56 protein-coding genes and 1 tRNA gene (2 of these 57 running past the window's edge) are annotated in these 56,709 nt (G+C 73.3%); 17 read left to right on the forward strand and 40 right to left on the reverse strand.

What is annotated here, in order from left to right; translation table 11 throughout:
• From EDF32_RS01745 to EDF32_RS01755, 3 genes are all read left to right on the forward strand, one after another.
• Positions 1–899, forward strand: the 3' portion of a protein-coding gene (locus EDF32_RS01745) for an FKBP-type peptidyl-prolyl cis-trans isomerase (RefSeq protein ID WP_123306826.1). 88 nt of this gene lie to the left of the window's left edge; 899 of the gene's 987 nt are visible here — the last part of the coding sequence; its start codon lies beyond the left edge, outside the window; its stop codon occupies positions 897–899.
• Positions 900–1,003: 104 nt separating this feature from the next.
• Positions 1,004–1,495: a phosphoribosyltransferase gene (locus EDF32_RS01750; protein WP_123306827.1), complete on the forward strand. Its 492-nt coding sequence runs from the start codon at positions 1,004–1,006 to the stop codon at positions 1,493–1,495.
• 260 nt (positions 1,496–1,755) lie between these two features.
• Positions 1,756–2,214 carry a hypothetical protein gene (locus EDF32_RS01755; protein WP_123306828.1) on the forward strand — a complete coding sequence of 153 codons (459 nt, stop codon included), beginning with the start codon at positions 1,756–1,758 and terminating at the stop codon, positions 2,212–2,214.
• A 131-nt stretch (positions 2,215–2,345) separates the two neighbouring features.
• On the opposite strand, the gene nrdF is transcribed toward EDF32_RS01755, so the two are convergent.
• The 30 genes from nrdF to EDF32_RS01905 all read right to left on the reverse strand — a co-directional run bounded on the left by nrdF (position 2,346) and on the right by EDF32_RS01905 (position 34,094).
• Positions 2,346–3,326: a class 1b ribonucleoside-diphosphate reductase subunit beta gene (nrdF, locus tag EDF32_RS01760; protein WP_123306829.1), complete on the reverse strand. Its 981-nt coding sequence runs from the start codon at positions 3,324–3,326 to the stop codon at positions 2,346–2,348.
• Positions 3,327–3,385: 59 nt separating this feature from the next.
• The gene (nrdE, locus tag EDF32_RS01765) at positions 3,386–5,491 is read right to left on the reverse strand and encodes a class 1b ribonucleoside-diphosphate reductase subunit alpha (RefSeq protein ID WP_123307205.1); all 2,106 of its coding nucleotides are present in this window, start codon (positions 5,489–5,491) and stop codon (positions 3,386–3,388) included.
• 35 nt (positions 5,492–5,526) lie between these two features.
• Positions 5,527–5,958, reverse strand: a complete 432-nt coding sequence (gene nrdI / locus EDF32_RS01770) for a class Ib ribonucleoside-diphosphate reductase assembly flavoprotein NrdI (RefSeq protein ID WP_123306830.1) — start codon at positions 5,956–5,958, stop codon at positions 5,527–5,529.
• Between the two features lie 126 nt (positions 5,959–6,084).
• Positions 6,085–6,330, reverse strand: a complete 246-nt coding sequence (nrdH, locus tag EDF32_RS01775) for a glutaredoxin-like protein NrdH (RefSeq protein ID WP_123306831.1) — start codon at positions 6,328–6,330, stop codon at positions 6,085–6,087.
• A 536-nt stretch (positions 6,331–6,866) separates the two neighbouring features.
• Positions 6,867–8,324, reverse strand: a complete 1,458-nt coding sequence (locus tag EDF32_RS01780) for a GH1 family beta-glucosidase (protein ID WP_123306832.1) — start codon at positions 8,322–8,324, stop codon at positions 6,867–6,869.
• 90 nt (positions 8,325–8,414) lie between these two features.
• A complete protein-coding gene (locus EDF32_RS01785) occupies positions 8,415–8,903 on the reverse strand; it encodes a GNAT family N-acetyltransferase (RefSeq protein ID WP_123306833.1) in 489 nt (162 codons plus the stop codon).
• Entirely contained in the window at positions 8,900–10,168 is a 1,269-nt protein-coding gene (locus EDF32_RS01790; protein ID WP_123307206.1) for an N-acetylglucosamine-6-phosphate deacetylase, read from the reverse strand. The genes EDF32_RS01785 and EDF32_RS01790 overlap by 4 nt, the downstream gene beginning before the upstream one ends.
• 65 nt (positions 10,169–10,233) lie before the next feature.
• Positions 10,234–10,929, reverse strand: a complete 696-nt coding sequence (nucS, locus tag EDF32_RS01795) for an endonuclease NucS (protein WP_123306834.1) — start codon at positions 10,927–10,929, stop codon at positions 10,234–10,236.
• Between the two features lie 45 nt (positions 10,930–10,974).
• Positions 10,975–11,394, reverse strand: coding sequence for a DUF2550 family protein (locus tag EDF32_RS01800; RefSeq protein ID WP_123306835.1), 420 nt, complete (start codon positions 11,392–11,394; stop codon positions 10,975–10,977).
• 19 nt (positions 11,395–11,413) lie between these two features.
• Positions 11,414–11,692, reverse strand: coding sequence for a F0F1 ATP synthase subunit epsilon (locus EDF32_RS01805; RefSeq protein ID WP_370449903.1), 279 nt, complete (start codon positions 11,690–11,692; stop codon positions 11,414–11,416).
• A 97-nt stretch (positions 11,693–11,789) separates the two neighbouring features.
• The gene (gene atpD / locus EDF32_RS01810) at positions 11,790–13,271 is read right to left on the reverse strand and encodes a F0F1 ATP synthase subunit beta (protein WP_123306837.1); all 1,482 of its coding nucleotides are present in this window, start codon (positions 13,269–13,271) and stop codon (positions 11,790–11,792) included.
• 106 nt (positions 13,272–13,377) lie between these two features.
• Positions 13,378–14,274: a F0F1 ATP synthase subunit gamma gene (locus EDF32_RS01815; RefSeq protein ID WP_123306838.1), complete on the reverse strand. Its 897-nt coding sequence runs from the start codon at positions 14,272–14,274 to the stop codon at positions 13,378–13,380.
• 2 nt (positions 14,275–14,276) lie between these two features.
• Positions 14,277–15,902 carry a F0F1 ATP synthase subunit alpha gene (gene atpA, locus EDF32_RS01820; RefSeq protein WP_123306839.1) on the reverse strand — a complete coding sequence of 542 codons (1,626 nt, stop codon included), beginning with the start codon at positions 15,900–15,902 and terminating at the stop codon, positions 14,277–14,279.
• Positions 15,903–15,992: 90 nt separating this feature from the next.
• A complete protein-coding gene (locus tag EDF32_RS01825) occupies positions 15,993–16,808 on the reverse strand; it encodes a F0F1 ATP synthase subunit delta (RefSeq protein WP_123306840.1) in 816 nt (271 codons plus the stop codon).
• A complete protein-coding gene (locus EDF32_RS01830) occupies positions 16,808–17,401 on the reverse strand; it encodes a F0F1 ATP synthase subunit B (RefSeq protein WP_370449904.1) in 594 nt (197 codons plus the stop codon). The genes EDF32_RS01825 and EDF32_RS01830 overlap by 1 nt, the downstream gene beginning before the upstream one ends.
• A 2-nt stretch (positions 17,402–17,403) precedes the next feature.
• A complete protein-coding gene (gene atpE, locus EDF32_RS01835; RefSeq protein ID WP_123306841.1) occupies positions 17,404–17,613 on the reverse strand; it encodes an ATP synthase F0 subunit C in 210 nt (69 codons plus the stop codon).
• A 97-nt stretch (positions 17,614–17,710) separates the two neighbouring features.
• Positions 17,711–18,520: a F0F1 ATP synthase subunit A gene (atpB, locus tag EDF32_RS01840; protein ID WP_199734787.1), complete on the reverse strand. Its 810-nt coding sequence runs from the start codon at positions 18,518–18,520 to the stop codon at positions 17,711–17,713.
• A 167-nt stretch (positions 18,521–18,687) separates the two neighbouring features.
• Complete coding sequence (locus EDF32_RS01845) at positions 18,688–19,188, reverse strand: hypothetical protein (protein WP_233565619.1); 501 nt, start codon at positions 19,186–19,188, stop codon at positions 18,688–18,690.
• Positions 19,185–20,426, reverse strand: a complete 1,242-nt coding sequence (locus EDF32_RS01850) for an MraY family glycosyltransferase (protein WP_123306842.1) — start codon at positions 20,424–20,426, stop codon at positions 19,185–19,187. Before EDF32_RS01850 ends, EDF32_RS01845 begins: the two co-directional genes overlap by 4 nt.
• Positions 20,423–21,160, reverse strand: a complete 738-nt coding sequence (locus EDF32_RS01855) for an L-threonylcarbamoyladenylate synthase (protein WP_233565620.1) — start codon at positions 21,158–21,160, stop codon at positions 20,423–20,425. Before EDF32_RS01855 ends, EDF32_RS01850 begins: the two co-directional genes overlap by 4 nt.
• 4 nt (positions 21,161–21,164) lie before the next feature.
• Entirely contained in the window at positions 21,165–22,250 is a 1,086-nt protein-coding gene (gene prmC / locus EDF32_RS01860) for a peptide chain release factor N(5)-glutamine methyltransferase (protein ID WP_123306843.1), read from the reverse strand.
• Positions 22,247–23,335 carry a peptide chain release factor 1 gene (prfA, locus tag EDF32_RS01865; protein ID WP_123306844.1) on the reverse strand — a complete coding sequence of 363 codons (1,089 nt, stop codon included), beginning with the start codon at positions 23,333–23,335 and terminating at the stop codon, positions 22,247–22,249. Before prfA ends, prmC begins: the two co-directional genes overlap by 4 nt.
• Before the next feature lie 126 nt (positions 23,336–23,461).
• Positions 23,462–23,680, reverse strand: a complete 219-nt coding sequence (rpmE, locus tag EDF32_RS01870; RefSeq protein WP_123306845.1) for a 50S ribosomal protein L31 — start codon at positions 23,678–23,680, stop codon at positions 23,462–23,464.
• 142 nt (positions 23,681–23,822) lie between these two features.
• Positions 23,823–25,853, reverse strand: coding sequence for a transcription termination factor Rho (rho, locus tag EDF32_RS01875; RefSeq protein WP_123306846.1), 2,031 nt, complete (start codon positions 25,851–25,853; stop codon positions 23,823–23,825).
• 275 nt (positions 25,854–26,128) lie between these two features.
• Entirely contained in the window at positions 26,129–27,079 is a 951-nt protein-coding gene (thrB, locus tag EDF32_RS01880) for a homoserine kinase (RefSeq protein WP_123306847.1), read from the reverse strand.
• A gap of 25 nt (positions 27,080–27,104) precedes the next feature.
• Complete coding sequence (gene thrC / locus EDF32_RS01885; protein ID WP_123306848.1) at positions 27,105–28,196, reverse strand: threonine synthase; 1,092 nt, start codon at positions 28,194–28,196, stop codon at positions 27,105–27,107.
• Position 28,197: 1 nt separating this feature from the next.
• Complete coding sequence (locus EDF32_RS01890; protein ID WP_123306849.1) at positions 28,198–29,547, reverse strand: homoserine dehydrogenase; 1,350 nt, start codon at positions 29,545–29,547, stop codon at positions 28,198–28,200.
• 145 nt (positions 29,548–29,692) lie between these two features.
• Positions 29,693–31,090 (reverse strand): diaminopimelate decarboxylase, encoded by a 1,398-nt coding sequence (gene lysA / locus EDF32_RS01895; RefSeq protein ID WP_370449905.1) that lies wholly within the window; start codon positions 31,088–31,090, stop codon positions 29,693–29,695.
• Positions 31,091–31,095: 5 nt separating this feature from the next.
• On the reverse strand, positions 31,096–32,790 hold the full coding sequence (gene argS / locus EDF32_RS01900; RefSeq protein WP_123306850.1) for an arginine--tRNA ligase: 1,695 nt from the start codon (positions 32,788–32,790) through the stop codon (positions 31,096–31,098).
• A complete protein-coding gene (locus EDF32_RS01905; RefSeq protein WP_158614040.1) occupies positions 32,787–34,094 on the reverse strand; it encodes a CynX/NimT family MFS transporter in 1,308 nt (435 codons plus the stop codon). The genes argS and EDF32_RS01905 overlap by 4 nt, the downstream gene beginning before the upstream one ends.
• 138 nt (positions 34,095–34,232) lie before the next feature.
• On the opposite strand from EDF32_RS01905, the gene EDF32_RS01910 reads away from it, so the two are divergent.
• A tRNA-Arg gene (locus tag EDF32_RS01910) sits at positions 34,233–34,305 on the forward strand.
• 68 nt (positions 34,306–34,373) lie between these two features.
• The gene (locus tag EDF32_RS01915; RefSeq protein WP_123306852.1) at positions 34,374–35,030 is read left to right on the forward strand and encodes a hypothetical protein; all 657 of its coding nucleotides are present in this window, start codon (positions 34,374–34,376) and stop codon (positions 35,028–35,030) included.
• On the opposite strand, the gene EDF32_RS01920 is transcribed toward EDF32_RS01915, so the two are convergent.
• From EDF32_RS01920 to EDF32_RS01930, 3 genes are all read right to left on the reverse strand, one after another.
• Positions 35,031–35,909 carry a M15 family metallopeptidase gene (locus EDF32_RS01920; protein ID WP_123306853.1) on the reverse strand — a complete coding sequence of 293 codons (879 nt, stop codon included), beginning with the start codon at positions 35,907–35,909 and terminating at the stop codon, positions 35,031–35,033.
• Positions 35,910–36,116: 207 nt separating this feature from the next.
• Complete coding sequence (locus EDF32_RS01925) at positions 36,117–37,181, reverse strand: hemolysin family protein (RefSeq protein WP_123306854.1); 1,065 nt, start codon at positions 37,179–37,181, stop codon at positions 36,117–36,119.
• The gene (locus EDF32_RS01930; protein WP_199734807.1) at positions 37,178–38,518 is read right to left on the reverse strand and encodes a hemolysin family protein; all 1,341 of its coding nucleotides are present in this window, start codon (positions 38,516–38,518) and stop codon (positions 37,178–37,180) included. Before EDF32_RS01930 ends, EDF32_RS01925 begins: the two co-directional genes overlap by 4 nt.
• Before the next feature lie 112 nt (positions 38,519–38,630).
• Between EDF32_RS01930 and EDF32_RS01935 the strand changes: the two genes are divergently transcribed.
• The 3 genes from EDF32_RS01935 to EDF32_RS01945 all read left to right on the forward strand — a co-directional run bounded on the left by EDF32_RS01935 (position 38,631) and on the right by EDF32_RS01945 (position 44,649).
• Positions 38,631–39,365: a response regulator transcription factor gene (locus EDF32_RS01935; RefSeq protein WP_123306855.1), complete on the forward strand. Its 735-nt coding sequence runs from the start codon at positions 38,631–38,633 to the stop codon at positions 39,363–39,365.
• Between the two features lie 19 nt (positions 39,366–39,384).
• A complete protein-coding gene (locus EDF32_RS01940; protein ID WP_123306856.1) occupies positions 39,385–40,506 on the forward strand; it encodes a cell wall metabolism sensor histidine kinase WalK in 1,122 nt (373 codons plus the stop codon).
• A gap of 336 nt (positions 40,507–40,842) precedes the next feature.
• Positions 40,843–44,649 carry a multifunctional oxoglutarate decarboxylase/oxoglutarate dehydrogenase thiamine pyrophosphate-binding subunit/dihydrolipoyllysine-residue succinyltransferase subunit gene (locus tag EDF32_RS01945; protein WP_233565621.1) on the forward strand — a complete coding sequence of 1,269 codons (3,807 nt, stop codon included), beginning with the start codon at positions 40,843–40,845 and terminating at the stop codon, positions 44,647–44,649.
• A gap of 60 nt (positions 44,650–44,709) precedes the next feature.
• Here the strand turns inward: EDF32_RS01945 and EDF32_RS01950 are convergent, their stop codons facing one another.
• Positions 44,710–45,675 carry a GlxA family transcriptional regulator gene (locus EDF32_RS01950; RefSeq protein WP_123306858.1) on the reverse strand — a complete coding sequence of 322 codons (966 nt, stop codon included), beginning with the start codon at positions 45,673–45,675 and terminating at the stop codon, positions 44,710–44,712.
• 93 nt (positions 45,676–45,768) lie between these two features.
• Between EDF32_RS01950 and EDF32_RS14640 the strand changes: the two genes are divergently transcribed.
• On the forward strand, positions 45,769–45,918 hold the full coding sequence (locus EDF32_RS14640; protein ID WP_199734788.1) for a hypothetical protein: 150 nt from the start codon (positions 45,769–45,771) through the stop codon (positions 45,916–45,918).
• 22 nt (positions 45,919–45,940) lie between these two features.
• Here EDF32_RS14640 and EDF32_RS01955 read toward each other — a convergent pair whose 3' ends face one another.
• Positions 45,941–46,936 (reverse strand): aldo/keto reductase, encoded by a 996-nt coding sequence (locus tag EDF32_RS01955; protein ID WP_123306859.1) that lies wholly within the window; start codon positions 46,934–46,936, stop codon positions 45,941–45,943.
• An 86-nt stretch (positions 46,937–47,022) separates the two neighbouring features.
• Here EDF32_RS01955 and EDF32_RS01960 point away from each other — a divergent pair, with 86 nt between their 5' ends.
• From EDF32_RS01960 to EDF32_RS15050, 3 genes are all read left to right on the forward strand, one after another.
• Positions 47,023–47,943 (forward strand): aldose 1-epimerase family protein, encoded by a 921-nt coding sequence (locus EDF32_RS01960; RefSeq protein WP_123307213.1) that lies wholly within the window; start codon positions 47,023–47,025, stop codon positions 47,941–47,943.
• Positions 47,944–47,999: 56 nt separating this feature from the next.
• Entirely contained in the window at positions 48,000–48,608 is a 609-nt protein-coding gene (locus EDF32_RS01965; protein ID WP_199734789.1) for a GDSL-type esterase/lipase family protein, read from the forward strand.
• A 76-nt stretch (positions 48,609–48,684) separates the two neighbouring features.
• The gene (locus EDF32_RS15050) at positions 48,685–48,759 is read left to right on the forward strand and encodes a 50S ribosomal protein bL37 (RefSeq protein ID WP_370449906.1); all 75 of its coding nucleotides are present in this window, start codon (positions 48,685–48,687) and stop codon (positions 48,757–48,759) included.
• Between the two features lie 90 nt (positions 48,760–48,849).
• Here EDF32_RS15050 and rsrA read toward each other — a convergent pair whose 3' ends face one another.
• A complete protein-coding gene (gene rsrA / locus EDF32_RS01970) occupies positions 48,850–49,197 on the reverse strand; it encodes a mycothiol system anti-sigma-R factor (protein WP_233565622.1) in 348 nt (115 codons plus the stop codon).
• Entirely contained in the window at positions 49,194–49,895 is a 702-nt protein-coding gene (locus EDF32_RS01975; protein WP_233565624.1) for a sigma-70 family RNA polymerase sigma factor, read from the reverse strand. The genes rsrA and EDF32_RS01975 overlap by 4 nt, the downstream gene beginning before the upstream one ends.
• Positions 49,896–50,107: 212 nt before the next feature.
• On the opposite strand from EDF32_RS01975, the gene EDF32_RS01980 reads away from it, so the two are divergent.
• From EDF32_RS01980 to hisN, 5 genes are read left to right on the forward strand one after another with little or no spacing between them, the layout of a single operon-like run.
• Positions 50,108–50,662, forward strand: a complete 555-nt coding sequence (locus EDF32_RS01980) for a ferritin (protein ID WP_123306860.1) — start codon at positions 50,108–50,110, stop codon at positions 50,660–50,662.
• A complete protein-coding gene (locus EDF32_RS01985) occupies positions 50,662–51,354 on the forward strand; it encodes a DoxX family membrane protein (RefSeq protein WP_123306861.1) in 693 nt (230 codons plus the stop codon). The genes EDF32_RS01980 and EDF32_RS01985 overlap by 1 nt, the downstream gene beginning before the upstream one ends.
• 9 nt (positions 51,355–51,363) lie before the next feature.
• Positions 51,364–52,728, forward strand: coding sequence for a 3-phosphoshikimate 1-carboxyvinyltransferase (gene aroA, locus EDF32_RS01990; RefSeq protein ID WP_123306862.1), 1,365 nt, complete (start codon positions 51,364–51,366; stop codon positions 52,726–52,728).
• Positions 52,728–53,780, forward strand: a complete 1,053-nt coding sequence (gene rsgA / locus EDF32_RS01995; protein ID WP_123306863.1) for a ribosome small subunit-dependent GTPase A — start codon at positions 52,728–52,730, stop codon at positions 53,778–53,780. Before aroA ends, rsgA begins: the two co-directional genes overlap by 1 nt.
• 3 nt (positions 53,781–53,783) lie before the next feature.
• Positions 53,784–54,572 (forward strand): histidinol-phosphatase, encoded by a 789-nt coding sequence (gene hisN / locus EDF32_RS02000; protein ID WP_123306864.1) that lies wholly within the window; start codon positions 53,784–53,786, stop codon positions 54,570–54,572.
• Between the two features lie 85 nt (positions 54,573–54,657).
• Here the strand turns inward: hisN and EDF32_RS02005 are convergent, their stop codons facing one another.
• The 3 genes in view from EDF32_RS02005 to EDF32_RS02015 are tightly spaced (at most 4 nt apart) and all read right to left on the reverse strand, a layout consistent with a single transcriptional unit that may run on beyond the window.
• On the reverse strand, positions 54,658–55,197 hold the full coding sequence (locus EDF32_RS02005) for a hypothetical protein (protein ID WP_123307217.1): 540 nt from the start codon (positions 55,195–55,197) through the stop codon (positions 54,658–54,660).
• 4 nt (positions 55,198–55,201) lie between these two features.
• Positions 55,202–56,677, reverse strand: coding sequence for a hypothetical protein (locus EDF32_RS02010; RefSeq protein WP_199734790.1), 1,476 nt, complete (start codon positions 56,675–56,677; stop codon positions 55,202–55,204).
• A protein-coding gene (locus EDF32_RS02015; RefSeq protein ID WP_123306865.1) for a hypothetical protein crosses the window boundary here: on the reverse strand, positions 56,674–56,709 show its final stretch. The gene runs 711 nt beyond the window's last position; 36 of the gene's 747 nt are visible here — the last part of the coding sequence; the start codon falls outside the window, past its right edge; it ends in the stop codon at positions 56,674–56,676. The genes EDF32_RS02010 and EDF32_RS02015 overlap by 4 nt, the downstream gene beginning before the upstream one ends.

Below are 56,709 nucleotides of genomic sequence, written 5' to 3' on the forward strand. Positions count from 1 at the left end.
CCGCGCCCTCGAAGACCGCGTCGGCGAGCGCGTCGCCGAGCGCCTCGGCCGCCGGCGCCGCCGTGAACGCGAACGCGGACGACGTGAAGAAGCTCGATGCCGTCAAGGTCAGCGGCCCGGGCGGCAAGGAGCCCAAGGTCTCCTTCGACGCTCCCCTGTCCGTCACCGGGCCCACGCTCACCGTCGCCTCGGAGGGCGACGGTGCGGAGCTCAAGGAGGGCATGCGGGTCTCGATGAACTACGTCTTCTACCAGGGCGCCGACGCGTCCCGGGTGCAGAGCACGTGGGACAAGGGTCAGAGCCCCGAGACCTTCAAGCTCGGCGACCCGCAGTACGAGCTCCTCAACGACACGTTCATCGGCCAGAAGGTCGGCGCGCGCCTCGTCTTCGCCAACCTCTCGCAGGGCCAGGACGGCAAGGAGACCACGGTGCTCAACGTCATCGAGATCTCCGACGCCGCCAAGCCGACCGACCGCACCCGCGCGACGGGCACCGCCGTCGAGCCGGCCGCCGGCCTGCCGAAGGTGACGCTCGGCAAGGACGGCAAGCCGAGCATCGACGTCCCCGAGGACTACAAGGCCCCCGACAAGCTCGTCGCACAGACGCTCATCAAGGGCGACGGCCCGAAGGTGACGGCCGACCAGTCCGTCACCGCGCACTACACGGGCTGGCTGCTGGACGGCACCCAGTTCGACTCCTCGTGGGACCGCGGCGAGCCGGCGGACTTCCCGCTCAACGGCGTGATCCAGGGTTGGAGCCAGGGGCTCGCGGGGCAGACCGTCGGCAGCCAGGTGCTGCTCGTGGTCCCGCCGGACCTCGGGTACGGCGACAAGGCGCAGGACAAGATCCCCGCGAACTCGACGCTCGTGTTCGTCGTCGACATCCTCGACGCCTACTGACCCGTCCTGACCCACGCACCACCACCCCGAAGGGCCCGGCCGCACGGCCGGGCCCTTCGGCGTCCGCGGCGCACGCGCACCCCCGAGCACCTAGGCTCGACGCCATGGACGAGCGGGAGATCCTCACCTGGGACACCTTCGGCAGGGCGGCGCGCGAGCTCGCGGAACAGGTCGTCGCGAGCGGCTTCGTGCCGGAGGTCGTCGTCGCGGTCGCGCGCGGCGGCCTCCTGCCGGGCGGCGCCGTCGCCTACGCGCTGGGCACCAAGGGCGTCGGGACGCTGAACGTCGAGTTCTACACCGACATCGGCCAGACCCTCGCGGACCCGCGGGTCCTGCCGCCGCTCATGGACACGTCCGAGCTCCCGGGCGCGCGCGTCCTGGTGGTCGACGACGTCGCCGACTCCGGTCGGACCCTTGCCCTGGTCATGGAGATGCTCGCCACACAGGGCGCCGAGGCGCGGTCCGCGGTGCTCTACACCAAGCCCCGATCGATCGTCCGGCCGGACTACTCGTGGCGCAACACCGACCTGTGGATCACCTTCCCGTGGTCCGCCGAGCCGCCCGTGCCCGGCGCCCCGGGGACCTCCGCCGAGTAGCGACGCCACCGCCGACCTCCCACCGACCCGCAGCCGACCTCCGCTTGACCCGGAGCCCTCCCGGGCCCTCGACGGGCCGTCAGCCGGGCGCCTCCCGGCCCGGCGGCCGTGCGCCGCGGCGCGTCGTAGGGTGGATCTCGCGGGTGGGGTGCCGCCGCCGTCGCCGGCCTCCCTGCGCCACGAGCCCCGCACGTCCGCACCCGTGGCCCACCCGGCCGCCCCGCGCGACGAGTCACCGATGATGCAAACGGAGTCCCACCATGCACCGCAAGTCCCTGTCCGTCGTGCTCGCCTCCGGCCTGGCCGTCGCCGCCCTCGCCGGCTGCTCGTCCTCCGACGACGACGCGTCCTCGGACGCGTCCTCGTCCGCCGCCGCGCCCAGCTCCCCTGCCGTCGTCAAGAACACCGAGTACCGGTCGATCGACGACTTCAAGGACGCCGTGGTCGCCGCGGGTCTGACCTGCGACGACTGGACCACGACCGACGCGACCGAGCCCGCCTGGCAGACCGGCACGTGCGACGGGGACGTCACGCTGACGCTCTACGCGTCGCAGGAGAACAAGGACGCCGACGCCGCGACCGCACGCAAGGACAGCTCCGTCGCCGTCCTCGTGGGCCCGAACTGGACCGTCGTCGGCTCCGCGGACGACGTCGACGCCGTCGCGCCGAAGCTCGGCGGGTCGACGGAGCCGACGGCGGCCGCGACCCCCGCCTCCTGACGCACGCCCCCCGGGGCGCACGCCGCCCGGGGCGCACGCCGCCGCCCTGGAGGACGCGGACGACCCCCGTCACCGGCTCCCAGCGGGAGCGGCGACGGGGGTCGTCGTGCGTACGGCGGCGAGCTCGGGGCTCAGAAGTCCCAGTCGTCGTCCTCGGTGTGCACGGCCTTGCCGATGACGTACGACGAGCCGGACCCCGAGAAGAAGTCGTGGTTCTCGTCGGCGTTCGGGGACAGCGCCGAGAGGATCGCCGGGTTGACGTCCGTCTCGTCCTTGGGGAAGAGCGCCTCGTAGCCCAGGTTCATCAGGGCCTTGTTGGCGTTGTACCGCAGGAACTTCTTGACGTCCTCGGTGAGGCCGACGCCGTCGTAGAGGTCCTCGGTGTACTGGACCTCGTTGTCGTACAGCTCGAAGAGGAGCTCGAACGTGTAGCCCTTGAGCTCGTCGCGCTCGGCCTCCGACAGCTTCTCGAGCCCCTTCTGATACTTGTAGCCGATGTAGTACCCGTGCACGGCCTCGTCGCGGATGATCAGGCGGATGACGTCGGCCGTGTTGGTGAGCTTGGCGCGGCTCGACCAGTACATCGGCAGGTAGAAGCCCGAGTAGAACAGGAACGACTCGAGCAGGGTCGAGGCGACCTTGCGCTTGAGCGGCGAGTCGCCCTTGTAGTACTTCATGACGATCTCGGCCTTGCGCTGGAGGTTCTCGTTCTCCTCCGACCAGCGGAACGCCTCGTCGATGTCCTGCGTCGAGCAGAGCGTCGAGAAGATCGAGGAGTAGCTCTTCGCGTGCACCGACTCCATGAACGCGATGTTCGTGTAGACGGCCTCCTCGTGCGGGGTGATCGCGTCGGGGATGAGGCTCACCGCGCCGACCGTGCCCTGGATGGTGTCGAGCAGCGTCAGGCCGGTGAAGACGCGCATCGTGAGCGTCTTCTCCTCCTCCGTCAGCGTGTGCCACGAGGGGATGTCGTTCGAGACGGGGACCTTCTCGGGCAGCCAGAAGTTGCCCGTCAGCCGGTCCCAGACCTCGGCATCCTTCTCGTCCGGGACCCGGTTCCAGTTGATCGCCTGGACGCGATCGATGAGCTTGAGCTTGCCGGTGGGTGACATGGATGTCTTCTCTCGAGCGGTGCGTGCGGTCGGGGTCGGGAGGCGTTCGGGGGCGGGCGCTACAGCATGCAGCTGACGCAGTTCTCGACCTCGGTCCCCTCGAGGGCCATCTGGCGCACGCGGATGTAGTAGAGCGTCTTGATGCCCTTGCGCCAGGCGTAGATCTGCGCCTGGTTGACCTCGCGGGTCGTGGCGGTGTCCTTGAAGAACAGCGTCAGGCTGAGCCCCTGGTCGACGTGCTGCGTGGCCTCCGCGTACGTGTCGATGATCTTCTTCCAGCCGATCTCGTACGCGTCGTCGTAGTACTCGAGGTTGTCGTTCGTCAGGTAGGGCGCCGGGTAGTAGACGCGCCCGATCTTGCCCTCCTTGCGGATCTCGACCTTCGCCGCGACCGGGTGGATCGACGACGTCGAGTTGTTGATGTACGAGATCGACCCGGTCGGCGGGACGGCCTGCAGGTTCTGGTTGTACAGCCCGTGCTCCTGGACCGACGCCTTCAGCGCGCGCCAGTCCTCCTGCGTCGGCACGTGGACCCCGGACCGCGCGAAGAGGTCGGCGACCTCGGACGTGCGCGGCGCCCACTCCTTGTCCGTGTACTTGTCGAAGTACTCCCCCGACGCGTACTTCGACGCCTCGAAGTTGTGGAACCGCGTGCCCCGCTCGATCGCGAGCCGGTTCGACGCGGCGACCGCGTGGTAGGCGATCGTGTAGAAGTAGATGTTCGTGAAGTCCAGGCCCGCCTCGGACCCGTAGTGCACCCGCTCGCGCGCCAGGTAGCCGTGCAGGTTCATCTGCCCGAGCCCGATCGCGTGGCCCAGGTCGTTCGCCCGGCGGATGGACGGGACCGAGTCGATGCTCGTCTGGTCGGCCACCGCGGTCAGCGCGCGGATCGCGACGTCGACCGTCTTGGCGAGGTCCGGGGAGTCCATCGCCTTGGCGATGTTGAGCGAGCCGAGGTTGCACGAGATGTCGCGACCGACGTGCTCGTAGGACAGGTCGTCCGCGTAGGTGGACGGCGTCGAGACCTGGAGGATCTCCGAGCACAGGTTCGAGTGGGTGACCTTGCCCGCCACGGGGTTGGCCCGGTTCACCGTGTCCTCGAACATGATGTACGGGTAGCCGGACTCGAACTGGAGCTCGGCGAGGGTCTGGAAGAAGTGCCGCGCGTTGATCTTGGTCTTGGTGATGCGCGCGTCGTCGACCATCTCCTGGTACTTCTCGGTCACGGAGATGTCGGCGAACGGGACGCCGTAGATCCGCTCGACGTCGTACGGCGAGAACAGGTACATGTCCTCGTTCTTCTTCGCGAGCTCGAACGTGACGTCCGGGATGACGACGCCGAGCGAGAGGGTCTTGATGCGGATCTTCTCGTCCGCGTTCTCCCGCTTGGTGTCGAGGAACCGCATGATGTCGGGGTGGTGGGCGTTGAGGTACACCGCACCGGCGCCCTGGCGCGCACCGAGCTGGTTCGCGTAGGAGAAGGAGTCCTCGAGCAGCTTCATGACGGGGATGACGCCCGACGACTGGTTCTGGATCTTCTTGATCGGGGCGCCGTGCTCGCGCACGTTGCTCAGCAGCAGCGCCACGCCGCCGCCCCGCTTGGAGAGCTGCAGGGCGGAGTTGATCCCGCGCGCGATCGACTCCATGTTGTCCTCGATGCGCAGCAGGAAGCACGAGACCGGCTCGCCGCGCTGCTTCTTGCCGGCGTTGAGGAACGTCGGCGTCGCCGGCTGCAGCCGGCCGGAGATGATCTCCTCGACGATGTCGAGCGCGAACTGCTCCGCGCCGGCGGCCAGCGTCAGGGCGACCATGCACACCCGGTCCTCGAAGCGCTCGAGGTAGCGCTTGCCGTCGAACGTCTTGAGCGTGTAGCTCGTGTAGTACTTGAAGGCGCCGAGGAACGTGTCGAACCGGAACTTCTTCGAGTAGGCGAACTCGAACAGCGACCGCACGAACGCCCGGTCGTACCTCTCGAGGACCTCGGGCTCGTAGTAGTCGTTCTCGACCAGGTAGTCGAGCTTCTCGTCGAGGTCGTGGAAGAACACGGTGTTCTGGTTGACGTGCTGGCGGAAGTACTGATGGGCCGCCTCGCGGTCCTTCTCGAACTGGATGCCGCCGTCGGGGCCGTAGAGGTTCAGCATCGCGTTCAGCGAGTGGTAGTCCATCTCGGTGCCCGCGAGGGTGACCGTGGGTGCCGCGCTCACGCCGGTATCCGTGACTGTCGTTGCCAAAATCGTCCCATTCCGTCGCGGACGCGTCTGACGTCCTCGGCTGTGCCCAGTAGTTCGAATGCGTAGAGGTACGGGACGTCGCACTTCGCGGCGATGATGTCTCCCGCCACGCAGTACGTGCTCCCGAAGTTGGTGTTCCCCGCGGCGATCACGCCGCGGATCAACGACCGGTTGTGTGCGTCGTTCAAGAACTTGACGACCTGGCGGGGCACCGCCCCGCCCTCGGAGCCGCTCCCGTAGGTCGGCACCACCAGGACGTAGGGCTCCTCGACTCTGAGGTGCTCGTCCGTGGGCCGCAGCGGGATCCGGTGCACCGACAGGCCGAGGTCCGCGAGGCGGAGCCGCTCGACGAACCGGTGGGTGTTCTCCGACGCGCTCGAGAAGTAGACGACCGATGCCATGGCCCCACCTCGCTCACCGCGCCGGCGCTCGCTCCCGGTGCTGCTCGTCCCCTGCTGTCCTGCGCCCTGCATGTCGTGCCGCTGGTCGCCGGTCGCGCCGCTCAGACCACGGCGCGACCGACGGCGTCAGGCGACGACGTCGGCCGTACGTGCGGCGAGCGCGCTGATCTGGTCGGGCCGGAAGCCCGACCAGTGCGTGTCGTCCGCGACGACGACGGGCGCCTGGAGGTAGCCGAGCCCGCGGACGAGCTCGAGCGCCTCGGCGTCCTGGCTGATGTCGACGACCGTGTAGTCGACGCCCTTCTTGTCGAGGGCCCGGTACGTCGCGTCGCACTGGACGCAGGCCGGCTTGCTGTAGACCGTGACGTTCATCGGTGACTCCTCGTCGCTCTGGGCTGATCGGGTGGTCGGACGAGGCGAGAAGAACGCTCTGACCTCGAAGGACACGGGTGGAACTACGTCTGTGTGATTCACCGGAGGATGGTCGACCCCCTGGCGAAAACCACTATACCTAGTGCCTGCCGTCGCGCCACAGCACTACATGTCGTGGCGAGCGTGATTCTCGGTACACGCGCCCACCTCCCCGGGACGCCCCTCCCGGCCCGTCAGAACATGCTGTCACGAGCCTCTGACACCCGGCCGTGCACCGCTGCGTCCACCGCACCGCGGACGCCTCCGGCCCGCGATCTCGCGCCCTCGCGGCGGCCTTCCACAGGGTGTGCGCGGCCCGCGTCCACACCCTGTGCGCAGCCGGGCGGAGCCCCCGGACGGGCCGTCGCGGGGTGCCGAGAGGTCCCCGTGGCGAGGGTGCGAAGCGGGCATCCCGGGCGCGCGGGGGCCGTGAGATCCGTCTCCGTGCCCGGCGTGTCGCGGCGGTGCGGCGTGTCGCGGCCCCGCCGCGACACGGATCACTCCCCGCGCGTGATCGGGGGCAGCGAGCCCGTGCGGACGAGCTCGCGGTACCAGTACGCCGAGTCCTTCCACGTGCGCGCCTGGGTCTCGTAGTCCACGCGGATGATCCCGAACCGCCGCCCGTACCCGTAGCCCCACTCGAAGTTGTCCAGCAGCGACCACGCGAAGTACCCGCGGACGTCGGCCCCGGCGTCGACCGCCGCACCGACCGCCTCGATGTGGTCGTTCAGGTAGGCGACGCGGCGCGGGTCGTGGACCCGGCCGTCGTCGGACACCTCGTCGTCGAAGGCGGCGCCGTTCTCCGTGACCATCAGCGGCTGGTCCGGGTACGCCGCGGCGACGGAGCACAGCAGCTCGGTCATGCCCGCCGGCTCGATGTTCCAGCCCATCGCGGTGTACGGGCCGGGCTGCTGCACGAACTCGACGTCGGCGGCCCCGACCCACGGGCTCGACGCGGAGGCGCCGTGACCGTCGTTCTCCTGCCGCTGCCCGTCCCCCGTGAAGCGGCGCACCTTCGCCGTGGAGTAGTAGTTGATACCCAGCACGTCGAGCGGCTGCCGGGCGATCTCGAGGTCACCCTCGCGCACGAACGACCAGTCGCTCACGTCCGCGGTGTCCGCGAGCAGGTCGTCGGGGTAGGCACCGTCCAGCATCGGGCCGAGGAACGCGCGGTTCGCCAGGGCGTCGATCTGGCGGACGGCGTCCACGTCGTCGTCGGAGGAGGGGTCGTCGGGACGCACGACGTGCAGGTTGAGCGTGACCGAGAGCCTCGCCGACGCGCCGAGCTCCTCGCGGACGGCCCGGCACGCGAGACCGTGCGCGAGGTTGAGGTGGTGCACGGCCGCGAGGGCGGCGGCCGGCTCCGTGCGGCCCGGGGCGTGCACGCCCGAGGCGTAGCCCAGATAGGCGGAGCACCACGGCTCGTTGAGCGTCGTCCACACGTCGATCCGGTCGCCCAGCTCGCGCGCCATGCGCCGCGCGTACTCGGCGAACGCGTGCGCGGTCGCGCGGTTCGCCCAGCCGCCGGCGTCCTCGAGCTCCTGCGGCAGGTCCCAGTGGTAGAGCGTCGCGACCGGCCGCACGCCGGCCTCGACCAGCGCGTCGACCAGGCGGGAGTAGAAGGCGATGCCCTCCTCGTCGAACGCGCCCGAGCCGCCGGGCTGCACCCGGGGCCACGAGATCGAGAAGCGGTAGGCGTCGAGCCCGAGGTCCTCGATGTGCCCGACGTCCTCCTGCCAGCGGTGGAAGTGGTCGTCGGCGACGTCTCCGGTGTCCCCGTTCAGCGTGCGACCCGGGGTGTGGGAGAAGGTGTCCCAGATCGAGGGGCCGCGGGCACCCTCGGTGGCCGCACCCTCGATCTGGTACGCGGCGGTCGCCGACCCCCACCAGAAGCCCTCGGGGAAGGTGCGTCCCGCGGTGGCGGTGGTCGGTGCTGCGGTGGCGTCGTTGCTCACGGTGCTCCTTGGTGCCGGTCGGGGCGGACGACGGCGCGCCGCCCGGGTTCGACGACCCGTGGGAGCGTTCCCACGAATCGATTCGACAGCCTAGCGGACTTCCCGTTCGAGCACGTAGTCGTGCGCCTGCGGCCACGGCCCGCCGGGGCCGAACCACTCGGCCCGGTACGTCCGCACCCGCCGCCACCCGCGGCGTTCGTAGAGCCGGACGGCGTCGAGGTTGTGCGCCACCACGGTGAGCACGAGACGGTCCCCCGCCCCGGCGGCCGCCGCCTCCGCGACGTCCAGCAGCGCCGTCGCGCACCCGGTCCCACGGGCGGCGGGGCCGACGAAGAACCGGGTCACCTCGGCCTCCTGCGCACCGCGCGGCGCCAGCGCGACGTGCCCGACGACGGCGCCGTCGAGCTCGGCGACCCATGCGTGCGCGTGCGTGTGCGCGTCGCCGAGGACCCACTGCGCGCGCACGTTCCCCGGTCGCACGGGATAGGCGTCGAGCGCCTGCACCTGCGCCAGCACGGCGACGAGCGGGTCGACGTCGTCCGCGGCGCGCCGGCGCACCGACACCCGGCGGCTGCTCACGAGCCGGCGCCCCCGACACCCTGGACCGGCGCGCCGGCGCGCAGCACCCCCAGCGGGCGCAGGTCTGCGTCGGTCACGACGACGTCCGCCCGCCGGCCCGCCTCGAGCGCGCCCACGTCCTCGAGCCCGAGCACGCCGGCCGGCACGAGCGATGCCGAGCGGACCGCCTCGACGAGCGGGACGCCCGCGGCGACCGTCTCGCGCACCACGTCGAGCAGGTGATACGTCCCCCCGGCGATCGATCCGCCGTCGGCCAGGCGCGCGACCCCGCCCTCGACCCGCACCCGGACCGGCCCGAGCGCGTACTCGCCGTCCGCCATGCCCGCCGCCGCCATCGCGTCGGTGACGAGCGCGACGTTCTCCGCGCCGACCGTCGCCATCACCGACCGCACCGTGGCGTGGGCGAGGTGCGTCCCGTCGGCGACCAGCTCGAGGACCAGCTCCCCGCGCGCCGCGGCCGCGAGGCACGCGGCCACGGGCCCGGGCTCGCGATGGTGCAGCGGGCGCATGCCGTTGAACAGGTGCGTCGCGGTGGGCCGCACGCCCCGCACCGCCGCGCCGGACGCGGCGAGCGCGGTGCGCGCGGACCCGATGGCGACCTCGGTCTGCTCGGTGCTCGCGTCGGTGTGCCCGATCGAGGGCACCGCGCCCGCCGCGGCGAGGGCGGCGATCACGCCGTCGACGACACCGGGCACCTCCGGCGCCACGGTCATCGTGCGCAGGGTGCCGCGCGCCGCGCGGGCGACCTCGGCGACCAGGTCGGCGTCACCGTCGAGCATGTCGGCGGGGTTCTGCGCGCCGCAGCGCGCCGGGGACAGGAACGGCCCCTCGAGGTGCAGCCCGGCGATCTCGCCCGCCTCCGCGAGCCCCGCGAGCGTCGCGACGCGGGACAGCAGCGTCGCGCGGTCGGCGGTCACGAGGGAGGCGAGCAGGGTGGTCGTCCCGTGCCGCAGGTGCTCGCGCACGGCGACGCGCGCCTCGTCGGCCGTGGCGGCGTCGGGGAACGACGCTCCCCCGCCCCCGTGGTCGTGCAGGTCCACCAGCCCGGGCAGCAGCGTCGTCCCGCCTGCCGGAGCGGCCGCGCCGGCCACGGCCTGCGCCCAGCGCGAGCCGGCGGCGTCGGCGACGGTCCCGACGAACGCGAGCCGGTCCCCCTCGACGACGACGACGCCGTCGGGCACCAGCGCGGACGGGGTGACGACGCGTCCGCGCAGGACGGTCGGCGGAACCTGCTCGGTCGCTCGGGACGGCGCACGATCGCTCATGACGTCATTGTCGCGCATTCGTACACCGTGCGCGCAAACTCCGACCGGAACCGCGGTCCGGTCGGTCAGAACAGCCGGGAGTCGACGTCGTCCACGCCGCGCATCGCGTCGTAGTCGAGCAGGAGGCAGCCGATGCCGCGGTCCGTGGCCAGGACCCGCGCCTGCGGCTTGATCTCCTGCGCGGCGAACACACCGCGGACCGGCGCGAGGTGCGGGTCGCGGTTCATCAGCTCGAGGTAGCGGGTCAGCTGTTCGACCCCGTCGATGTCGCCGCGGCGCTTGATCTCGATCGCCACGGAGCCCCCCGCCGGGTCCTTCGCGAGGATGTCGACCGGCCCGATGGCCGTCATGTACTCGCGCCGCACGAGCGTGTGCCCGTCGCCGAGCAGGCCGATCTGCGCGGCGAGCAGCTCCTGCAGGTGCGCCTCGACACCGTCCTTGATCAGGCCGGGGTCCACGCCGAGATCGTGGCTGGAGTCGTGGAACACCTCGTGCAGCTCGATCTCGAGCCGGTCGTCGCTCTTGCGGTGCTGCACCGCCCACACCTCGCTCACGCCGCGCTCGCGCTGGGCGTCGTCGGGCTCGGACACCGCCGTGGCGCACGGGGGGCTCATCCAGTTCAGCGGCTTGTACGAGCCGCCGTCGGAGTGCAGCAGCACGCTGCCGTCCGCCTTGACGACGATCAGCCGCCGGGCGAGGGGAAGGTGGGCCGAGAGGCGCCCGGTGTACCGGGCCGAGCACTGCGCGACGACGAGACGCATCGAGCCTTCGAACCTCCAACAGTCTGCGGCCCGGGAGGGCCAGGGTCAGACGACCGTACCCGGGTTGGTCGGTGCGGCCTCGAGCCACGAGGTCAGGCCCGCATAGGCGTCCGGGGTCATGGTCAGCTCCAGGGCCGCCGCCCCGCACCGCGCGTGCACCACGTACACGTCCGGCCCGCCGGGGTCGGCCACCGGCTCGCGACCGTCGACCACCAGCGCGGAGCGCGGCCAGCTCGCCGCGGGCCGGAACGAGACCGACCAGTAGCGCCACCAGTCGATCCGGCCGGCGCCGTAGACCGCGACCCCCGTGGTCGTCGCGGACCGTCCGGGCAGGCGGACGCCGCAGTCGAACGAGCCGATGCGCCGCGTGAGCCCGCGCAGCCGGACCACCCCGAGCGCGAGCACCGCGATCAGGACCGCGACCGCCGCCACGGCGGCGACCGCGAACCAGACGGCGACCGTCACGTCCCTGACCTGCAGGCTCTCAGCGGGACGCCGCGTCCGCGTGGACGACGTCGATCGTGTCCGCGACGATCGTGACCTGGTTGTCGTCCATCGAGATGAAGCCGTCCGCGACGATGGTCGCGGTGACGACGCCGCCGCCGTCGACCGGGGTGATGCGCACGTCACCGGGGCTCAGCACCGCGAGCAGCGGCGAGTGGCCCGCGAGCAGGCCGATGGAGCCGCCCGCGGAGGGCGCGCTGACGAGGCGCGCCTCGCCGGACCAGATCTTGCGGTCCGCCGAGACGACGTCGACGTTCATGTGTGCCACTGCGTACTCCTAGGGTGCGAGAGGCCGGACGGGTGACCGGGTCCGTCGTGCCGCGCCCCCGGTGCGGGGGCGCGGCGCGAGGAAGACCTCAGGCCCCGTACTCCTTCTGGATGCGGGCCCAGTTGCGCTCGAGGTCCTCGAGGCCACCGATGTTGAAGAAGGCCTGCTCGGAGATGTGGTCGAACTCGCCGTCCGCGATCTTCGTGAACGCCTCGATCGTCTCCGACAGCGGCACGGTCGAGCCGACGACGCCGGTGAACTTCTCCGCCATGTACGTGTTCTGCGAGAGGAACTGCTGGATGCGCCGCGCGCGCGCGACGACCGTCTTGTCCTCCTCCGAGAGCTCGTCGACACCGAGGATGGCGATGATGTCCTGGAGCTCCTTGTTGCGCTGCAGGATCGACTTCACCCGGGTCGCCGTCGCGTAGTGGTCCTGGCCCACGTAGCGCGGGTCGAGGATGCGCGAGGTCGAGGACAGCGGGTCGACCGCCGGGTACAGACCCTTCGAGGCGATCTCTCGCGACAGCTCGGTCGTCGCGTCGAGGTGCGCGAACGTCGTCGCCGGGGCCGGGTCCGTGTAGTCGTCCGCCGGCACGTAGATCGCCTGCAGCGAGGTGATCGAGTGGCCGCGCGTCGACGTGATGCGCTCCTGGAGGAGACCCATCTCGTCGGCCAGGTTCGGCTGGTAGCCCACGGCGGACGGCATGCGGCCGAGCAGCGTGGAGACCTCGGAGCCGGCCTGCGTGAAGCGGAAGATGTTGTCGATGAAGAGCAGCACGTCCTGCTTCTGCACGTCGCGGAAGTACTCCGCCATGGTCAGCGCCGACAGGGCGACGCGCAGGCGCGTGCCCGGCGGCTCGTCCATCTGGCCGAAGACGAGGGCCGTCTTGTCGAAGACGCCGGCCTCGTCCATCTCGACGATCAGGTCGTTGCCCTCGCGCGTGCGCTCCCCGACACCGGCGAACACCGACACGCCGCCGTGGTTCTGGGCGACGCGCTGGATCATCTCCTGGATGAGGACGGTCTTGCCGACGCCCGCACCGCCGAAGAGACCGATTTTCCCGCCCTGCACGTACGGCGTGAGCAGGTCGATGACCTTGATGCCGGTCTCGAACATCGTCGTCTTCGACTCGAGCTGGTCGAAGGCCGGCGGCTGGCGGTGGATCGGCCAGCGCTCGGTGACCTCGAACTTCTCGCCCTCGGTGAGGTTGAGCACCTCACCGGTGACGTCGAAGACGTGGCCCTTGGTGATGTCCCCGACGGGGACGCTCAGCGGCGCACCCGTGTCGGTGACGGCCGCGCCGCGGACGAGGCCGTCGGTCGGCTTCAGCGCGATCGCACGGACGAGCGAGTCGCCGAGGTGCTGGGCGACCTCGAGCTTGAGCGTGAAGGTCTCCTCGCCCTCGCCCTGGCCCGACAGGTCGATCTCGACGGTGAGCGCGTTGTAGATGTCGGGGATCGCGTCCTCAGGGAACTCGATGTCCACGACAGGGCCGATCACGCGCGCGACACGGCCCACGCCGGGTCCGCTCTGGTGCTCGACCTGGGCTTCCACGGTGGTGGCGGTCATTTCTGGCCTCGCTTCGAAGGGCCGGAGACGACTCCGGCGGTTGCAGTGCTGGGCTTGGTGGTGCTGTGGCTCAGGGGTCCTGGGTGGCTCATGCTGCGCGAGCCCCTCACGCCGACGCGAGCGCGTCGGCGCCCGAGACGATCTCGGAGATCTCCTGGGTGATGTCCGCCTGACGAGCCTGGTTCGCCAGACGGGTGTAGTTGCGGATCAGGTCCTCGGCGTTGTCCACCGCGGTGTGCATCGCCCGCTGGCGCGCCGCGAGCTCGGAGGCCGCCGCCTCGAGCATGCAGCTGAAGATCCGGCTGCGCACGTACTTCGGCAGCAGCGAGTCGAGGACGTCCTCGACCGACGGCTCGAAGTCGTACAGCGGCGGGATCTCACCCTCGGTGGTCTCGGAGACGCCGTCGACGATCTCGAGCGGCAGCAGCCGGACCACCCGGGCACGCTGGGTGACCATGTTGACGAACTGCGTGTAGACGAGGTGCAGCTCGGCGACCCCGCCCTCCGACGCCTCCGCCCGGAAGGCGCCCACGAGCGTGTCCGCGATCTCCCCCGCGGTCCGCGACTGCGGGGCGTCCGAACCCTCGGCCCAGGAGCCGGCGACCTCGCGCCCGCGGAACCGGAAGTACGAGATGGCGCGGCGGCCGGACGCGTAGACGTCGACCTCCTTGCCCTCGGAGACCAGCTGCTCCACGTGGCGCTCCGCCGCGCGGATGATCGAGGCCGAGTAGGCCCCGGCCATCCCGCGGTCGGAGGCGATGACCAGCACGGCGACACGGTTGGTGTCGGTGCGCTGGGTCAGCAGCGGGTGCGACGCGTTCGAGTGCGTCGCCACCGCCGACACCGCGCGGGTGATCGCGTCGGAGTACGGGGACGCCGCGGTCGTCAGGTTCCGCGCCTTGCCGATGCGGGACGCCGCGATGAGCTCCTGGGCGCGGAACATCTTCTTCAGCGACTGCGTCGACTTGATGCGCTGCTTGTAGACGCGCTGCGATCCGGCCATCGTCAGGCCTTCTTCTTGCGGACGATCTGCTCCTGCTCGACGTCGACCGGCTCCTCGTCGTCCCCGCCGACCAGCGGCGTGTCGTCCGACTTGAGGAACCCGGTCCGGAACGCGTCGACCGCGTCCGACAGCGCCGACTCGGTCGCCTCCTCGAGCTTGCCCGTCGAGGCGATCGTCGAGAGCACGTCCGTGTTGCGGCGCAGGTGGTCGAGCAGCTCCGACTCGAACCGGCGCACGTCCTCCACCGGGACGTCGTCCAGCTTGCCCTTGGTGCCGGCCCAGATGGACGCGACCTGGTCCTCGACCGGGTACGGCGTGTACTGGCCCTGCTTGAGGAGCTCCATCAGGACCGCGCCACGGGCGAGCTGCCCGCGCGACGCGGCGTCGAGGTCGGACGCGAACATCGCGAACGCCTCGAGCGAACGGAACTGCGCGAGGTCGAGCTTCAGCGTGCCGGAGACCTTCTTCATGGCCTTGACCTGCGCCGCGCCACCGACGCGGGAGACCGAGATGCCGACGTCGACCGCGGGTCGCTGGTCGGCGTTGAAGAGGTCCGACTGCAGGAAGATCTGCCCGTCGGTGATCGAGATGACGTTCGTCGGGATGTACGCCGAGACGTCGTTCGCCTTGGTCTCGATGACCGGGAGCCCCGTCATCGAGCCGCCGCCGAGCGCGTCCGAGAGCTTCGCACAACGCTCGAGCAGGCGGGAGTGCAGGTAGAAGACGTCGCCCGGGTAGGCCTCGCGGCCCGGCGGACGGCGCAGCAGCAGCGAGACGGCACGGTAGGCCTCCGCCTGCTTCGACAGGTCGTCGAACACGATCAGGACGTGCTTGCCGCCGTACATCCAGTGCTGGCCGATGGCCGAGCCCGTGTAGGGCGCGAGGTACTTGAACCCGGCCGAGTCGGAGGCCGGGGACGCGACGATCGTCGTGTACTCGAGAGCGCCGGCCTCCTCGAGGGCGCCGCGCACCGAGGCGATCGTCGAGCCCTTCTGGCCCACCGCGACGTAGATGCAGCGGACCTGCTTGTCGGGGTCGCCCGACTCCCAGTTCGCCTTCTGGTTGATGATCGTGTCGATCGCGATCGCCGTCTTGCCCGTCTGGCGGTCGCCGATGATGAGCTGACGCTGGCCGCGCCCGATCGGGATCATCGAGTCGATGGCCTTGAGGCCCGTCTGCAGGGGCTCGTCGACCGACTTGCGGTCCATCACGCCCGGGGCCTGGAGCTCGAGGGCGCGGCGGCCCTCGGTCGTCAGCTCGCCGAGCCCGTCGATCGGGTTGCCGAGCGGGTCGACGACGCGACCGAGGTACCCGTCACCGACCGGGACGGAGAGGACCTCGCCCGTGCGGCGGACCTCCTGACCCTCCTCGATGCCGTCGAACTCACCGAGGACGACCACGCCGATCTGGCGCACGTCGAGGTTCAGCGCGAGACCCAGGGTCCCGTCCTCGAACCGGAGCAGCTCGTTCGCCATCGCGCCCGGGAGGCCCTCGACCTGGGCGATGCCGTCGGCGGCCATGCTGACCCGGCCCACCTCCTCGGACACGGCGCCCTCGGGCTCGTAGGACTTCACGAAGCTGTCCAGCGCGGCCCGGATCTCGTCCGGCCGGATCGTCAGCTCAGCCATTGCATTTCTCCTGTCGTGGCCGCGTTCCGCGGTCGAAGTTCTCTGTCGTGGCGCCGGTACGGACCGGCCCCTGCCGGATGGCCGGCGTGGTCATCCGGCGAGTCGTCGCCGCGCGTCGGCGAGCCGTGCGAGGACCGTCGTGTCGATCACGTCGGCCCCCACCTGGATCCGCAGCCCGCCCAGCGTCGCGGGGTCGACCGACACGTTGAGCTGCACCGGGCGGCCGTAGGCGCGCTCGAGGAGCGCACCGAGCCGTTCCAGCTGCTGCGAGCTCGGCGGCACCGCCGCCGCGACGCTCGCGACCAGGCGGTTCCTGCGCTCGGCCGCGATGTCGGCGACCTGCAGCAGCGCGGCGACGAAGCGCCGCCCGCGCAGGTCCCGCGTCGCGTGCCGCGCCAGCACGCCGGTGGCGGCGTCGGCGCGACCGGCGAGGAGCCCGTCGACCAGGTCGGTCCGCCGCTGCGGGTCCGTCCGTGCGTCGGAGAGCGCCTGGCGCGCGTCGCGCTGGCCCTCCAGCGCGCGCGTGAGCCGGAAGATCTCGTCCTCGACGGTCTCCAGGGCGTCGCGCGACTGCGCCGCCGAGAGCACGGCGTCGAAGCCGAGCAGCTCCACGGCGTCCGCCAGGTCCTGCTCGCTCGACCAGCGTGAGCGGACGAGACCTGCCAGCAGGTCCACGACCCGCCCGTCGAAGCCGTTCGACAGGATGCCCGTGACGAGCTGCGCCTTGTCCTCACCGGAACGCGAGGGGTCGGCGAGGGAGCGGCGGAGCGTCGCGGAGCCGTCGAGGGCGCGGGTCACGGTGAACAGCTGTTCGCCGATCTCGGTCCCCTCGGCCCCGGCGTCCCGCAGGACCGGGTCGAACCGTTCACGTGCCTGGTCGAGAGAGGCACCGCTCGTCCCGCGCATCAGCCCTCCTGACCGTTCGTTCCCGAGGCTGCCGACGTGGTGCCGGCGTGCTCGAGCTGGTCGAGGAAGCGGTCCACGACACGCGACTGGCGCGCGGCGTCCTCGAGGGACTCCCCGACGATCTTCGAGGCGAGCTCGGTGGCCAGCGAGCCGACCTCCGAGCGCAGGGAGACGGCGGCCTGCTGGCGTTCCGCCTCGATCTGGCGGTGCGCGGTCTCGACGATGCGCGAGGCGTCGTCACTGGCCTTGGCGCGCAGGTCCGCGACGATCGCACCACCCTCGGTGCGCGCCTCCTCGCGGATCTTGGCGGCCTCCTCGCGGGCCTCCTGCAGCTGCTGGTGGTACTCGGCCAGCGCGGCGGCGGCCTCGGCCTGCGCCGTCTCCGCCTGGGCGAGCCCACCCTCGATCTTCTCGGTCCGCTCGTCGAGGACAGCCTGGAACTTGGGCAGGACGTAGCGCATGAAGACGACACCGACGACGACGACGATCACGAATGACCAGACGATGTCGTAGGTCTCGGGCAGCAGCGGGTTCTGCTCCGTCTCCTCGGCGAGGACGACGCTGTGAGCGGCGGTGATCAACTGAGCGGCGATCACTAGAAGATGAACGGGGTGACGAGGCCGAGAAGGCCGAACACCTCGATGAAGGCCAGGCCGATGAACATGGTGGAGCGCAGCTGGCCGGACATCTCCGGCTGGCGGGCCATGCCCTCGATCGTCTTGCCGAACAGGATGCCGAGACCGATACCGGGGCCGATGGCGGCGAGGCCGTACCCGATCACAGCGAGGTTACCGGTGATGTCCACTGGTGGTCGTTCCTTTCATCAGCGCGCCCGGTGGCGCGTCGGGGGTGTTAGCGGTGACCCGGCGGTCGGTGTCCCCGCGGTGGTGAAGGACGGTGGATCAGTGCTCCGCTTCCACCGACATCTGGATGTACACGGCGGTGAGGATCGCGAAGACGTAGGCCTGCAGCGCGGCGACGAACGCCTCCAGCAGGAAGAAGGCGAAGCCGCCCGCGAGGGTGACCACTCCGGCCACCTTGATCGCGCCGGACGCCTCGAAGAAGAGGTAGGACGTGGCGGCGAAGCAGAGGGCGAGCAGCAGGTGCCCGGCGAGCATGTTCGCGAAGAGCCGGATGACCAGCGTGGCGGGCCGCAGCAGGAAGACCTGCAGGAACTCGACCGGCGTCAGCAGGAGGTAGAGGACCTTCGGCACGCCCGGCGGGAACAGCGCGTGCTTGAAGAACCCGCCGAACCCGAACCGCTTGAACCCTGCCGCGAGATACATCACGAACACCCAGAGCGCGAAGATGATCGGCAGGCCGATCACCGACGTCCCGGCGACGTTGAGGAAGGGGACGATCCCGGTGACGTTGAAGAAGAAGACCGCGAAGAAGATCGTCGTGATCAGCGGCACGTACTTCTTGCCGAGCTGCTCGCCGAGGATCTCGTAGGTGATCTGCCTGCGGCAGAAGTCCAGCCCCAGCTCGAGAAGGTTCTGGAAGCGGCCGGGCACCAGCTTCGCGCGCCGGGCGCCGATCACGAAGATCGTCAGCAGTGCGATCGCGGCGATGAACCGGACGAGCATGATGCGGTTGATCTCGAACGCCGTGCCGTCGAAGAAGATGGCGGGCGGAAAGAAGTCGCTGATGCTCGGAGCGTGGAAACCGTCGCTCTCCGCGGCGAGAATTTGCGTCGTCGCAAGGGTGAACACGACAATCTCCCGGTGGTCGTACGGTCACGACGTGGTGCTGTGCGCATCAGGGGGGATGGCACGCCGTCGGACCTGGCCGTCATGGAATCAGGGCAAGCCTAACGTATGCGGGACGGTGGTCCAGACCCCCGACGGCCCCTCGTGCCGCCCCCTCTGCGGCACCGCGCTCAGTCGGTCTGGACGTACGGGATCCGGGCCCTGCGGACCGCCAGCAGGTCGATCACGGCCGAGCCGACGGCGCCCGCGATCGCGACCCACCCGAACACCGGCGCGCTGTAGAAGTCGAACTGCCGCAGGACCGCGACGGCGACGAACAGGACGAGCATCTTGCCGAGCCACGAGAAGGCGACGAGCGAGACCAGGGTCGCCGGGGGCATCCCGGACGAGCGCCACATCGACCACACGGTGGTGCCGGAGAAGACGACGGCCACGGCGACGCCGAGCACCGCCCCCCAGACCCCGGGTCCCCCCGCCACGAGGGCGCCGACGACCACGCTCACCACCGCCAGCAGGGCCAGGAACACCAGGACCTGGCGCAGCGCGCCCCGGAACATCTCCGTCGCGGCGTCGGGTGCGCCGGCGGGTGCCTCGGCGCGGGCCTCGGCGGACCGGTCGTCGGGCTGGTCGGCGGGCTGGTCGGCGGGCACCGACGTCGGGTGCTCGGTCATCGTGCGGTCCTCTCGGGTGCGGCGGACGGGGAGGTTGCGGCCGGCGCGCCGGGCGCCGGGGCGGGGCTCGCGGGGTCGTCGACGACCAGGTCCGCCGGGGCGCCGTCGTCGGCCCCGTCGTCGTCGAGGATCTTCAGGCGCGTGCGCAGGGGCCCGAGGGTGACCACGAGGGCGACGACGGCCACGACCCCGGTCCAGAGCAGCACCTGCCGCCACGGCCACAGGACCAGCGCGGTCGCACCGAAGGCCGCCACCGCCGTCCACACGTACAGGATCACGACGGCGCGGCGGTGGGAGTGGCCCAGCGCGAGCATGCGGTGGTGCAGGTGCATCCGGTCGGGGGCGAAGGGACTCTTGCCGCGGGCGAGGCGCCGGAGCACGGCCAGGGCCATGTCGAGCAGCGGGAGCAGCAGCACCGCGAACGGCAGGACGATGGGCAGGAACGCCGGGAAGGCCTGGGTCCGGTTGATCGTGCCCGGGTCGTTGATCGTCGCCGGGTCGATCCGGCCGGTGACGATGATGCCGGCCGCCGCCATCAGCAGCCCCAGCACCATCGAGCCCGAGTCGCCCATGAAGATCCGCGCGGGGTGGAAGTTGTGCGGCAGGAACCCGACGCAGATACCCACGAGCGCCGCCATGACGAGCGTCGCGAGGCTCGAGAAGTCCGTCGAGCTCGCCTGGCGCGTCAGGAGGTAGCTGTAGAGGAAGAACGCCGAGCCGCCGATCGCGATGATGCCCGCCGCGAGGCCGTCGAGGCCGTCGACGAAGTTCACGGCGTTCATCGCGAGCACGACGACGAAGATCGTCGCGAACAGCGACAGGCTCGGCGAGGCGATGGTCAGGCCGCCGATCGGCAGGGTGATGAGGCTGACCCCGCCGAACGCCATCGCCCCCGCCGCGAGGACCTGGCCGGCGAGCTTCGTCATCCAGTCGAGGTCCCACACGTCGTCGGCGAAGCCGAGCGCGCAGACCATCGCGGCGCCGCCCACGATCGCCCAGGCCTGCTGGTCGTCCGCGAACACGGGCTCGAGGAACGGCATGCGGCTCGCGAAGACGATCGCGACCGCGAAGCCGAGGGTCATCCCGAGGCCGCCGAGCCGCGGCACCGGTGCCGTGTGGACGTCGCGCGACCGCACGGCCGTGATCGCGCCGACCCGCAGGGCGACCCACCGCGAGAACGGGGTCAGCAGGAACGTGACCGCCGCCGCGACCACCATGACCAGGAGGTAGACCCTCAACGGGCGGCCTCCGTGCCGGGCGGCGGGGAGGCGTCGTCGCCCTCGCCGGACGGTCCTGCCGGCGGCTCCGGTGCCGGCCCGGGCGCCGGCCGGAGCCGCTGCACCGGGACGACGTCGCGCAGGGCCTCGAGGCTGATCGCGCCCTCCCGCACCACCCGCAGCGCCGGCCCGGTGGCGTCGACGATGGTCGACGCCACGCCGCCGGGCACGGTGCCGCCGTCGAGGTAGACGGCCACGGACGCGCCGAGCTGCCCGACGGCGTCGGCGGCGTCGAGCGCGGCGGGGCGGCCGGTGCGGTTCGCGCTCGAGACCGCCAGCGGGCCGGTGCGGCGCAGGAGCGCGCGGGCCGCCGGGTGGTCGGGCATGCGCAGCGCGACGGTCCCCCGGGTCTCGCCGAGGTCCCACGCGAGCGACGGCTGGGCCGCGCAGATGATCGTCAGCCCCCCGGGCCAGAAGGTCTCCGCCAGCGCTCGCGCACCGTCCGGGACGGCCGTCGCGAGACCGTCGAGCGTGCGCAGGTCGGGGACCAGGACCGGCGGCGGCATCTGGCGGCCGCGGCCCTTCGCCGCCAGCAGCGCGGCGACGGCGTCGGGCTGGAAGGCGTCGGCGCCGATGCCGTAGACCGTGTCGGTGGGCAGGACGACGAGCTCGCCGCGCGAGATCGCGTGGACGGCCTCGTCGATCGCCGGCCCCCAGCCGGCCGGGTCGCGGACGTCGTGCAGGTCGGTGCTCACGTGCTCAGTCTTCCACGGACGCGGCACGAGGATCCGCACCCGCCGGTCCCGCCGGTCGGCCGCGACGCGCCACGACCATCCGGTCGCGGCCCGTCAGGTCGGCGACGGTGGCGACGTCCACGAATCCCGCGTCCGCGACCAGGCGCCGCGCGGCGGCCGACTGCACCTCGGCGTGCTCCATGACGAGCAGGCCGCCAGGGCGCAGCAGGCGTGCGGCCGCGGCGGCCACGCCGCGCGGGACCTCCAGCCCGTCGGCGCCCAGCCCGTACAGCGCCACCGCCGGGTCGTGGTGCGCGACCTCCGGGTCGCGCGGGACGGCGTCGGGCGGCACGTAGGGCGGGTTGGAGACGACGACGTCGCAGCGGCCGTCGAGCCCGCGCAGCGCCGTGCGGGCGTCCCCGCGGACCAGGGCGACGCGGGCTCCCGTGCGGGCGGCGACGGCGTCCACGTTGCGCCGGGCCCAGCCGTGGGCGGCGGCGTCCAGCTCCACGGCGTGCACGACCGTGCCGGGCACCTCCGTGGCGACGGCCAGCGCCACCGCGCCCGAGCCGGTGCACAGGTCGGCGACCAGCGCGGTGCCCGTACGGCGTACCACGGCGGCCGACTCGTCGATCGCCACCCGGGCGACCTCCTCCGTCTCCGGGCGCGGCACGAAGACCCCCGGGCCGACGGCGAGCTCGAGGTGGCGGAACGGCGCCAGGCCGGTCAGGTGCTGCAGCGGCTCGCGCGCGGCGCGCCGGGCGACGAGCGCCGCGAGGCGGGCGACGACGTCGTCGGGCGACGGGCCGCCCGCCGTGGCCAGGGAGCCGAGGTCGCGACCGAGGAGCGCGGCGTGCCGGACGGCGTCGCGCGCCGTGCCGGCGGCGTGCGCGAGGAGGAGCTCGGCGTCGACCCGCGGGCTCGGGACGCCGGCCTGCGCGAGGTCTCGCGCGGCGTCCCGGACCAGCCGGTCGACGGACGGGCGCGCTCCCCCGCCTGTCCCTCCGTCCGCCGAGATGTCGAATTCCGCCCCTCGATTCGAAGAATCGGGGGCGGAATTCGACTTCTCGGCGGACCCGGCAGGCTTGGACCCGGGAGCGGAGCGCGTCATCCCGCCGCGCCCGCGAGCCGCGCCGCCTCGTCCGCCTCGATCGCGGACGCCACGACGGGGTCGAGGTCGCCGTCGAGCACCTGGTCGAGGTTGTACGCCTTGTACCCGGTGCGGTGGTCCGCGATGCGGTTCTCCGGGTAGTTGTACGTGCGGATCCGCTCGGAGCGGTCCACGGTGCGCACCTGCGAGCGCCGCAGCTCTGCCGACTCCGCCGCCGCCGCCTCCTGCTGCGCCGCGAGGAGCCGTGCACGCAGCACGCGCATCGCCTGCTCGCGGTTCTGCAGCTGGGACTTCTCGTTCTGCATCGAGACGACGATCCCGGTCGGCACGTGCGTGATCCGCACCGCCGAGTCGGTCGTGTTCACCGACTGCCCGCCGGGCCCCGAGGAGCGGTAGACGTCGATGCGCAGGTCGTTCTGGTCGATCTCGACCTCGCCCACGTCCTCGACCTCCGGGAACACCAGCACGCCCGCGGCCGAGGTGTGGATCCGGCCCTGGGACTCCGTCACCGGCACGCGCTGCACGCGGTGGACGCCGCCCTCGTACTTCAGGTGCGCCCACACGCCGTCGGCCGGGTCGGTGAGCGAGCCCCGCAGCTTGATGGCGACCTGGACGTCCTTGTACCCGCCGAGGTCCGAGTCCGTGGCCTCGAGGATCTCGGTCCGCCAGCCGCGGCGCTCCGCGTAGCGCAGGTACATGCGCAGGAGGTCGCCCGCGAACAGCGCCGACTCCGCACCACCCTCGCCCGCCTTGACCTCGAGGATGACGTCGCGCCCGTCGTCGGGGTCGCGCGGCACGAGCACGCGGCGCAGCCGCTCGTCCGCCTCGTCCGCCGCGGCGCGCAGGCCCGGCAGCTCCTCGGCGAACGATGCGTCGTCGTCGGCCAGCTCCGCCGCCGTGTCGGCGTCGTCCAGCGCCTGGCGCCACGTGCGGTACGCGGTGACCACCTGCGTGAGCTCCGCGTAGCGGCGGCCCAGCCGGCGCGCCCGGGCGGCGTCCGCGTGCACGGCGGGGTCGGCGAGCTGCCGCTCGATGTCCGCGTGCTCGTCGAGCAGCGGCTGGACGGCGGCGAAGGTCTCGCTCACGGTGGGGTTCCTCGGATCAGCAGGGCGGGCGGGGCACGGCCGGAAAGACGACAGCGCCGGTGGCGCCGGACGTCGTCTGCCCCTGGAGAGGTTGACGACGCCGGCACCACCGGCGCTGCGGAGGAGCTACTTGCTCTCGGCCTTCTTGCCGTAGCGGGCCTGGAAGCGGGCCACGCGACCACCGGTGTCGAGGATCTTCTGCTTGCCCGTGTAGAACGGGTGGCAGGCGCTGCAGACGTCGGCGCTGATCTTGCCGGACTTCTCGGTGCTGCGGGTGACGAACGTGTTGCCGCAGGTGCAGGTGACCTCGGTGGGCACGTAGTCGGGGTGGATGTCAGCCTTCACGAATCTCTCCTTGGTGTGGGTCTCCCCGGGTCGACGGCGAGGAACGCCGTCGTGAACCGGAGACCGACCGAACATTGTGCCAGAACCACGGGAGGGCCGGAAATCTTCCCGGCCCTCCCGCGGCACCGGCGGGACGTGCGCGTCAGACGGTGTGGCCGGGCTCGTCGCCCGCCGCAAAGTTGTTCGGGGTCGTCTTCTGGACCTGGAGGAGGAACTCGACGTTCGTCTTCGTGTCCTTGAGCTTGCCCAGCATGAGCTCGATGGCCTGCTGCTGGTCGAGCGCACCGAGCAGGCGGCGCAGCTTGTAGACGATGGAGAGCTCCTCGCGCGAGAGCAGCACCTCCTCGCGGCGGGTGCCGGACGCGTTGACGTCCACCGCCGGGAAGATCCGCTTGTCCGCGAGGCCCCGCGAGAGCCGGAGCTCCATGTTCCCGGTGCCCTTGAACTCCTCGAAGATGACCTCGTCCATCTTCGAGCCCGTCTCCACCAGCGCCGAGGCGAGGATCGTCAGGGAGCCACCGTTCTCGATGTTGCGCGCGGCGCCGAAGAAGCGCTTCGGCGGGTAGAGCGCCGAGGCGTCGACACCACCGGAGAGGATGCGCCCGGACGCGGGGGCCGCCAGGTTGTACGCGCGAGAGAGACGGGTGAGCGAGTCGAGCAGCACGACGACGTCCTGGCCCAGCTCGACGAGACGCTTCGCGCGCTCGATCGCCAGCTCGGCGACGATCGCGTGGTCGGAGGCCGGCCGGTCGAACGTCGAGGAGACGACCTCGCCCGTCACGGTGCGCTCGAAGTCGGTGACCTCCTCCGGACGCTCGTCCACGAGCACCACCATGAGGTGGACCTCGGGGTTGTTCGTCGTGATCGCGTTGGCGATCTGCTGCATGATGATCGTCTTGCCGGTCTTGGGCGGCGCGACGATGAGGCCGCGCTGGCCCTTGCCGATGGGGGCGACGATGTCGATGACGCGCGGCGTGAGCCGGGTGGTGCCGTCGTGCTCGAGCCGCAGCCGCTCCTGCGGGTACAACGGCGTGAGCTTGGCGAAGTCGGGGCGCTGGCGCGCCTCCTCCGGCGGCAGGCCGTTGACGGTGTCGAGCCGGACGAGCGCGTTGAACTTCTGGCGCTGCCCGCCCTGGGTCTCGCCGTCGCGCGGCTGGCGGACGGCGCCCGTGACGGCGTCGCCGCGGCGCAGACCGGCCTTCTTGACCTGACCGAGCGAGACGTAGACGTCGTTCTGCCCGGGCAGGTACCCGCTCGTGCGGACGAACGCGTAGCTGTCCAGCACGTCGAGGATGCCGGCCACGGGGAGCAGGACGTCGTCCTCGTGCAGCTCGACCTCGTCGAGGCTCGCCATGTCGCCCGGGGTCACGCGGCCGCCGGTGCGGCCGCCGCGCTTGCGGTCCCGCCCGCGGTCCCGGCCGCGACGTCGGCGGCTGCCGCTCTCGGAGTCGTCCACTCGTCCACCCTGGTCCCGCTGCGTCGGCTGCCCGTTCGGGGAGCCCTGGTTGCCCTGCGCGGCCTGCCCGTTCTGGGCGGAGCCCTGGCCGTTCTGCGCGCCGCGCTGGCGGCGCTCCGAGCCTTCGGAACGATCGCGGGCGTCCTTGCCGCCGCCGTTCTGCTGGCCGTCCGCCCCGTCCCGGGCATCGGTCCGCGGAGCGCGGGCCTCGGCCGAGCGGTCGCCGGTCTCGTCCTGCGCGGGCCTGCCGTTCTGCTCGGAGCGCGGAGCCCCGGCGCCCCGCCCGGCACGGCGCGATCCGCGCGTCTCCTCGCCGATCAGCCCGACGGCGGCGGCCGCGCGCGCGGCGCGGTCCTCGTCGCCGCCCCGGGGCCGGGAGTCGACCGTCTCGACGCGCGAGGCGCCCGCGGTCTCGTTCAGTGCGGCGGCGACCGCGCTGGCGGCCTCGGCGCGCGGGGCACGCCGTGCCCGCCGGGCGCCCGCGCCGTCCGGCGCGGAGCCGTCGGTCGCGGTCGCCGTGGCGCCGCCCCCGGTGCTCGGGCCGCGGCTCGTGCTGCCGTTCGCCTTGATGGCCTCGACAAGATCGCTCTTGCGCATCTTGGAGGTGCCCTTGACACCGATCTGTGAGGCGAGCGACTGCAGCTCGGCGAGCCGCAGCGTGCCGAGCGCGCGGGAGCTGCCCGCTGCGCCTGCGGCGGTGTCGGTGGTGTCTGTCACGAAGGACCCTTCCCCCTCGTCCGCGCCCGGCAGATCGCCGTGGTGCGCGGGTGGTCGACGCCCGGCGCGTGACGGCCGGGACGCAGTGAAGCCTCGCGCCGGTGGAACGGCTACGTCAGATCGACGCGGGCTGGATTGTCTTCGCGCTGACGTACGGGCACATGACCCGACGATCCGCAGCCCAGGACCGAGAGGTCCGTGAGCCAGGAGGCACGACGATCATGTGATGGTCGAAGACAGGTCCAGAATACCACGCGAGGGCAGGCCCTCCGCCCTCATGGGCCGCCGACACGCTCGGTGCGCACCCCGTCGAGATCGAGCGCCGGGCGCAGCACGGCCCACGCCGGATCGTCCCCGACGAGCCCCTCGACGGCCGCGTCGAGGGGGCGGAGTCCGGCCGCCGTGGACAGCACGAGCACGGAGGGCCCCGCGCCGGAGACCGTCGCGGCGTACCCCTGGGCGCGCAGCGCGCACAGCAGCTCCCAGGACCCCGCCATCGCCCCGGACCGGTACTGCTGGTGCAGCACGTCCTCGGTGGCGTCCAGCAGCAGCTCCGGGCTCCGGCCCAGCGCCTGGACGAGCAGCGCCGCCCGGCCGGCGCCGCGCGCCGCGTCCGCGTGCGGGACGACGTCGGGCAGCACCCCTCGCGCGTGGCTGGTCGCCAGCCGGTGGGTCGGCACGACGACGGTCGCCCGCACGTCGGGGTGGACGGGCAGCCGCACCGCCCGCACGGTCTGGTCGTGCCCGGCACCCGCGGCGCCACCGGTCCACGCGATCGTCGCGCCGCCGCTGATGGCCGGAGCGGCGTTGTCGGGGTGCCCCTCGAACCCGTCCGCCATCCGGAGCAGCGCCGCGTCGTCGAGCGATCGCGGGTCGGCCACCAGCGCCCGCGCCGCCGCGAGGCCGGCGACGACGGCCGCGGCCGACGAGCCCAGGCCCCGGCCGTGCGGGATCCGGTTGACGCAGTGCACGCGCAGGCCCGTCAGCGGGGCGCCGACGCTCTCGAGCGCAGCCTGCAGGGCCCGCACCACGAGGTGCGACTCGTCCGTGGGGACCTCTCCCGCGCCCTCGCCCTCGACCTCGACGACGACGTCGTCGCTCGCCACCGCGCGCACGTCCAGGTCGTCGTAGACGCCGAGCGCCAGCCCCAGCGCGTCGAACCCCGGCCCGAGGTTCGCGCTGGTCGCGGGGACCCGCACGCGCACGTGGTCCGATCCGAGCTGCATCCCCGCCTCCCCGTCCCCGGCCCGCTCAGTCGAGCCCGAGGGCGTCGGCGATCGACACCACGTCCGCGCCGACGCGCGTGGGCTCGACGTCGGCGCCGTCGAGCGTGCGCAGCGCCCACTGCGGGTCCTTCAGGCCGTGGCCGGTGACGGTCACGGTGATCGTGGCGCCGGCGGGGACGAGCCCGCGCTCGGCCCGGTGCAGCAGCCCGGCGACGCCGGCCGCGGAGCCGGGCTCCACGAAGACGCCCACCTCGGCGGACAGGATCCGGTGCGCGGCGAGGATCTGCTCGTCGGTGACCGACTCGATGACTCCCCCGGACACGTCGCGCGCCTCCTCCGCCTGGCGCCACGAGGCGGGGTTGCCGATGCGGATGGCCGTCGCGATCGTCTCGGGCTCGTCCACCGGGTGGCCGAGCACGATCGGTGCGGCCCCCGCGGCCTGGAAGCCCCACATGGCCGGGGTGCGGGTCGCGACGGCCGCGTGCCCCGCGCCGTCGTCCAGGCCCGCGTACTCGCGGAAGCCCTTCCAGTACGCCGTGATGTTCCCCGCGTTGCCGACCGGCAGCACGTGCACGTCGGGGGCGTCGCCCAGCGCGTCCACGATCTCGAACGCCGCGGTCTTCTGCCCCTGGATCCGGTCCGGGTTCACCGAGTTGACCAGCTCGACCGGGTAGACCTCGGCGAGCTTGCGGGCCGCGACCAGGCAGGCGTCGAAGTTGCCGTCGACCTGCAGGAGGCGCGCCCCGTGCGCGATCGCCTGGCTGAGCTTGCCCATCGCGATCTTGCCGTCGGGCACCAGGACGGCGCAGACCATCCCGGCGCGGGTCGCGTACGCCGCGGCGGACGCCGAGGTGTTGCCCGTCGACGCGCACACCACGGCCTTCGCGCCGCGCCCGGCGGCCGCCGAGATCGCCGCCGTCATCCCGCGGTCCTTGAACGAGGCCGTCGGGTTCATGCCCTCGACCTTCAGGTGCACGCGCGCGCCCGTGCGCTCGGAGAGCGCCGGCGCCTCGACGAGCGGGGTGCCACCCTCCCCGAGGGTGACCACGCGCTCGGCGAGGTGTGCGGGCAAGCGGTCGGCGTACTCGGCGATGACGCCGCGCCACTGGTGGGCCATCTCAGGCTCCTTCGACTCTCAGGACGGACGTGATCTCGTGGACGGGTCCCAGGCCGGCGACGGCGTCGACCGTGGCCGCGAGGGCGGCCTCCGTCGCGGCGTGGGTGGTGATGATCAGGTTCGCCGCGACGGTGCTCCCGTCGCCGCCCGTGCCGGGCGCCTGGCGCACGGCCTCGATCGAAACGCCGTTCTCGGCCAGGACGCGCGCGACCTGCGCGAGCACGCCGGGCCGGTCGGCGACGAGGACGCGTACCTGGTAGCGGGTCGTCGCCGCACCGGGGGGCAGGATCGGCAGGTCGGCGTAGGTCGACTCCTGCGGCCCCTTGCCGCCGAGCACCCGGTGGCGGGCGGCCGAGACGACGTCGCCGAGCACCGCGGACGCCGTCGGCGCTCCCCCGGCGCCCTGGCCGTAGAACATCAGGTCGCCCGCCGCGTCCGCCTCGACGAAGATCGCGTTGAACGCCCCGCGGACCCCGGCGAGGGGGTGGGTGGTGGGCACGAGCGCCGGGTGGACGCGCGCCGAGACGCCGTCGGGGGTCTGCTCGGCGATGGCCAGCAGCTTGATCACGTGCCCGGTCTGCGTGGCCCAGGCGACGTCGTCGGCCGTGACGGCGGTGATGCCCTCCCGCGCGACGTCGGTGATGGAGACGCGGGTGTGGAAGGCGAGGCTCGCGAGGATCGCGGCCTTCGCCGCGGCGTCGTACCCCTCGACGTCGGCCGTCGGGTCAGCCTCCGCGTACCCGAGGTCCTGCGCCTCCTTGACCGCCTCCTCCAGCTCCAGGCCGGTGGTGGCCATCCGGTCGAGGACGTAGTTCGTGGTGCCGTTGACGATGCCGAGCACCCGGCGCACGTGGTCGCCGGCCAGCGACTCGCGCACGGGCCGGACGATCGGGACGGCGCCCGCCACGGCGGCCTCGAAGCAGATGTCCACCCCCGCGGCGTCCGCGGCGCGGTAGAGCGTGGGGCCGTCCTCGGCGAGCAGCGCCTTGTTGGCCGTCACGACGGCGGCCCCCCCGGCGATGGCGCGCAGCATCAGCGAGCGCGCCGGCTCGATGCCGCCCATGACCTCGACGACGATGTCGGCGCCGTCGACGAGCGGGCCGGCGTCGTCGGTCAGGAGCGCGCGGTCGATCGCCGGGTCGCGCGGGGCGGCCACGTCGCGCACCGCGATGCCGACCAGGTCCAGCGGGGCACCGGCGCGCGCCGCGAGCGCGTCCCCGTGCGTGGCGAGCAGTCGCGCGACCTGCGTGCCCACCACGCCGCAGCCGAGCAGCGCGACGCGCAGCGCCCGCGGCTCGCCCGGCGCCTCGGGGACGGTGGAGGCACCCTGCGGTGCTGCGGCGGATGACACGGAGGGCCTGCTCTCTGCTCGCGGACGGCGGTTCGGGGACGCGCCGTCCGCGCGGGGACGGTCGTGGGACGGGTTCCGGGGCGAGGATAGTGCGCCGGGGCCGGGCCCCGTCAGGACGACCGACCTGTGAGCGGCCGGCGCCCGCTCACCCGACGTCGAGGGCGAGCAGGTCCTCCTCGGTCTCGCGGCGCACGAGCACCCGCGCCTGCCCGTCGCGGACGGCCAGCACCGGCGGGCGCAGGAGGTGGTTGTAGTTGCTCGCCATCGAGCGCCCGTAGGCCCCCGTCGCCGCGACCGCCAGCAGGTCGCCGGGGGCGACGTCCGCCGGGAGCTCGACGTCCGGCAGCACGATGTCGCCGCTCTCGCAGTGCTTGCCGACCACTCGGGCGCGCACGACGGCGTCGCTCCCGGCCCGGTTCGCGAGGCGCCCCGTGTACGTCGCGCCGTAGAGCACGGGACGGATGTTGTCGCTCATGCCCCCGTCCACCGAGACGTACGTGCGCACGAACGTGCCGCCGTCGGGCGCGGTGACGGTGACGGGCTTGACGACCCCGACCCGGTACAGCGTGAAGGCGGCGGGGCCGACGACGGCGCGGCCGGGCTCCACGGAGATCCGCGGGACCGGGGTCCCCAGCTCGGCACAGACCTCGGCGACCGTGCGCGCGAGCGCCCGGGCGACGCCCCGCACGTCGATGGGGGTCTCGTCCGCCGTGTACGCGATGCCGTACCCGCCGCCCAGGTCGACCTCCGGCACCAGCACCCCGGTGGCGCCGGCAAGGTCTGCGCGCAGACCGAGCATCGCGCGGGCGGCCGCCTCGAACGCCGCGGCGTCCTGGATCTGCGAGCCGATGTGGCTGTGCGCCCCGAGCAGCTCGAGCTCCGGGTGGCCGAGCACCGCGCGCAGGGCCGCGAGGGCGTGGCCCTGGGCGAGCGGTATGCCGAACTTCTGGTCCTCGTGCGCCGTCGAGATGAACTCGTGCCCGCCCGCGTGGATGCCGGTCGTCACCCGCACCATGACCGGCACCGGGTCCGCCGCCGTGCGGCCCTCGGCGGAGGCGATCGCCGCGACCCGCTCGATCTCGGCCGGCGAGTCCACGACGATGCGCCCGACCCGCGCCTCGACGGCGCGGCGGATCTCGTCGTCGGACTTGTTGTTGCCGTGCAGGCCGATCTCGGGGCCGGGCACGCCCGCGCGCAGCGCGACCGCGAGCTCCCCGCCGGAGCACGTGTCGACGCGCAGCCCCTCCTCGCGCACCCACCGCGCCACGGCGACGGACAAGAACGACTTGCCCGCGTAGAAGACGTCGACCTCCGCGCCGACCTCGGCGAACGCCGCGCCGAAAGCGTCGCGGAAGAGGCGCGCCCGGGCCCGCAGGTCGGCCTCGTCGAGGACGAACGCGGGCGTGTCGTACGTCCGGGCGATCTCCCGCACGTCGACGCCCGCGGCGACCAGCGCGCCGTCGTCCGCGAGCGACACGTTCGACGGCCAGACGTGCGGGGCGAGGTCCCGCTCGCGGGGCACCGGACCGGCGGCGGCCGCCACGGCGCTCACATCCGCTCCGGCGCGCCGACCCCGAGGAGGCCCAGGCCGTTGGCGACGACCTGCCGCGTGGCGTCGTTGAGCCACAGGCGGGTGCGGTGGACGTCGGAGACCTCCTCGTCCCCGAAGGGCGTGACCCGGCACTCGCCGTACCACTTGTGGTAGTCACCGGCGAGCGCCTCGAGGTAGCGGGCCACGCGGTGGGGCTCGCGGAGCTCGGCCGCCTGGGCGACGATCCGCGGGAGCTCCGTGAGCCGGCCGACGAGGGCGGTCTCCGTCGGGTGCTCGAGCAGCGCGGGCTCGAACGCGTCGGTGCCGTCCTCGCGGGTGCGCGAGACCCCGTGGTCGGCGGCGTTGCGCGCGACGTTGACGGTGCGGGCGTGGGCGTACTGGACGTAGAAGACGGGGTTCTCGTTCGTGGCGCGCGAGAGCAGGTCGAGGTCCAGGTCGATGCTCGAGTCGACGCTCGAGCGCGCCAGCGAGTAGCGGGCCGCGTCGACACCCACGGCGTCCACGAGGTCCTCGAGGGTGACGACGGTCCCGGCGCGCTTGGACATCCGCACGGGGACGCCGTCCTTGACCAGGTTGACCATCTGGCCGATGAGGATCTGCAGGTTCGTGCCGGGCTCGTCGCCGAACGCGGCGCAGACCGCCATCATGCGGCCCACGTACCCGTGATGGTCCGCGCCGAGCATGATGATCACGTCGTCGGCGCCCCGCTCGCGCTTGTCGAGGTAGTACGCGATGTCGCCCGAGATGTAGGCCGCCTCGCCGTCCGACTTGATGATGACGCGGTCCTTGTCGTCACCGAAGTCGGTCGTGCGCAGCCACGTCGCGCCGTCGGCCTCGAAGATGTGGCCCGCGGTGCGCAGCCGGTCGATCGCGCGCTCCACGGCGCCCGACGCGTGCAGGTCGTCCTCGTGGAAGTACACGTCGAAGTCGACGCCGAAGTCGTGCAGCGAGGCCTTGATCTCGTCGAACATGCGGTCGACGCCGCGCGCCCGGAAGACCTCCTGCGCGTCGGCGTCAGGCAGCGTGCGGGGGTCCGGCTCGCCTGCTGCCACCGCCTCGGCGATCACCGCGTCGGCGATCTCGGAGACGTACTCGCCGCCGTAGCCGTCCTCCGGCGCCGGCTCGCCCTTCGCGCGGGCGAGCAGCGAGCGCGCGAAGCGGTCGATCTGGGCGCCATGGTCGTTGAAGTAGTACTCGCGCGTCACCTGCGCGCCGGAGGCCTCCAGCACGCGGGCGAGCGAGTCGCCGACGGCGGCCCACCGGACGCCGCCGATGTGGATCGGGCCGGTCGGGTTCGCCGAGACGAACTCGAGGTTGATCTTCTTGCCCGCCTCGGAGCCGCCCCGACCGTAGGCCGGTCCCGCCGTGAGGACCGTGCGGGCGACCTCGCCCGCCGCCGCGGCGTCGAGCGTGATGTTCAGGAAGCCTGGCCCCGCGACGTCGACCGAGCGGACGCCGGGCGTCGCGACCAGCCGCGCGGCGAGGTCCTCGGCGAGCGCGCGCGGCGTCGTGCCGGCGCGCTTCGCGAGCTGCAGCGCGACGTTCGTGGCCCAGTCCCCGTGCTCGCGCTGGCGGGGGCGCTCCACGTGCACCGACGCCGGGACGGCGTCGGCCGGGAGCGCGAGGGTGCCGTCGTCGACGGCGGTGTGCAGGGCGGCGCTGAGCGCGCGCGAGAGCTCGTCGGGGGTCACCCCCGAATCGTATCGGTCCCGTCCGCGCCGTCCGGCCGCTCCGGGAGCCACTGGTCCTCCAGGCGCACGTCCCGCGCGCCCACCGCTCCGCCGACGAGGACGACGGCGAGGGTCGCGCCCATGACCAGGTACGTCGTCGTCCACGAGCCGCTCGCCCCGTGCAGGACGCCGGCGAGCAGGGGGCCCGCGCTCGCCACGACGTAGCCGAACCCCTGGACGAACCCGGACAGCGCGACGGCGCCCGCGGACGTCCGCGTCCGCAGCCCGATCAGCGCGAGGCCCAGCGGGAAGGTCGCGGCACCGAGGCCGACGGCGACGACCCAGACCATCGTCCCGGTCTCCGGGGCCACGGCGAGCCCCGCGTACCCGACCACCATCAGCGCCACGAAGAGCACCACCAGCCAGAACGGGCGACGCATGCGCGCCGCGAGCACCGGCGCCGCGAGGGAGGTCGGGATGCCCACCACGGCGTAGAGCGCGAGCCCCTGCGCGGCTGCCGACTCCGAGAGCCCGGCGTCCGCGAGGATCTGCGGGAGCCAGGCGAACAGGAAGTAGGTGTTCAGCGAGTTCGCGCCGAACATCGCCGTCAGTCCCCAGGCGAGGGGGCTGCGCCGGACCCGCCCGGTGCCGCGCTCGCGGCCGTCCAGGCCGGGGGTGTGCTCGCTCGTGTGCTCGAGCACGGGGGCCAGCGCCGAGCGCGCCGCGGCCGAGCGGACCACGACCACCACCCAGGGCACGACCGCGACGAGACCGACCGCGGCCCAGGACGCCAGTGCCGGGCGCCACCCCCAGTCGTCCGTCATGGCGACCACGAACAGCGGCGGGACCGTCGTGCTGATCGCGATCGTGATCGTGTACGCGGCGGTCACGGCCCCGACCCGGTCCGGGAAGTACCGCTTGACCAGCGGCGGCATCAGCACGTTGCCCATCCCCATGCCCGCCAGGGCGAGGACCGACCACGCGAGGAAGCCCCCGGCGGAGCCGGTCGTGGCGCGCACCACCTCCCCCATCGAGCTGACCAGCAGGGACACGACGACCGTGACCTCCATGCCGAGGCGGCGGGAGACGGCCGGCGTCAGCGCGCCGAACAGCGCGAACGTCAGCACCGGCACGGTCCCGAGGAGCCCGGCCTGGGCCTCGGACATCGGGATGTCGGCCCGCACCGTGTCCAGGACCGGCGAGACGGCCGTCACCGCGATCCGCAGGTTCAGCGCCACGAGCACGATGCCCACGAGCACGACGGTCCGGCCACGCCACGGCGACGCCGGCGGCACGTCCCGGGCCACCTCTGCAGAACGACTCACCCGGGCGACGCTACCCGGCGCGCGACGGCACCCGACGCGGTGGTCACCGGCGCCGGCCGCCGGTGCGAGGCACGCCCGGCGGGCTGGTAGTCTCGTGCATCGCGTCACCGGCCGGCTCCCGGCCCGACGGCGCCGCACGCCCTCGTAGCTCAGTGGATAGAGCGTCCGCCTCCGGAGCGGAAGGTCGTAGGTTCGAATCCTATCGAGGGCACCCTCTTCTCCCCCGCCGCGCGCGGCTGTGCTCCCCGGGACGCCGTCGACGGCACGAAGGAGCGAACGGTGAGCGACAGCGCCTACACGGACTTCGAGTTCGAGCGCCGGTTCCTCGTGCGCGACCTCCCCGCCGCGCTCCTCACGGAACCCGCGCCCGCGCTCATCGTGCAGTCCTACTTCCTCGCCGCCGACGGCTACGGGCTGCGCGTGCGGCTGCAGGCGAGCCAGTCGAGCGCGGTCGTCGGTCCCACCTCCGACCCGCTGACGGTCCTCGCCGACCACGAGGACGAGATCGACTTCTGCGCGCTCACGGCGAAGGGCCCCATGGTGGGCGGTACCCGGTACGAGGCCGAGCGCGAGCTCGACGTGCACGTCGGCCTGGAGATGGTCCGCCGCGGGGGCCTGCGCATCGTCAAGAACCGCTACGCCGTGTGGCTCGGGGCGGACGGTTGGGTCGTCGACGTGTTCGGCGGGGCGAACCACCCGCTGGTGATCGCCGAGTGCGAGCGGTCGGGCCCCGTGACCGACCTGCAGATCCCCGAGTTCTGCACCACCGAGGTCACGGACGACGTGCGGTTCTCGAACGACCACCTGGTGCACGACCCGTACTCGGCCTGGGCGGACGCGTACGCGTCCGGGCTGGCCCGCACCGGGCCCCGCTTCCTCGAGGGGTTCGGCCGCAACGTCGTCGACGACGGTCGCGGCCCGCGCGACGAGGACTAGTCAGCCGCGGATCTCGGCGACCCCGGTGGTGTACTCCAGGTGCCACGGCTCGTAGCCGCCGCGCGCCCAGTCCGGGTTGTCCCAGCCGTAGGTGCCGATGTTGTCCAGGATCCACGAGTAGACCTCGGGGTCACCGGTCTCGTCGTGGCACATGTCCACCGCCAGGCCCCACCCGTGCATCGAGGTGCCCGGCCGCGCGGCGTACCCGGCGCGCGTGTAGGACAGCCGGACCTGCGAGGAGATCGAGCGATAGCTCGAGACCAGGCACAGGTCGCGACCGAACATGCCGCGGAACGCCTCGTTGAAGGCGGCGAGCGAGACCGCCGCGTCGGGGCGCAGCTCGCGCTCGCCGTCCCAGAGGGTGCAGAGCTTGCTCTCGTCGAGGTGCCCGTTGGTCCCCGTGGGCCTGACGTCGGGGTCGCAGCCCGGGAGCGCGGAGCGCTCCGTGGACCGGCTCGTCTCGTCCGCCGTCCGCGACCCGGAGGCGGCGGCGACCGCCGGGCTGGTAGCGCTCCCAGCGTCGTCGGCGAGCACGACGTCGAGCGTGCTCGGCCCCTGCACACCCTCGGCGAAGGGAACCTGACCGACGTCCGCGGCACCGCTGAGCGGGATCGCGATCGTCGCGACCGCGAGGCTCGAGACGACGACGGCGCGGGGCGCCCAGCGGTTCGCCACGGGCTGGGCGACGGGGCGGCGCGGCCGGGACCCGCCGGAGCCCGTGGCGACGCGCGACCGGTCGGCGGTGCGCGACGCCTGCTGCGTGGCCCGGGGCGCGGCCCGCCGCGGCTCCGGCGCGCCGGGCCTGCGGCGCGCCTGCGCCTGCTCGGCCTCGCGCAAAGCCCGACGGGTCGTCAGGGGCGCGGTCCCGGTCTGGTCCACCGCACCTCCTCGAACGTCCGTCGCTGGGCTCACGTGCCGTCGTCGGCCTCGCGCACCGATCCGCGCATGCCGGACGTATCCGACACCATGAACCGGTGGGCCGAACGATAGCCAACGGTCGAGCCGAAACCAAGTGCCCTGGTCAGGCCGCCGAGCGGCTCACGCCCCCGAGCGCCGAGCGGCTCACGCCCCCGAGCGCCGAGCGGCTCACGCCCCCGAGCGCCGAGCGCCCATACCCCGGTTCATCGCGTCCCGGACCTCGCCCACGAGCTCCTCGAGGATGTCCTCGAGGAAGACGACGCCCTGCGCGCCCCCTCCGCCCGGGCCGTCGACCCGAGCCAGGTGCGCCCCCGAGCGCTGCATCGCGCGCAGCGCGTCCTCGACCTCGTCGTCTGGGGCCGCGGTCGCCAGCGCGCGCACACGCCAGGACGGCACCGGCTCCCGGCGCTCCGCACCCTCGGCGTAGAGGACGTCCTTGAGGTGCAGGTACCCGACGACGTCGCCCGTGGGCGCCGCGACGGGGAAGCGGCTGAACCCGGTCTTGGCGACGAGCCGCTCGATCTCCTCGGGCGTGCAGCCCTCGACGACGACGACGAGGTCGTCGACCGGGACCATGACGTCGGCCGCGGTCATCGCGGAGAACTCGATCGCCCCGGAGAGCAGGCCCTGCTCGTCCGAGAGCACCCCCTCCGCCTGCGAGTGCTCGACGATCGACTGCACCTGCTCCGCGGTGAACGTCGACTCGACCTCGTCCTTGGGCTCGACGCCGCTCAGGCGCACCACGTGGTTCGCCACCCAGTTCAGCGCGCTGATGATGGGCGCGAGCGCCCGGCCGATCAGCACGAGCGCCGGCCCGAACCAGAGCACCGCCGTCTCGGGCCCGGAGACCGCGAGGTTCTTGGGGACCATCTCCCCGAGCACCACGTGGAGGTAGACGACGACGGCGAGCGCCAGCGCGAAGGCGATCGGGTGGGTCCATGCCTCGCTCACCCCGAGGGCCTCGAGCGGGCCCTCGACGAGGTGCGCGAGCGCCGGCTCCGCCACGACCCCGAGACCCGTCGAGCAGACCGTGATGCCGAGCTGGGCGCAGGCGAGCATGAGCGAGGCGTGCTCCATCGCCCACAGCGCCGTGCGCGCCCCGCGGCGGCCCTCGGCAGCGAGCGGCTCGATCGCGCTGCGGCGCGCCGAGATGACCGCGAACTCCGCGCCGACGAAGAACGCGTTGCCCGCGAGGAGCAGGACACCGACCAGGAGGGCCACCCCGGGGCTCATCGGGCCTCGTCCCCCTCGGTCGACGGGACCACGCGGACCCGCTCGACGCGCCGGCGGTCCATGGCCTCGACCCGGAGCGCGACACCGTCGACCAGCACGTGGTCACCCGTCCGCGGCACGCGGCCGAGCCGCTCCATGACGAGACCCCCGAGGGTCTCGTACGCGCCGTCGTCGGGCACGAGGACGCCCGTCACCTCGGCGAGCTCGTCGGGGCGCATGACCCCGGGCACGACCCAGGAGCCGTCCGCGGCCCGCGCGGCGCCGCCGCGCCGGGCGTCGTGCTCGTCGGCGACGTCGCCCACCAGCTCCTCGACGACGTCCTCGAGCGTGACGACCCCGGAGGTTCCCCCGTACTCGTCGACGACGACCGCCATCTGCAGGCCGAAGCCGCGCAGCTCGACGAGGAGCGGGCCGACGCCGACCGTCTCCGGCACGCGGGGCGCGTCACCCATGAGCGCGGCCGCGGGCACCTCGGCGCGCCGCTCGAAGGGCACGGCGACCGCGCGGCGCAGGTGGACCAGGCCGACGACGTCGTCCCGGTCCTCGCCGATCAGCGGGAAGCGCGAGTGCCCCGTGCGGCGCGCGGCCGCCACGACGTCCGCGGCCGTGGCGTCCCGGTCGAGGGCGACCATCCGCATCCTGTCCGTCATGACGTCGACGGCCGTGAGCCGGTCGAGGTCGATCGAGTTGGTGAGCAGGGTCGCGACGTTGACGTCGAGCGTCCCCTCCTGGGCCGACCGCCGCACGAGCGACGCGAGCTCGGAGGCCGAGCGGGCCCCGGACAGCTCCTCGCGCGGCTCCACCCCGAACCGTCGCAGGATCACGTTCGCGGAGCGGTTGAGCAGCAGCACCAGCGGGCGGAAGACCTTCGTGAACTGGCGCTGGAAGGGCACGACGGCCCGCGCGGTGACGTAGGCGTTGCTGAGCGCGTAGTTCTTCGGGATGAGCTCGCCGACCAGCATCGAGAAGACGTTGACGACGACGAGCGCGACGACCCCCGCGACCACCGTCGCCAGCCCCGCGCTGAGCGCGGTCGCACCGAGGGGCCCGTCGAGCAGCGCGACGATCGCCGGCTGTGCGGTGTACCCGAGCAGGATCGTCGTCATCGTGATGCCGACCTGCGCCGAGGAGAGCTCCGTCGACAGGTGCTTGAGCCCCGCGCGCACGCTGCGGTCGCGGCGATCGAGCGGCCGGCTCGAGGCGCCGGGCTCCTCGTCGGGGTCGGGCGCCAGCGCGGCGGGGTCGAGCGTGACGAGCGAGAACTCGCTCGCCACGAAGATCGCGGTTCCGAGGGTCAGGAGCACGCCGAGGGCGATCATCAGCCAGTCGCTCAGCACGACGTGCTCCACGGTGATCGGGAGGTGCGTTTCATATGCGGGCGATCGTATCCCGGCCGCGGTCTCGCACGCCTCCACGCGCGAGCGGTTCGTCTGTGCCAGTCTGGGACCCATGTCAGCCAGCACGCCCGCCGCGGGTGCACCGGGTCCGTCGGCCCCGTCGACGGTCCTCGTCGTCGAGGACGAGCCCACCATCGCGACCGCCATCGCCCAGCGGCTGAGCGCCGAGGGCTGGCGGGTCGAGGTGGCCAGGGACGGTCTCGCGGGGGTCGACGCCGCCCTGCGGCTCAAGCCCGACGCGATGGTCCTCGACGTCATGCTCCCCGGCATCGACGGGCTCGAGGTGACCCGGCGGGTGCAGGCCGAGCAGCCCACGCCGATCCTCATGCTCACGGCGCGGGACGACGAGACGGACATGCTCATCGGCCTCGGCGTGGGCGCCGACGACTACATGACCAAGCCGTTCTCGATGCGCGAGCTCGTCGCGCGGCTCAAGGCGCTGCTGCGGCGCGTCGACCGCGCCGCCCAGGCGGCGACCTCCCCCGAGGCCGAGGCGCCGCTGGCGATCGGCGAGGTGGTCATCGACCGTGCGCAGCGCCGCGTGCACCGTGCCGGGACGGAGGTGCACCTGACGCCGACCGAGTTCGAGCTGCTCGTGATGCTGGCCGGCCAGCCGAAGACGGTCCTGACGCGCGAGCGGCTGCTCGCGGAGGTCTGGGACTGGGCGGACGCGAGCGGCACCCGTACGGTCGACTCCCACATCAAGGCGCTGCGTCGCAAGCTCGGGCCGGACCTGATCCGCACGGTGCACGGGGTCGGGTACGCCTTCGAGCCCCCGTCCGCCTGAACCGGGGCGGGGAGACGGCGTGAGCACCGAGCACCCGGGCGCACGCGGAGGGCGGGAGCACCGCCGCGCCGCGCCGCGCCCCCAGCTCCCGGACGTCCGTCCGCTCGACCGCTTCGGGTCGATCAAGATCAAGCTCGGCGTCCTGGTGGCCGCGACCGTCGTGCTCGGCGTGTTCATCACCTGGATCGGGCTGCGCAACGAGCTGGGCCCGTCGCGGACCCTGCCCCTGGCGATCGTCCTCTCGCTCCTGCTCACGCAGGTGCTCGCCCGGGGGATGACGTCCCCGCTGCGCGAGATGACGACCGCGGCCCAGGCGATGGCCGACGGCGACTACAGCCTGCGCGTGCGCGCCACCAGCCACGACGAGGTGGGTCAGCTCGCCGTCGCGTTCAACATCATGGCGGAGGACCTCGCCTCGTCGGACCGCATCCGGCGCGAGCTCATCGCGAACGTCTCCCACGAGCTGCGGACGCCCGTCGCCGCGCTGCACGCGCAGCTCGAGAACGTGGTCGACGGCGTCGTCCCCGCCGACCAGGCGACGCTCCAGGGCGCGCTGGACCAGACCGAGCGCCTGACCCGGCTCGTGACCTACCTGCTGGACCTGTCGCGGATCGAGGCCGGCGCGGCGGCGCTCAACGTCTCCTCGATCCCGGTCGGCGACTTCCTGGAGGACAGCGCGGACGAGCTCTCGATGATGGAGGCCGGCAAGGACCTGCGCTACGTCGTCGACGTCGCACCGCCCGACCTGGTGCTGCGTGCCGACCGCGAGCGCCTGCAGCAGGTGGTGACGAACCTCCTGCACAACGCGATCCGGCACTCGCCCCCCGGCGGCGAGGTCCGCCTCGAGGGATACCCCGCCACCGACGGCCAGGGACGCGACGTCGTCGTCCTCGAGGTGGGCGACGAGGGACCGGGCATCGCGCCGGGCGACCGGGAGCGGATCTTCGAGCGCTTCGCCCGCGGGCAGCATGCGCCGCCCCCCGGCCGCACGACGAGCGGCGGGACGGGGATCGGGCTCGCGATCGTGCGCTGGGCCGTCGAGCTGCACGGCGGGACGGTGGCCGTGGCGGACAGCGCGCACGGCGCGACGATCCGCGTGACGCTGCCCGTCCTCGATCCGCGCCCGGACGATCCGGCCTGAGACCCGGTCGCAACCTCCGCGACCCGGTACCAGTGAGGTTGCTCACAGCGGCTTGCCGGGGTTTGCCCCGGATACGCGCTCATGGCCGTCGCGTGCCCCGTCGATGCCCGCATCGCGAACCAATGCGCAGCCGCTCTTTTCCCGCTCTTGGCGCGCTCGTGCAGAGGCCGTGCAGACCCCGCGCAACGCCTCCCGAGGCCCGGCCTGGACCGCCCCGAGGGCCTAGGCTGGTCACGTCCGGACCCCGGACGAATCCAGAGATCAGAGCGAACCAAGGTGGGCGATCCTCGCGTGTCCCGGAATGCTGAGTCAGAGTCGATCAGCGCGGCTGGTGCCGTGTTCGGCGCCAACGAATGGCTCGTCGACGAGCTGTACGAGCAGTACCTGAAGGACCGGGACGCGGTCGACCCCGCGTGGTGGGACTTCTTCGCCGACTACAAGCCCGGCGAGCCCGCGACCGCCCCGAGCGCGAACGGCGCCTCCCGCGCCGACGGCAGCCGCACGACCGACGCCGCTGCGGCGGACGGCACCGCGGCGGACGGCGCGCGGACCGGCGGCACGGCGGGACGCCCCGCCGAGGGCTCCGCGAAGCCCGGCCCGCGCTCCGGCGACGGGTCGGCGGCGGCCGAGGCCGCGCAGCGGCCCAAGCGCCGGGCCGTCCCGGCCGACCCCGAGGTCAACGCCGCCGCGCTGGCCGGCCGACCCGTCGCGACCGCCCAGCCCGCGACCGCCTCCTACGCCGGCGCCGCCCACCGGCGCAGCACGGCGGACGACGCGGACGCCCCCGACGACGTCAGCAAGCTCCGCGGCCCCGCCGCGCGCGTCGTGACGAACATGGAGTCCAGCCTCGGCGTGCCGACCGCCACCTCGGTGCGCGCCGTCCCGGCCAAGCTCATGGTCGACAACCGGATCATCGTCAACAACCACCTGGCCCGGGGGCGCGGCGGGAAGATCTCCTTCACGCACCTCATCGGCTTCGCGCTCGTCGAGGCGCTCGCCGAGATGCCGGTGATGAACGCCAGCTACACCGACCTGGACGGCAAGCCCGCGATCAGCCAGCCCGCGCACGTCGGGTTCGGCCTCGCGATCGACCTGGCCAAGCCCGACGGCTCCCGCCAGCTCCTCGTCCCCAGCATCAAGAAGGCCGACACCCTCGACTTCGCCCAGTTCTGGGCGGCGTACGAGGACCTCGTGCGCAAGGCACGCGGCAACAAGCTCACGGTCCAGGACTTCCAGGGCACGACGATCTCGCTGACCAACCCGGGCGGCATCGGCACCGTGCACTCCGTGCCCCGTCTCATGCCCGGCCAGGGCACGATCATCGGCGTCGGCGCGATGGACTACCCGGCCGAGTTCGCGGGCGCGTCGGTGGAGCGCCTCGCCCGCATGGCCATCTCCAAGGTCCTGACGGTCACCTCCACCTACGACCACCGCATCATCCAGGGCGCCCAGTCCGGCGAGTTCCTGCGCATCATCGGGCAGAAGCTCCTCGGCGAGGACGGCTTCTACGACCGCGTCTTCACCTCGCTGCGCATCCCGTACGAGCCCGTGCGCTGGGTCCGCGACAACGCGGTGGACGAGGACGTCGAGGCCGCGAAGCCCGCGCGCATCGCCGAGCTCGTGCACTCCTACCGCTCGCGCGGGCACCTGATGGCCGACACGGACCCGCTGACGTACCGCCAGCGCAAGCACCCGGACCTCGACATCCAGAACCACGGCCTGACGCTGTGGGACCTGGAGCGGCAGTTCCCGACCGCCGGGTTCGGCGGCACGCCCAAGGCGTCGCTGCGCGACATCCTGGGGCTCCTGCGCGACTCGTACTGCCGCTCGATCGGCGTCGAGTACATGCACCTGTCCGACCGCACGCAGCGCAAGTGGCTCCAGGACCGCCTCGAGTCCGGCTACGCCCGGACCCCGCGCGAGGACCAGCTGCGGATCCTGCGCAAGCTGAACTCCGCGGAGGCCTTCGAGACCTTCCTGCAGACCAAGTACGTCGGGCAGAAGCGCTTCTCGCTCGAGGGCGGCGAGTCGGTCATCCCGCTGCTCGACGCGGTGCTCTCCAAGGCCGCGGAGAACGGTCTCGACGAGGTCTGCATCGGCATGGCCCACCGCGGACGCCTCAACGTCCTCGCGAACATCGCCGGCAAGAGCCCGGCGCAGATCTTCGCGGAGTTCGAGGGCAACATCGACCCCAAGAGCGTGCAGGGCTCCGGGGACGTCAAGTACCACCTGGGCACCGAGGGCACCTTCACGGCCGAGTCCGGCGCGCAGACCCGCGTGTACCTCGCCGCGAACCCCTCCCACCTCGAGGCGGTCGACCCGGTGCTCGAGGGCATCGTGCGCGCGAAGCAGGACCTCATCGACCTGGGCGGCGACGGGTTCTCGGTGCTGCCGATCCTCCTGCACGGCGACGCGGCCTTCGCGGGCCAGGGCGTCGTGCCCGAGGTGCTCAACCTCGCCCAGCTGCGCGGGTACCGCACCGGCGGCACGATCCACGTGATCATCAACAACCAGGTCGGTTTCACCACCGGGCCGTCCTCCGCGCGCTCGACGACCTACGCGACCGACGTGGCCAAGGGCTACCAGGTGCCGATCTTCCACGTGAACGGCGACGACCCGGAGGCGTGCGTGCGCGTCGCCGAGCTCGCGTTCGCCTACCGCGAGCAGTTCGACCGCGACGTCATCATCGACATGGTCTGCTACCGGCGCCGCGGGCACAACGAGGGCGACGACCCCTCGATGACCCAGCCGCTCATGTACAACCTCATCGAGGCCAAGCGCTCGACGCGCAAGCTGTACACGGAGAACCTCGTGGCCCGCGGCGACATCACCATCGAGGAGGCCGAGCACGTCCTGCGGGACTACCAGGCCCAGCTCGAGAAGGTGTTCACCGAGACGAAGGAGGGCGGCTACACCGCCCCGGCGTCGTCCGAGCCCATCGCCGGTCTCGAGCGTCCGGAGTCCCAGCGCGAGGACGCCGGCACCATGGTCGGCTGGAAGACCGCCATCCACCCGACGGTGCTGGAGCGCATCGGCGCCGCGCACGGCGCGCCCCCCGAGGGCTTCTCGGTGCACCCGAAGCTCGCGCAGCTGCTCGAGCGCCGCCGGAAGATGGCGACCGACGGCGGCATCGACTGGGGCTTCGGCGAGCTCGTGGCTTTCGGCTCGCTGCTCGTCGAGGGCACGCCGGTGCGCCTGGCCGGGCAGGACTCGCGCCGCGGGACCTTCGTCCAGCGCCACGCCGTCCTGCACGACCGCGAGAGCGGCGCCGAGTGGACGCCGATCCTCTACCTGTCCGGGGACCAGGCGAAGTTCTGGGTGTACGACTCCTCGCTGAGCGAGTACGCCGCCCTCGGGTTCGAGTACGGCTACTCCGTCGAGCGGCCCGACGCGCTCGTCCTCTGGGAGGCGCAGTTCGGCGACTTCGTCAACGGCGCCCAGACGGTGATCGACGAGTTCATCTCCTCCGCGGAGCAGAAGTGGGGCCAGAACTCCTCGGTGGTCATGCTGCTCCCGCACGGGTACGAGGGCCAGGGCCCCGACCACTCGTCGGCGCGGATCGAGCGGTTCCTGCAGATGTGCGCGGAGCAGAACATCACCGTCGCGCAGCCGTCGACGCCGGCCTCGTACTTCCACCTGCTGCGGCGCCAGGCGTACGACCGCCCCCGCCGCCCGCTCGTGGTGTTCACGCCGAAGCAGCTGCTGCGCCTCAAGGCGGCCGCCTCGCAGGTCGAGGACTTCACGACCGGCACGTTCGAGCCCGTGATCGCCGACCGGGCGGTCGAGCCGTCGTCGGTGGACCGGGTGCTCCTGTGCTCGGGCCGCGTGTACTACGACCTGCTGGCCGAGCGGACCAAGCGCAAGGACGAGAGCACGGCGATCCTGCGCCTCGAGCAGCTCTACCCGCTCGACGTCGACGCGATCCGCGCGGAGCTCGCCCGGTTCGACGGCGCCGACGTGGTCTGGGTGCAGGACGAGCCGGAGAACCAGGGCCCGTGGACGTACGTCCACGTGAACCTGCCGGACGACCTGCCGCGCGTGCGGGTGGTCTCGCGCCCGGCGTCGGCCTCGACGGCGGCCGGGACCGCGAAGAAGCACCAGGCGCAGCAGGCCGTGCTCATCGAGCAGGCCTTCGCCCGCTGACGCGTCGCACGCAGGGCTTCCAGGGGCCCGGCCGGGAGACCTCCCGACCGGGCCCCTGCGTCATGCCCCGACCGGGACGTCCGACGTCCGCCCGAAGCTGCGCCGGTACGCGGTCGGGCTCGTGCCGAGCGTGCGCTGGAAGTGGTGCCGCAGGGCGGGCGCGGAGCCGAACCCGCACACGCCGGCGATCTCCTCGACGGACGCGTCCCCGGCCTCGAGCATCGCCTGCGCCCGGGCGAGGCGCTGGCGCGCGACCCACGCCGCCGGCGTCGTGCCGGTCTCGGCGCGGAAGCGCCGCGCAAAGGTGCGCTCGGACGTCAGGGCGCGCCGCGCCAGTGCGGGGACGCCGAGGTCCGCGTCGAGGTGCTCGACGATCCAGGCGAGGACGGGCGCGAGGGTCTCGCACGCGACGGGGAGCGGGCTCTCGACGTACTGGGCCTGCCCGCCGTCCCGGTGCGGCGGCACGACCATCCTGCGGGCGATCGCGGCCGCCGCCGTCGCGCCGAGCTCGCGCCGCACGAGGTGCAGGCACGCGTCGATGCCGGCCGCCGTCCCCGCGCTGGTGATCACCCCGTCGGCCTCCACGTAGAGCACGTCGGGGTCGACCCGGCTGGCGGGGAAGCGTCGCTGGAGGTCGGCGGCGTACATCCAGTGCGTCGTGCAGGCCCTGCCGTCGAGGAGGCCCGCCTCCCCCAGCAGGTAGGCGCCCGAGCAGACCGCGAGCACCCATGCGCCGCGCTCGTGCGCGGCACGGACGGCGTCGAGGACCGCGGGCGGGAGCGGCCCGGCGGGCACGTACGCGACCACCACGACGAGGTCCACGTCCCGGGTCGCCTCGAGCCCGTGGTCGACCGTGACCGCGAACCCCATCTTCGTCGGGACCGGCCCCGTCTCCGGCCCGCACAGCCTCAGGTCGAACGTGGGGCCGCCGGTGTCCGAGCGGTCGATCCCGAAGACCTCGCAGACGAGGCCGAGCTCGAAGGGGGCGACGCGGGGCAGGACGACGGCGGCGACGGTACGGAGCATGCGCCGAGTCTCCTCCGCGCCTGGCGGGAATTCAACGGTAGGCGTCAGACCTGCCACTGGTGGCGCGAAGTGCATCGGCGAAGACTTTCTGCCATGACCATCGCCACGCTCCTCCTCCTGTCCCTCGCCGCGCTCGTCGTCGGCTCCGCGGTCCGGCTCGTCGTCGTCGTCCGGCGCGACGGGCTCGGCACGCGCGAGCCGCCGCGGTCCCACGACGGGACCCCGGCCCGCGACGGATGGTGAGCCCGGGCGGCACCGCGGCGCGTCACCAGCGGTCGTGCACCTCGTCGCGCAGCAGCCGGTCGTAGATGTCGCGCACGCCGGCGCCGAACCGGGCACCGAGGACGTGGTCCCCCCCGGCGCCGGCGTTGGCGCGCGCCTGGTCCGCCGACCGCGCCCCCGGGATCACCGTGGAGACGCCGGGCTGCTGCCAGATCCAGGCGATCGCAGCCTGCGCGGGCGTCATCTCCTGCGCGACGGCGGTCTCGACCAGCGCCGAGAACTCCCCCGCCGCCCGGAGGCCGAGCTCGTACGGCACCCCGGAGAACGTCTCGCCGACGTCGAACGCCTCGCCGGCGCGGTTGTAGCTGCGGTGGTCGTCCTCCGCGAACGTCGTGTCCTTGGTGTACCTGCCGGACAGCAGCCCCGAGGCGAGCGGCACGCGCGCGACGATGCCGACGCCGGCCGCCGACGCCGCGGGCAGGACCTCCTCCAGCGGCTTGCGCCGGAAGGCGTTGAGGATGATCTGCACCGAGGCCACGCCCGGCCGGGCGATCGCCGCGAGCGCCTGCGCGGACGTCTCGACGCTGACGCCGTAGGCCGCGACCGCGCCCTCGGCGACGAGCGTGTCGAGCGCGTCGTAGACCGCGTCGTCGTCCACGACCTCGCTCGGCGGGCAGTGCAGCTGCACCAGGTCCAGCCGCTCGGTCCGCAGGTTCGTGCGCGACCGGTCGGTCCAGGCACGGAAGTTCTCGAGCACGTAGCTCTCGGGCACCTGCTCGGCGCGCCGACCCATCTTCGTCGCGACGGTGATCCCGCTGCCGGGGTTGTCGGCGAGGTACCCGCCGATGATCTGCTCGCTCCGGCCGTCGCCGTAGACGTCGGCGGTGTCGACGAAGGTCACGCCGGCCTCGCTGGCCGCATCGAGCACCGCGCGGGCGTCCTTCTCCTCGACGTCGCCCCAGTCGGCGCCGAGCTGCCACGTCCCCAGCCCCACCACCGACACGAGCCGCCCGGTGCGGCCGAGCATGCGGTACTCCATCGATTCCTCCTCAGCGGCCGGACGGAGCCGCACCGGACACCGCGTCCGACGCCGTCGCTGCCCCGGCTCAAGTACCGTACGTGAACGTGAACACCTCTGCACCGTCCGGAACCCAGCTCCGCATCCAGCACGGCGAGCACCGCGCGACAGTCACCGACGTCGGCGCGACGGTCCGCGAGTACGCGGTCGGCGAGCGCCCTGTCTTCGTGCCGTTCGGCGAGGACGAGATCGCGCCCGCCTCGCACGGCGCCGTCCTCGTCCCCTGGCCGAACCGCCTCCGCGACGGCCGTTACACGTGGGAGGGCAAGGAGCTCCAGAACCCGATCACCGAGCCCCGCCGCGGGACGGCCCTGCACGGGCTCGCCTGCTGGCAGCGCTGGGACGTCGTCAGCCACGAGGAGGCCGCTGTCACGCTCGAGCTGGCGCTGCCCGCCACGCCGGGCTACCCGTTCTCGCTGACGACCCGGATCACCTACGCCCTCTCCGATGCGGGGCTGGAGGTGCGCGTCACCGCCCGGAACACGGGGACGACGACGCTCCCCTACGGCGTCGGCTTCCACCCGTGGCTCTCCCCGGGCGACGCGAGCGTCGACGAGTGCACCCTGCGCCTCGACGGGCGCACACGCGTCACCGTCGACGACCGCCTGCTCCCGACCGGGACCGCTCCCGCGGAGGGCGACCGCGACTTCACGACCCCGCGCCTCCTCGCCGGGATCGACCTCGACGACGCGTACGTCGACGTGGTCCGCGACGACGACGGCCTGTCGTGGATGGCCCTCGGCGCACCGGACGGGACCGAGGCCGCGATCTGGATGGACGGGTCGATGGACACCTGGCAGGTCTGCACCGGGGACCACGTCGACGCCCCCGGGTACGTGCGCACCGGGGTCGCCGCGGAGCCCATGAGCTGCATCGCGGACGCGTTCCGGACCGGGGAGCGGCTCGTGCGGCTGGCGCCCGGCGAGGAGCACGAGGTCCGCTGGGGCGCCACGCTCCGCGGCGCCTGACGCGCGCGGCGCCCTCCGCGGGGCACAATGGTGCGACCGGGACCAAGGGGAGACACGTGGCTGAACGAGAACTGCGCATCTGCATCGTCGGGGACGAGCTGAGCGTCGGCGTCGGCGACGCCAAGGGGCTCGGCTGGGCGGGGCGGGTCGTCGCCCGCAGCCGGTTCGACCGGCCCACGATGACCTTTCCGCTCGCCATCCCCGGGGAGACGACGACGGCCCTCAGCCAGCGCTGGGAGGTCGAGTCGTTCCGCCGGTACGGCAACGAGGCGGAGTGCGACAACCGCCTCGTCGTCGGCCTCGGCCGGCACGACGTCGCGGCCGGCCTCTCCGTGGCGCGCTCGCGGCTGAACCTCGCCAACATGCTCGACGTGGCCGACTCGCACCGCATCTCGACCTTCGTCGTCGGGCCGCCGCCCGGCAGCCCCGAGGAGAACGACCGGCTCGGCGAGCTCTCGACGGCGTTCGCCGACGTGGCCGCGCGTCGCCACGTGCCCTACGTCGACACGTTCACGCCGCTCGTCTCGCACGAGCAGTGGCTCTCGGACCTGTCGCAGAGCGGTACCGGGTTCCCCCAGCAGGCGGGCTACGGCCTCATGGCGTGGCTGGTGCTGCACACCGGCTGGCACGCCTGGCTCGGGCTGGCGGAGGACGCGACCGTCTGAGCGTCGGCGCCTCGGTGCGGAGGACGCTCCGGGTGTGGGACCATTGGTCGTAACCCCTGACCTTGAGGAGACCACCATGAGCAAGCGCGGACGCAAGCGTCGCAGCCGCAAGGGCAGCGCCGCCAACCACGGACGTCGCCCCAACGCCTGAGCGAACCACAGGGCCCGTCCCGCGAGATCCTCGCGGGACGGGCCCTGTCGTGCGTCCGGTGCCGTGCGCGTCGCCGCGCCGGGGGCAGCGCTACGCCGGGGGGCGCACGCCGCTCTCGACCACGTACGTCGTCCGGCTGACGGAGAGCTGGGCGAGGATCCGCACGCGCAGGCTCTCGGGCGCCTGCTCGTGGCAGGAGCGCCGCACCAGCCGCTTGACCAGCTCCTCCACACCGAGCTCGGCGAGGCACGGCGAGCAGTGCGCGATGTGCGCGCGCATGCGCGCCTCGTCCTCCTCGGTCATCTCCGAGTCGAGGTAGTCGTAGAGGTGGGAGATCGCGTGCGCGCACTCCGACTCCCCCCCGGTCGCGTGCGGGATCGGGGTCACCACCCGGACCTGCTCGCCCGGCGCCGGCATCCCGGCCTCCTGCTCCGTCACGACTCCCCTCCCGTCTGCTTCGCCCCGACGAGGCCGCGCCCCGCGGCGTACTCCGCGAGCAGCTCGCGCAGCTGTCGGCGCCCGCGGTGCAGGCGCGACATGACCGTCCCGATGGGCGTGCCCATGATCTCGGCGATCTCCTTGTACGGGAACCCCTCGACGTCGGCGTAGTAGACGACCATGCGCCGGTCCTCGGGCAGCTCCTGCAGTGCCCGCTTCACGTCGGAGTCCGGGAGGCGGTCCAGCGCCTCGGACTCGGCGGAGCGCAGCCCCTGGGACGTGTGCGACGCGGCGCGCGCGATCTGCCAGTCCTCGATGTCCTCCGCCTGCGACTGCTGCGGCTCGCGCTGCTTCTTGCGGTAGGTGTTGATGAAGGTGTTCGTCAGGATCCGGTACAGCCACGCCTTGAGGTTCGTCCCCGGCCGGTACTGGTGGAACGCCGCGAACGCCTTGGCGAACGTCTCCTGGACCAGGTCCTCCGCGTCCGTGGGGTTGCGCGTCATCCGCATCGCCGCCGAGTAGAGCTGGTCGACGTACTGGAGCGCGTCACGCTCGAAGCGCGCGGCGCGCGCGGAGTCCGACTCCGACTCCGGAGCGCGCTCCGTGTCCTCGCCGATCTCCGGCGCGGCCTGCTCCCCGGGCGTGTCCGCCGGGCTGGTCACGCGCGCCGCAGCCGCGTCGTCGGTCTCGGTCATCATGCCCGAGCCTAGTCGCCCGGTGCCGTCCGCGTGCGCCCGCACCGGGGTCGCCCAGGGGGCCACCGGCTGGTCGATGTCGACCCGCACGCGGTAGCGGCGGTCGGGCTGCGGTCTGGTCGTCGTCGTGCACGTCACGACGGGAAGAACGGAGGGGGACCGGAGATCATTCCCCAGCAGGTGTCAGTGCACCCCGGGGTCGTTACCGTGTCCCCATGACCACCGCCGGCACCTCAGAGAGCCCACCGGGCTACGTCACCCTCCTGCGCGAGCAGGTGGGTCACGAGCTCGACGCCCACCAGCAGTACGTCGCGATCGCCGTCTGGTTCGACGCCAACGACCTCCCGCGGCTCGCCGCGCACTTCTACCGGCAGGCGCTGGAGGAGCGCAACCACGCGATGATGATCGTCCAGCACATGCTCGACCGGGACCTGCCCGTCGAGGTCCCCGGGACGTCGGCCGTCGTCAACGGCTTCGGCTCGGTGACCGAGCCGCTCCGCCTGGCCCTCGCCCAGGAGAAGACCGTGACCGGACAGATCGAGGCGATCTTCCGCGCCGCCCGCGAGGAGGGCGACGCGATCGGGGAGCAGTTCATGCTGTGGTTCCTCAAGGAGCAGGTCGAGGAGGTCGCCTCGGCGACGACCCTGCTCACCGTCGCCGAGCGTGCCGGCGACAACCTGTTCGACCTGGAGAACTTCGTCGCACGAGAGACGATCGGCGACGGCGGAGAGTCCTCCGACGCGCCCGAGGCAGCCGGAGGTGCCCTGTGATGATCCTGCGTCCGTTCGCCCGCCCCATGCTCGCGGCCTGGTACGTCGGGCAGGGGGTCGACGCCGTCCGGCACCCGGGCGAGCACGCCGCCGGCGCCCGCGCCGGGGCCGACCTCCTCTCGAGCACCGTCGAGCAGGTCCCGAGGCTCACCGACAAGCAGCTGACGCTGCTGGTGCGAGCGCACGGCGGCGCCACCGTCGTCGCGGGCCTGCTCCTCGCCCTCGGCAAGGCGCCGCGCACGTCCGCGCTCGCCCTCGCGGCGCTGACCGTGCCGCTCGCCGTGGTCGACCAGCCCTTCACGTCCGCCAAGGGTCGCGGCTCAGGGTCGGAGCCCGGTGGCCCGTCGCGCTCCGAGCGCACGAGCCGGTTCCTGCGCGACCTGGGCGGGATCGGCGCGGCACTCATCGCCGCGGCCGACACCGAGGGACGCCCGGGCGTGCAGTGGCGCGTCGCCCGGGCCCGCAAGGACCTGCAGCTCTCCCAGCACCTGCGCGACGCGGGCCGCTCGGTCGAGCGGTCGGTCGAGGACGCCGCGCACGGCACCGGACGGCGCACGCGCCGGGCCGTCAAGGACGCCCGCCGCACGGCGCGGCTGGAGACGTACGCGGCGAAGGAGCGGGCGCGCGCGGCAAAGGACACAGCGCGCCACGCCGCCCGGAAGGCCCGGAAGGCCGTGCCCGCGGTCCACTAGATTGGCGGCATGGCCCACGCACCGACCTCTCCGTCCGCACCGTCGTCCGCCGAGGCTCCGGGCTGGGCCGCCCCGGTCGCTCCCGGGGGCCTCGACGCGACGGTCGAGGTCCCGGGGTCGAAGTCGCTGACCAACCGGCTGCTGGTGCTCGCCGCGCTCGCCGACGGCCCCGGCGTCCTGCGGGGCGCCCTGCGCAGCCGGGACACCGACCTGATGGCGGCGGGCCTGCGCAGCCTCGGTGTCGAGGTGCGGGCCGCGGCCGACCCGAGCACGGTCGCGGTGACCCCCGGGGCGCTGCGCGGGGACGTCGACATCGACTGCGGACTCGCCGGCACCGTCATGCGGTTCCTGCCGCCGGTCGCGGCGCTCGCCGACGGGTCCGTGCGCTTCGACGGGGACGAGGGCGCCCGGGTCCGGCCCATGGGGCCCGTGCTCGAGGGGCTGCGGGCGCTCGGCGTGCACGTCGACGACGACGGGCGGGGCACGCTGCCGTTCGTCGTCGGGGGGCGCGGCGCCGTGCGCGGCGGGTCCGTCGACGTCGACGCGTCGTCCTCGAGCCAGTTCGTCTCGGGCCTGCTGCTCGCCGCCGCCCGCTTCCAGCAGGGCATCCGGCTGCGGCACACCGGCCGGACGTTGCCGAGCCTGCCGCACATCGAGATGACCGTGGAGGTGCTGCGCGACGCCGGCGTGCAGGTCGACGACTCGCGGCCCACGATCTGGGAGGTCGCCCCCGGCCCGGTCGCGGCCCGCGACGTACGGGTCGAGCCGGACCTGTCCAACGCGGCCCCGTTCCTCGGCGCAGCACTGATCGCCGGCGGCACGGTGCGCGTGCCCGGCTGGCCCGAGCGGACCACCCAGCCCGGCGCGATGCTCCCCGACCTGCTGACCCGCATGGGTGGTGCCGCCGAGCTGCGGGACGGCGTGCTGTCGGTCACGGGCACCGGGCAGGTCCACGGCATCGACGCCGACCTGCGCGCCGCCGGCGAGCTCGCGCCCAACCTCGCCGCCCTCGCCGTGCTCGCCGACTCCCCGAGCAGGCTGCGGGGCATCGCCCACCTGCGGGGCCACGAGACCGACCGCCTCGCGGCGCTCGCCACCGAGATCACCCGGCTCGGCGGCCGGTGCGAGCAGACCGCCGACGGGCTCGTGATCACGCCCCGCCCCCTGCGCGGCGGCCGGGTGCGCACGTACCACGACCACCGCATGGCGACGACGGCCGCGATGATCGGCCTGCGCGTCGAGGGCGTCGTGGTCGAGGACGTGGCCACCACCGCGAAGACCCTGCCGGGGTTCGAGCAGATGTGGGCGCGGATGCTCGGTCTCGAGGCAGGCCCCGACGACGGGCCCGACGGCGCACGGACCGGGACGGTCTGATGGCCGCCCGGGCCGGCACCCGCGACGAGGCCGACTTCCGCGACCGGCCGGGCAAGCGGGGCTCCCGGCCGCGGACCAAGCGCCGCCCCGACCACGAGGACGCGCAGACGGGGTTCGTCACGGGTGTCGACCGCGGCCGGTACGCCCTCCTCGTCGGGCCGGACCGGCATCCGGTGGTGGCGATGAAGGCGAGCGAGCTGCGCCGCGACCGGGTCGTGTGCGGCGACCGGGTCGACGTCGTCGGCAACGTCACCGGCGACGAGGGCACCCTGGCGCGGATCGTCCGCATCCAGGAGCGCACGTCCGTCCTGCGGCGGACCGCGGACGACACGGACCCGTTCGAGCGGATCATCGTCGCGAACGCCGACCAGCTCGTGATCGTCACCGCGCTCGCGGAGCCCGAGCCGCGCACGCGCATGATCGACCGGTGCGTCGTCGCGGCCTACGACGCCGGCATGCGCGTGGTGCTGTGCCTGACCAAGGCGGACCTCGCCGACCCCGCGCCCCTGCGCGCGATGTACGAGCCGCTCGGCGTGGACGTCCTCGTGACGCGTCGCGACGGGTCCGGCGACGGCGTCGGGCCGCTCGACCCGGTGCGCGAGCGCCTCCACGGCGCGCTCTCGGTGCTCGTCGGCCACTCCGGGGTCGGGAAGTCGACGCTCGTCAACGCCCTCGTCCCGGACGCCCTGCGCGCGACCGGACACGTCAACGCCGTCACGGGGCGCGGCCGCCAGACCTCGACGTCCGCCGTCGCCCTGCCGCTGCCGGACGACGGAGGATGGATCGTCGACACGCCCGGCGTACGGTCCTTCGGCCTGGCGCACGTCGAGGTCGAGCACCTGCTGGGCGCCTTCGAGGACCTCGCCGAGGTCGCCCGCGACTGCCCCCGCGGCTGCACGCACGCCGACGGCGCCCCCGACTGCGCCCTCGACGACTGGGTGGCGGCCGGCGCCGACGTGCCCGCCGACGCCGGCCCCGCCAGCAGGGAGTTCCGGGCCGTGCGTGTCGAGTCCTTCCGCCGGGTCCTGGGGGCGCGGACCGCTACGGTGTGACGCATGACCAGGTACGACGACGACCTCCGGCTCGCCCACGTGATCGCCGACCAGGTCGACTCCCACACGATGAGCCGCTTCAAGGCGCTGGACCTGAAGGTCGAGACCAAGCCCGACACGACGCCCGTCTCGGACGCCGACAAGGCCACCGAGGAGATGATCCGCTCGACCCTGGGACGTGCGCGCACCCGCGACGCGATCCTGGGCGAGGAGTTCGGCGAGAGCGGGCACGGCTCGCGGCGCTGGGTCGTGGACCCCATCGACGGCACCAAGAACTTCGTCCGCGGGGTGCCCGTGTGGGCGACGCTGATCGGCCTGCTCGACGGCGACGAGCCTGTCGTGGGGCTCGTCTCGGCCCCCGCGCTCGGCAAGCGGTGGTGGGCGGCGAAGGGCTCCGGCGCCTGGACGGGCAAGTCGCTCGCGGCGGCGACCCGGCTGCACGTGTCGGGGGTCGGTGAGCTCGCGGACGCGTCCCTGTCCTACGCGAGCCTCGGCGGCTGGGAGGAGCACGACCAGCTCGACGCGCTCCTCCAGCTGACGCGCGACGTGTGGCGCACGCGCGCCTACGGCGACTTCTGGTCGTACATGCTCGTCGCGGAGGGCGCCGTCGACGTGGCGGTCGAGCCGGACCTCGAGCTCTACGACATGGCCGCGCTCGTGCCGATCGTCACGGAGGCAGGCGGGCGCTTCACGTCCCTCGACGGGAGCGACGGACCGTTCGGCGGCAACGCGCTCGCCACCAACGGGCTGCTGCACGACGACGTCCTGGGGCGGCTCGGCCGCTCGGGCTGAGACTCCTGCCGGGCCGGGCCGGGCCGGGCCGGTCCGGGCGCCGGTCGGGGCGCAGGACGCGCGGGTGCGGGTGGGGCTGCGCGGCTCAGCGCGGGATCGCCGCGACCTCGGTCCAGTCGTACCAGAGCAGGTCGCGGTCCGTGACGCGGTCGATCGCGGCGTCCAGCGCCGCGTCGTCCTGCTCGTCGACCGCCGCCAGGACCGCCCTCACGTCCTGGGCGGCCACCGGTTCGTCGACATGGACGCAGACGATCGCGACGCCCGCGACCGAGGTGGTGACCCGGACGGCGCTCGGCGCGGGAGCGTCGGCGTCGCCCTGGTCTCCGGCGGCGTCGGGGACGCCCGCCGGGCTGCTCTGCTCGACCGCGGCGTCGGGGACCTCGAGAGTCACGACGGCCCGCAGCGGCGGGACGTCAAGCCGCCCGGCCACGAGCGCGAGCGAGTCGTCGGCGGCCTCGAGCGCGGCGGCGTACTCGAGGCCCTCCTCGTCCTCCTCCGGGTAGGCGTCCCGCAGGGCGGTGGTCACCGCGTGCGCCGCACGGGGCGCGACGTCCCACCGCGCGGCGCGCTGGTCCACCGTCGCGGCGTCGAGCTCGTCGAGGGTCACGGGCACGTAGATGCGCATGCGCTCAGTGTGCCCCGCCGACCAGCGCGCCCGCCGCAGGCGCACTGGTCGCCGGGCCGCTCTGCCCCGTCCGGCGGGGCGCCGAGCCCGCCGTCCGCTCCTGCACCCGCGCCGCCAGGCCGACGATCTCCCGGCGCAGCGTCGACTCCGGTGCGACCTCGTGCAGTGCACGACCCTCGAGGACTGCCCGGTCGCACGCGCGCCTGTCGTCCGCGAGGAGCACCGGGTCCCGCAGCGCCGCGAACCGGGACAGCACGTCCCGGACCGCGGCCCGGGGTCCCGGGCCGGCGGACCCGGCGCGGACGCGGTTGGCGACGACGACGCGCCGGGCGCGCGCGCCCGGCCCGAGCAGGTCGTCGAGGTCCTCCAGGGCGCGGACCAGGCGCTGGACGCCGACCGGGTCCGCGGCGCCGACCACCACGATCACGTCCGCGGCGGCCAGGGCGCTCAGCGTCGCCCCGTTGCGCTGGGGCGCCGCGGTGTCGTAGCTGAGCGCCTCGTCCTGCTCCACGCCGAACCCGCAGTCCACCACGACGTGGTCGGCCAGCCCCCGGGCCGTCACCCAGACCTGGTCGAGCGCGGTCGCCGACACCTCGGGCCAGCGCGCCGCGCGCGCGATCCCCGTGAGCACCCGCAGGCGCGGAGCGACGAACGGGCTGAGCGCCGCCAGGCCGCGCGCGTCGAGCGCGCCCCGCCCGGCGCTGCGCGTGGCCGCGACGAGGCCCGGGGACTCGTCGAGCATCCCGAGGTGCTGGGCGACCGCACCGCCGTACGTGTCGACATCCACCAGCAGGACCTCGTGCTCGGCGCCGGAGATCTCGTCGGGCGGCACGTCGATCGCAGAGGTCTCGGCGCGCGCCCGGCCAGGCCGGAGCCGGCGCCTGGCGCGCCGCTGGCGGGAAGGACCCAGCGCGAGCTCCGCGGCGAGGTTCACCGCGACGGTCGTGCGCCCCGGGGCGCCCGTGGGCCCCCACACCGCCACGACGCGCCCCGGCCGGCGCGCGGCCACTGGTCCGGCCCCGTGGGGGGCAGGCTCGGCGCCGGGGCCGTCCGGGCCATGCCGGGCGTCGGGCTCGTCCTGGGTCCGCCCGCCGCCGCGCCGGTCGACGCCCGCGACGAGCTCGGAGACGAGATCGTCGATGCTCACGTCCCGCGCGAGCACCACGAGCCCGAGGGCGTGCGCACGGCGGGCGTCGTGCTCGGAACCGCCGAGCGCGAGCGTCCGGACCCCGAGCGCGGTGAGGTCCGCGACGAGGTCGCCGTCCAGCCCGTCGAGGTCTGCCGCGACCAGCGCGACGGTTCCGGCCCCGGCTGCCGCGGCCGCCCGCAGCTCGCGCACGTCGGCACAGCGACGCGTCACCGACACCTGCCCGTCCCGCGCGGCGAGAGCCTCGACGGTCCGCGCCTCGGCAGGGCCCCGCAGGGCGCACAGCACCGTCGTCGCGGACGCGCCCGACGAGCGCGCCGCCCCGAGGCTCATCGCCCCTCCGCGGCGGGGAGCACGGCGACCTG

The sequence above is a fragment of the Cellulomonas sp. PhB143 genome, assembly GCF_003752595.1.
Lineage (GTDB): Bacteria > Actinomycetota > Actinomycetes > Actinomycetales > Cellulomonadaceae > Paraoerskovia.

Excerpts from the sequence above, each read along its gene's own strand:
- EDF32_RS01750 (WP_123306827.1), top strand. The coding sequence starts at position 1,004 with ATGGACGAGCGGGAGATCCTCACCTGGGACACCTTCGGCAGGGCGGCG.
- EDF32_RS01755 (WP_123306828.1), top strand. The coding sequence starts at position 1,756 with ATGCACCGCAAGTCCCTGTCCGTCGTGCTCGCCTCCGGCCTGGCCGTC.
- nrdF (WP_123306829.1), bottom strand. The coding sequence starts at position 3,326 with ATGTCACCCACCGGCAAGCTCAAGCTCATCGATCGCGTCCAGGCGATC.
- nrdE (WP_123307205.1), bottom strand. The coding sequence starts at position 5,491 with ATGGACTACCACTCGCTGAACGCGATGCTGAACCTCTACGGCCCCGAC.
- nrdI (WP_123306830.1), bottom strand. The coding sequence starts at position 5,958 with ATGGCATCGGTCGTCTACTTCTCGAGCGCGTCGGAGAACACCCACCGG.
- nrdH (WP_123306831.1), bottom strand. The coding sequence starts at position 6,330 with ATGAACGTCACGGTCTACAGCAAGCCGGCCTGCGTCCAGTGCGACGCG.
- EDF32_RS01790 (WP_123307206.1), bottom strand. The coding sequence starts at position 10,168 with ATGAGCGATCGTGCGCCGTCCCGAGCGACCGAGCAGGTTCCGCCGACC.
- nucS (WP_123306834.1), bottom strand. The coding sequence starts at position 10,929 with ATGCGTCTCGTCGTCGCGCAGTGCTCGGCCCGGTACACCGGGCGCCTC.
- EDF32_RS01805 (WP_370449903.1), bottom strand. The coding sequence starts at position 11,692 with ATGAACGTCGACGTCGTCTCGGCGGACCGCAAGATCTGGTCCGGCGAG.
- atpD (WP_123306837.1), bottom strand. The coding sequence starts at position 13,271 with ATGACCGCCACCACCGTGGAAGCCCAGGTCGAGCACCAGAGCGGACCC.
- EDF32_RS01815 (WP_123306838.1), bottom strand. The coding sequence starts at position 14,274 with ATGGCCGGATCGCAGCGCGTCTACAAGCAGCGCATCAAGTCGACGCAG.
- atpA (WP_123306839.1), bottom strand. The coding sequence starts at position 15,902 with ATGGCTGAGCTGACGATCCGGCCGGACGAGATCCGGGCCGCGCTGGAC.
- EDF32_RS01825 (WP_123306840.1), bottom strand. The coding sequence starts at position 16,808 with ATGCGCGGGACGAGCGGTGCCTCTCTCGACCAGGCACGTGAACGGTTC.
- EDF32_RS01845 (WP_233565619.1), bottom strand. The coding sequence starts at position 19,188 with ATGACCGAGCACCCGACGTCGGTGCCCGCCGACCAGCCCGCCGACCAG.
- prmC (WP_123306843.1), bottom strand. The coding sequence starts at position 22,250 with ATGACGCGCTCCGCTCCCGGGTCCAAGCCTGCCGGGTCCGCCGAGAAG.
- thrB (WP_123306847.1), bottom strand. The coding sequence starts at position 27,079 with ATGCAGCTCGGATCGGACCACGTGCGCGTGCGGGTCCCCGCGACCAGC.
- thrC (WP_123306848.1), bottom strand. The coding sequence starts at position 28,196 with ATGGCCCACCAGTGGCGCGGCGTCATCGCCGAGTACGCCGACCGCTTG.
- EDF32_RS01925 (WP_123306854.1), bottom strand. The coding sequence starts at position 37,181 with ATGAGCCCCGGGGTGGCCCTCCTGGTCGGTGTCCTGCTCCTCGCGGGC.
- EDF32_RS01935 (WP_123306855.1), top strand. The coding sequence starts at position 38,631 with ATGTCAGCCAGCACGCCCGCCGCGGGTGCACCGGGTCCGTCGGCCCCG.
- EDF32_RS01950 (WP_123306858.1), bottom strand. The coding sequence starts at position 45,675 with ATGCTCCGTACCGTCGCCGCCGTCGTCCTGCCCCGCGTCGCCCCCTTC.
- EDF32_RS14640 (WP_199734788.1), top strand. The coding sequence starts at position 45,769 with ATGACCATCGCCACGCTCCTCCTCCTGTCCCTCGCCGCGCTCGTCGTC.
- EDF32_RS01955 (WP_123306859.1), bottom strand. The coding sequence starts at position 46,936 with ATGGAGTACCGCATGCTCGGCCGCACCGGGCGGCTCGTGTCGGTGGTG.
- EDF32_RS01975 (WP_233565624.1), bottom strand. The coding sequence starts at position 49,895 with ATGATGACCGAGACCGACGACGCGGCTGCGGCGCGCGTGACCAGCCCG.
- EDF32_RS01980 (WP_123306860.1), top strand. The coding sequence starts at position 50,108 with ATGACCACCGCCGGCACCTCAGAGAGCCCACCGGGCTACGTCACCCTC.
- EDF32_RS01985 (WP_123306861.1), top strand. The coding sequence starts at position 50,662 with ATGATCCTGCGTCCGTTCGCCCGCCCCATGCTCGCGGCCTGGTACGTC.
- aroA (WP_123306862.1), top strand. The coding sequence starts at position 51,364 with ATGGCCCACGCACCGACCTCTCCGTCCGCACCGTCGTCCGCCGAGGCT.
- rsgA (WP_123306863.1), top strand. The coding sequence starts at position 52,728 with ATGGCCGCCCGGGCCGGCACCCGCGACGAGGCCGACTTCCGCGACCGG.
- hisN (WP_123306864.1), top strand. The coding sequence starts at position 53,784 with ATGACCAGGTACGACGACGACCTCCGGCTCGCCCACGTGATCGCCGAC.
- EDF32_RS02005 (WP_123307217.1), bottom strand. The coding sequence starts at position 55,197 with ATGCGCATCTACGTGCCCGTGACCCTCGACGAGCTCGACGCCGCGACG.
- EDF32_RS02010 (WP_199734790.1), bottom strand. The coding sequence starts at position 56,677 with ATGAGCCTCGGGGCGGCGCGCTCGTCGGGCGCGTCCGCGACGACGGTG.